General features: G+C 35.6%; 54 protein-coding genes (2 of these 54 only partly in view). 25 read left to right on the forward strand and 29 right to left on the reverse strand.

The annotated features are described in order from the left end of the window. Together QW128_02655 and QW128_02660 are read left to right on the forward strand one after the other, a co-directional pair. On the forward strand, nt 1-648 hold the 3' portion of the coding sequence (locus tag QW128_02655; GenBank protein ID MEM3832484.1) for a fumarate hydratase. 252 nt of this gene lie to the left of the window's left edge; the window shows 648 of its 900 coding nt (coding positions 253-900); its start codon lies beyond the left edge, outside the window; it ends in the stop codon at nt 646-648. Then, entirely contained in the window at nt 649-1257 is a 609-nt protein-coding gene (locus tag QW128_02660; GenBank protein ID MEM3832485.1) for a FumA C-terminus/TtdB family hydratase beta subunit, read from the forward strand. Between the two features lie 83 nt (nt 1258-1340). On the opposite strand, the gene QW128_02665 is transcribed toward QW128_02660, so the two are convergent. From QW128_02665 to QW128_02705, 9 genes are all read right to left on the reverse strand, one after another. Then, nucleotides 1341-2090, reverse strand: a complete 750-nt coding sequence (locus QW128_02665) for an alanyl-tRNA editing protein (GenBank protein ID MEM3832486.1) — start codon at nt 2088-2090, stop codon at nt 1341-1343. Between the two features lie 148 nt (nt 2091-2238). Continuing rightward, a complete protein-coding gene (locus tag QW128_02670; protein MEM3832487.1) occupies nt 2239-3282 on the reverse strand; it encodes an aminopeptidase in 1044 nt (347 codons plus the stop codon). 6 nt (nt 3283-3288) lie between these two features. Further along, nucleotides 3289-3960, reverse strand: coding sequence for an aspartate/glutamate racemase family protein (locus tag QW128_02675; protein ID MEM3832488.1), 672 nt, complete (start codon nt 3958-3960; stop codon nt 3289-3291). Beyond that, nucleotides 3961-5061 carry a DUF917 domain-containing protein gene (locus QW128_02680; protein ID MEM3832489.1) on the reverse strand — a complete coding sequence of 367 codons (1101 nt, stop codon included), beginning with the start codon at nt 5059-5061 and terminating at the stop codon, nt 3961-3963. A gap of 404 nt (nt 5062-5465) precedes the next feature. After that, the gene (locus QW128_02685; protein MEM3832490.1) at nt 5466-6422 is read right to left on the reverse strand and encodes an ABC transporter ATP-binding protein; all 957 of its coding nucleotides are present in this window, start codon (nt 6420-6422) and stop codon (nt 5466-5468) included. After that, nucleotides 6403-7404: an ABC transporter ATP-binding protein gene (locus tag QW128_02690; protein ID MEM3832491.1), complete on the reverse strand. Its 1002-nt coding sequence runs from the start codon at nt 7402-7404 to the stop codon at nt 6403-6405. Before QW128_02690 ends, QW128_02685 begins: the two co-directional genes overlap by 20 nt. 1 nt (nt 7405) lies before the next feature. Continuing rightward, nucleotides 7406-8278: an ABC transporter permease gene (locus QW128_02695; protein MEM3832492.1), complete on the reverse strand. Its 873-nt coding sequence runs from the start codon at nt 8276-8278 to the stop codon at nt 7406-7408. Continuing rightward, complete coding sequence (locus tag QW128_02700) at nt 8279-9301, reverse strand: ABC transporter permease (protein ID MEM3832493.1); 1023 nt, start codon at nt 9299-9301, stop codon at nt 8279-8281. It lies immediately after the preceding gene. A gap of 33 nt (nt 9302-9334) precedes the next feature. After that, nucleotides 9335-11011: an ABC transporter substrate-binding protein gene (locus QW128_02705; protein MEM3832494.1), complete on the reverse strand. Its 1677-nt coding sequence runs from the start codon at nt 11009-11011 to the stop codon at nt 9335-9337. 396 nt (nt 11012-11407) lie between these two features. Between QW128_02705 and QW128_02710 the strand changes: the two genes are divergently transcribed. After that, complete coding sequence (locus QW128_02710; protein ID MEM3832495.1) at nt 11408-12388, forward strand: NAD(P)-dependent oxidoreductase; 981 nt, start codon at nt 11408-11410, stop codon at nt 12386-12388. Between the two features lie 19 nt (nt 12389-12407). On the opposite strand, the gene QW128_02715 is transcribed toward QW128_02710, so the two are convergent. The 4 genes from QW128_02715 to QW128_02730 all read right to left on the reverse strand — a co-directional run bounded on the left by QW128_02715 (nt 12408) and on the right by QW128_02730 (nt 17145). Further along, nucleotides 12408-14009 carry an amidohydrolase gene (locus QW128_02715; GenBank protein ID MEM3832496.1) on the reverse strand — a complete coding sequence of 534 codons (1602 nt, stop codon included), beginning with the start codon at nt 14007-14009 and terminating at the stop codon, nt 12408-12410. A gap of 51 nt (nt 14010-14060) precedes the next feature. Then, nucleotides 14061-15248: a saccharopine dehydrogenase NADP-binding domain-containing protein gene (locus tag QW128_02720; protein ID MEM3832497.1), complete on the reverse strand. Its 1188-nt coding sequence runs from the start codon at nt 15246-15248 to the stop codon at nt 14061-14063. Nucleotides 15249-15322: 74 nt separating this feature from the next. Then, entirely contained in the window at nt 15323-16657 is a 1335-nt protein-coding gene (locus QW128_02725; protein MEM3832498.1) for an MFS transporter, read from the reverse strand. A 143-nt stretch (nt 16658-16800) separates the two neighbouring features. After that, nucleotides 16801-17145 carry a hypothetical protein gene (locus QW128_02730; protein ID MEM3832499.1) on the reverse strand — a complete coding sequence of 115 codons (345 nt, stop codon included), beginning with the start codon at nt 17143-17145 and terminating at the stop codon, nt 16801-16803. 255 nt (nt 17146-17400) lie between these two features. Here QW128_02730 and QW128_02735 point away from each other — a divergent pair, with 255 nt between their 5' ends. After that, complete coding sequence (locus QW128_02735) at nt 17401-17727, forward strand: hypothetical protein (GenBank protein MEM3832500.1); 327 nt, start codon at nt 17401-17403, stop codon at nt 17725-17727. Between the two features lie 248 nt (nt 17728-17975). Here the strand turns inward: QW128_02735 and QW128_02740 are convergent, their stop codons facing one another. Then, nucleotides 17976-19124, reverse strand: coding sequence for a pyridoxal phosphate-dependent aminotransferase (locus tag QW128_02740; protein ID MEM3832501.1), 1149 nt, complete (start codon nt 19122-19124; stop codon nt 17976-17978). A gap of 396 nt (nt 19125-19520) precedes the next feature. Between QW128_02740 and QW128_02745 the strand changes: the two genes are divergently transcribed. Further along, nucleotides 19521-20249, forward strand: coding sequence for an amino acid racemase (locus QW128_02745; protein ID MEM3832502.1), 729 nt, complete (start codon nt 19521-19523; stop codon nt 20247-20249). Nucleotides 20250-20264: 15 nt separating this feature from the next. On the opposite strand, the gene QW128_02750 is transcribed toward QW128_02745, so the two are convergent. From QW128_02750 to QW128_02765, 4 genes are all read right to left on the reverse strand, one after another. Beyond that, the gene (locus tag QW128_02750; GenBank protein ID MEM3832503.1) at nt 20265-21467 is read right to left on the reverse strand and encodes a hypothetical protein; all 1203 of its coding nucleotides are present in this window, start codon (nt 21465-21467) and stop codon (nt 20265-20267) included. Between the two features lie 107 nt (nt 21468-21574). Further along, nucleotides 21575-21697 (reverse strand): hypothetical protein, encoded by a 123-nt coding sequence (locus tag QW128_02755; protein MEM3832504.1) that lies wholly within the window; start codon nt 21695-21697, stop codon nt 21575-21577. A gap of 138 nt (nt 21698-21835) precedes the next feature. Further along, complete coding sequence (locus tag QW128_02760; GenBank protein ID MEM3832505.1) at nt 21836-22771, reverse strand: queuosine salvage family protein; 936 nt, start codon at nt 22769-22771, stop codon at nt 21836-21838. 26 nt (nt 22772-22797) lie between these two features. Beyond that, nucleotides 22798-24597 (reverse strand): S9 family peptidase, encoded by a 1800-nt coding sequence (locus QW128_02765; protein ID MEM3832506.1) that lies wholly within the window; start codon nt 24595-24597, stop codon nt 22798-22800. Between the two features lie 268 nt (nt 24598-24865). On the opposite strand from QW128_02765, the gene merA reads away from it, so the two are divergent. After that, nucleotides 24866-26272, forward strand: a complete 1407-nt coding sequence (gene merA, locus QW128_02770; protein MEM3832507.1) for a mercury(II) reductase — start codon at nt 24866-24868, stop codon at nt 26270-26272. Nucleotides 26273-26465: 193 nt separating this feature from the next. On the opposite strand, the gene QW128_02775 is transcribed toward merA, so the two are convergent. Continuing rightward, nucleotides 26466-28043 (reverse strand): cbb3-type cytochrome c oxidase subunit I, encoded by a 1578-nt coding sequence (locus QW128_02775; GenBank protein ID MEM3832508.1) that lies wholly within the window; start codon nt 28041-28043, stop codon nt 26466-26468. Next, nucleotides 28043-28597: a hypothetical protein gene (locus QW128_02780; protein ID MEM3832509.1), complete on the reverse strand. Its 555-nt coding sequence runs from the start codon at nt 28595-28597 to the stop codon at nt 28043-28045. The genes QW128_02775 and QW128_02780 overlap by 1 nt, the downstream gene beginning before the upstream one ends. Before the next feature lie 99 nt (nt 28598-28696). Here QW128_02780 and QW128_02785 point away from each other — a divergent pair, with 99 nt between their 5' ends. Next, a complete protein-coding gene (locus QW128_02785; GenBank protein ID MEM3832510.1) occupies nt 28697-29395 on the forward strand; it encodes a helix-turn-helix domain-containing protein in 699 nt (232 codons plus the stop codon). Between the two features lie 287 nt (nt 29396-29682). Continuing rightward, the gene (locus QW128_02790) at nt 29683-31461 is read left to right on the forward strand and encodes an AMP-binding protein (protein ID MEM3832511.1); all 1779 of its coding nucleotides are present in this window, start codon (nt 29683-29685) and stop codon (nt 31459-31461) included. Here QW128_02790 and QW128_02795 read toward each other — a convergent pair. After that, a complete protein-coding gene (locus tag QW128_02795; GenBank protein MEM3832512.1) occupies nt 31458-31787 on the reverse strand; it encodes a hypothetical protein in 330 nt (109 codons plus the stop codon). The two genes, QW128_02790 and QW128_02795, sit on opposite strands and share 4 nt — an antisense overlap. A 423-nt stretch (nt 31788-32210) precedes the next feature. Further along, on the reverse strand, nt 32211-33080 hold the full coding sequence (locus QW128_02800) for an EamA family transporter (GenBank protein MEM3832513.1): 870 nt from the start codon (nt 33078-33080) through the stop codon (nt 32211-32213). A gap of 436 nt (nt 33081-33516) precedes the next feature. On the opposite strand from QW128_02800, the gene QW128_02805 reads away from it, so the two are divergent. Continuing rightward, complete coding sequence (locus QW128_02805; protein ID MEM3832514.1) at nt 33517-34026, forward strand: LOG family protein; 510 nt, start codon at nt 33517-33519, stop codon at nt 34024-34026. Nucleotides 34027-34035: 9 nt separating this feature from the next. Here QW128_02805 and QW128_02810 read toward each other — a convergent pair whose 3' ends face one another. From QW128_02810 to QW128_02820, 3 genes are all read right to left on the reverse strand, one after another. Continuing rightward, complete coding sequence (locus QW128_02810; protein MEM3832515.1) at nt 34036-35238, reverse strand: transposase; 1203 nt, start codon at nt 35236-35238, stop codon at nt 34036-34038. Next, nucleotides 35216-35824: an IS607 family transposase gene (locus QW128_02815; GenBank protein ID MEM3832516.1), complete on the reverse strand. Its 609-nt coding sequence runs from the start codon at nt 35822-35824 to the stop codon at nt 35216-35218. The genes QW128_02810 and QW128_02815 overlap by 23 nt, the downstream gene beginning before the upstream one ends. Before the next feature lie 80 nt (nt 35825-35904). Further along, nucleotides 35905-36924 carry a pyridoxal-phosphate dependent enzyme gene (locus QW128_02820; GenBank protein MEM3832517.1) on the reverse strand — a complete coding sequence of 340 codons (1020 nt, stop codon included), beginning with the start codon at nt 36922-36924 and terminating at the stop codon, nt 35905-35907. 151 nt (nt 36925-37075) lie between these two features. Between QW128_02820 and QW128_02825 the strand changes: the two genes are divergently transcribed. Beyond that, on the forward strand, nt 37076-37690 hold the full coding sequence (locus tag QW128_02825; protein MEM3832518.1) for an isochorismatase family cysteine hydrolase: 615 nt from the start codon (nt 37076-37078) through the stop codon (nt 37688-37690). A 107-nt stretch (nt 37691-37797) separates the two neighbouring features. Continuing rightward, entirely contained in the window at nt 37798-39474 is a 1677-nt protein-coding gene (locus QW128_02830; GenBank protein ID MEM3832519.1) for an aromatic amino acid ammonia-lyase, read from the forward strand. A 269-nt stretch (nt 39475-39743) separates the two neighbouring features. On the opposite strand, the gene QW128_02835 is transcribed toward QW128_02830, so the two are convergent. From QW128_02835 to QW128_02850, 4 genes are all read right to left on the reverse strand, one after another. Further along, complete coding sequence (locus tag QW128_02835; GenBank protein ID MEM3832520.1) at nt 39744-40418, reverse strand: energy-coupling factor transporter transmembrane component T; 675 nt, start codon at nt 40416-40418, stop codon at nt 39744-39746. Further along, on the reverse strand, nt 40415-41689 hold the full coding sequence (locus QW128_02840; protein MEM3832521.1) for an ABC transporter ATP-binding protein: 1275 nt from the start codon (nt 41687-41689) through the stop codon (nt 40415-40417). Before QW128_02840 ends, QW128_02835 begins: the two co-directional genes overlap by 4 nt. After that, nucleotides 41676-42245: an ECF transporter S component gene (locus QW128_02845; protein MEM3832522.1), complete on the reverse strand. Its 570-nt coding sequence runs from the start codon at nt 42243-42245 to the stop codon at nt 41676-41678. Before QW128_02845 ends, QW128_02840 begins: the two co-directional genes overlap by 14 nt. Before the next feature lie 302 nt (nt 42246-42547). Next, nucleotides 42548-42739 (reverse strand): zinc ribbon domain-containing protein, encoded by a 192-nt coding sequence (locus tag QW128_02850; GenBank protein ID MEM3832523.1) that lies wholly within the window; start codon nt 42737-42739, stop codon nt 42548-42550. Between the two features lie 216 nt (nt 42740-42955). On the opposite strand from QW128_02850, the gene QW128_02855 reads away from it, so the two are divergent. The 14 genes from QW128_02855 to hisH form a co-directional block, all read left to right on the forward strand. Continuing rightward, the gene (locus QW128_02855) at nt 42956-44089 is read left to right on the forward strand and encodes a 4Fe-4S dicluster domain-containing protein (protein ID MEM3832524.1); all 1134 of its coding nucleotides are present in this window, start codon (nt 42956-42958) and stop codon (nt 44087-44089) included. Further along, nucleotides 44086-45213: a 4Fe-4S dicluster domain-containing protein gene (locus QW128_02860; protein ID MEM3832525.1), complete on the forward strand. Its 1128-nt coding sequence runs from the start codon at nt 44086-44088 to the stop codon at nt 45211-45213. Before QW128_02855 ends, QW128_02860 begins: the two co-directional genes overlap by 4 nt. Further along, a complete protein-coding gene (locus QW128_02865; protein MEM3832526.1) occupies nt 45206-46567 on the forward strand; it encodes a CoB--CoM heterodisulfide reductase iron-sulfur subunit A family protein in 1362 nt (453 codons plus the stop codon). The genes QW128_02860 and QW128_02865 overlap by 8 nt, the downstream gene beginning before the upstream one ends. Further along, complete coding sequence (locus QW128_02870; protein ID MEM3832527.1) at nt 46564-48510, forward strand: CoB--CoM heterodisulfide reductase iron-sulfur subunit A family protein; 1947 nt, start codon at nt 46564-46566, stop codon at nt 48508-48510. The genes QW128_02865 and QW128_02870 overlap by 4 nt, the downstream gene beginning before the upstream one ends. A gap of 11 nt (nt 48511-48521) precedes the next feature. Then, nucleotides 48522-48944: a hydrogenase iron-sulfur subunit gene (locus tag QW128_02875; GenBank protein MEM3832528.1), complete on the forward strand. Its 423-nt coding sequence runs from the start codon at nt 48522-48524 to the stop codon at nt 48942-48944. Between the two features lie 3 nt (nt 48945-48947). Beyond that, nucleotides 48948-49934 (forward strand): oxidoreductase, encoded by a 987-nt coding sequence (locus tag QW128_02880; protein ID MEM3832529.1) that lies wholly within the window; start codon nt 48948-48950, stop codon nt 49932-49934. Beyond that, nucleotides 49931-51394, forward strand: coding sequence for a Ni/Fe hydrogenase subunit alpha (locus QW128_02885; protein ID MEM3832530.1), 1464 nt, complete (start codon nt 49931-49933; stop codon nt 51392-51394). Before QW128_02880 ends, QW128_02885 begins: the two co-directional genes overlap by 4 nt. Further along, on the forward strand, nt 51394-51861 hold the full coding sequence (locus QW128_02890) for a hydrogenase maturation protease (GenBank protein ID MEM3832531.1): 468 nt from the start codon (nt 51394-51396) through the stop codon (nt 51859-51861). Before QW128_02885 ends, QW128_02890 begins: the two co-directional genes overlap by 1 nt. A 206-nt stretch (nt 51862-52067) precedes the next feature. Beyond that, complete coding sequence (gene hisG / locus QW128_02895; GenBank protein ID MEM3832532.1) at nt 52068-53045, forward strand: ATP phosphoribosyltransferase; 978 nt, start codon at nt 52068-52070, stop codon at nt 53043-53045. A 2-nt stretch (nt 53046-53047) separates the two neighbouring features. Further along, entirely contained in the window at nt 53048-54364 is a 1317-nt protein-coding gene (hisD, locus tag QW128_02900) for a histidinol dehydrogenase (GenBank protein ID MEM3832533.1), read from the forward strand. A 26-nt stretch (nt 54365-54390) separates the two neighbouring features. Further along, entirely contained in the window at nt 54391-55455 is a 1065-nt protein-coding gene (gene hisC, locus QW128_02905; protein ID MEM3832534.1) for a histidinol-phosphate transaminase, read from the forward strand. A 79-nt stretch (nt 55456-55534) separates the two neighbouring features. Beyond that, nucleotides 55535-56566, forward strand: a complete 1032-nt coding sequence (locus QW128_02910; GenBank protein MEM3832535.1) for a hypothetical protein — start codon at nt 55535-55537, stop codon at nt 56564-56566. Continuing rightward, nucleotides 56547-57122, forward strand: a complete 576-nt coding sequence (hisB, locus tag QW128_02915) for an imidazoleglycerol-phosphate dehydratase HisB (GenBank protein MEM3832536.1) — start codon at nt 56547-56549, stop codon at nt 57120-57122. Before QW128_02910 ends, hisB begins: the two co-directional genes overlap by 20 nt. Then, nucleotides 57123-57671 carry the 5' portion of an imidazole glycerol phosphate synthase subunit HisH gene (gene hisH, locus QW128_02920; protein ID MEM3832537.1) on the forward strand. 54 nt of this gene lie beyond the right edge of the window, so 549 of the gene's 603 nt are visible here — the first part of the coding sequence; the start codon lies at nt 57123-57125; the stop codon falls past the right edge of the window.

The following is a 57671-nucleotide window of genomic DNA, read 5'->3' on the forward strand; positions in this document are numbered from 1 at the left end:
AAATTGCCAGTAATCTTAAAAAAGGCTACAATAGAGGCAACTAATAAAATACCATTAAGACCTAATGCTGTTGACGTGTTCACAGGTAAGAATAGTGGTGATAATACTGGTAGATACATACCATGGATAGAATGGGAGATAGATGAAAATTCTGATATAGTTGAGATTACTGTCATGTTGAAAGGTGGTGGAAGTGAAGCTCCTTCAATAGCTAAAGTAATACCACCTGGTCAAGGGTTAAAAGGTGTTATGAAGATCGTTCTTGAAGACATTTTTGAGGCAGGTGCTAAACCTTGTCCCCCTGTAATAGTTGGAGTTGGCTTAGGACCTACAGGTGATATAGCAATGAAACTGGCAAAAAAAGCATTATTGAGACCAGTGAATATGAGAAGTGATAATCCAGAGGTAGCAAAATTTGAACTGCAACTATTAGAGGCTATAAACTCCATGGGTATTGGAACGCATGGTATGGGTGGCTTAACTACAGCTCTCGATGTTCATGTAGAATATGCTTACAGACATCCTGCCTCGCTTGCAGTTGCAGTAGCTACAAACTGCTGGGCTGCAAGAAGATCAGCAATGAAGGTTTATCCAAACGGAAAGATTGAATACCTTACGCACCCACATTTAAATAAGGAGGTGTTATAAATGGTAAACGAATACAGATTAAAGACACCATTAAGTGAAGAAGATGTGCGTAAATTAGATATTGGGGACATTGTATACCTCTCAGGAATAATAGTAAGTGCGCGAGACGCTGGTCATAGAAGAACTCTTGAGCTTCTTAATAAGGGAGAAAAACTTCCACTGGATCTTCACGGTCTTGCGGTGTATCATCTTGGACCAGTGGTGAAAAAAATCAACAATGAATGGAAAGTTATTGCCGCGGGGCCCACAACTAGTGCAAGATTAGAAATGTACGAAGCGGAATTTATAGAGAAGACTGGTGTTAGGATGATTATCGGAAAAGGTGGAATGGGAGCTAAAACTGCTAACGCATGTAAAAAATTCGGTGCAGTTTATACAATATATCCTGGCGGTGTTGCAGCTGTAGCTGCAAAATCTATTAAAAAAGTTATCGATGTACATTGGTTAGATCTAGGCATTCCAGAAGCAATGTGGGTTTTAGAAGTAGACAATTTCGGACCATTAATGGTAACAATCGATACAAAAGAAAGGAACTTCTATGACCAAATTTATGCTGAAGCGAGACGTAAATTAGACAAAGAGATATATCCAAAATTAGGCATCACTTAAATACAAATATTTTTAATCTCAATGAACATTCAGCTAATCCTTCATCAAGTAATTTTTAAAATAGCTTAAATAGATGACTTTCTTTATCTCACATCATAATGTAGTTTATATGAAGTTCCTAAATCTTCAACATTTTTTATGGTGATTTCTTCTATTTCTTTTGTATTGTTTACATGCGTTCCTCCACATGGCATAGCGTTCACGCCTTCAATCATTATTATTCTGTAAATTTCCAATTGCGGTATTCTTAATAAATTTGGTGCATTGAAAGTGATTCTTGATAATTCCTCTCTTTTTACGTATAAAACTTTTACTGTTTTTCCTAATCTTACTATTTTGTTTGCCTCCTCTTCTATGTTCTTTAATTGCACTCGATTAGGAGGATCACCAAGATATTCTATATAAGCATGTGGACCATGATTTGCCGAGATCGTCGTAACTGGATTACCTAAAGTCTTCATAACAGCATAATCTATTACATGGCCAGCAGTATGCAATTTCATATTATAGTACCTCTGTAACCAATCAATCTCACAAATAATTTTTTCTTGGGATTTAATATTGCCTTCAATCCATCCCCAATGAACCACAACACCTTTTGCCTCCATTGCCCTTTTAACATGCACTTCGAATTTCTCGCCCCTTATTATCCCTACATCAGATGGTTGACCACCACCTTGTGGATGAAAAATAGTCTGGTCCAATGCAATGTAAACATAATTTTTCTCAACCATATACTTTAATATTGCTGCCTCACACGATCTCATATAAGAATTGTCTAGATACAGCTTTTTTGTTGGAGATACACCTGATGCGAATGTGCCTAAATCCATTTTATCTCATAGTCTTATTTAATTTCTCACTAAAAACCTTTTTCTAGGAAACGATATAATCCTTATGAACATGTACTCTGATATTAAGTGGTGATATCTTAATAGATACTTTTTAGATTAGAAGAATAAATTTTATAATGATTTACCTTTATTTATATATCAGATTATTACCTAATTTAAACAATTCTGGATGTACATATTCTCCGTTTTCTATTATTTTCTCGCCATCACCTAATACGGTGGGAAGTAAACATATTCCATCTGTATGGGAAGAAGCTTTTCCAAGTTTTCCTTTAAATGTTGGCGATTGATAACCTATTCCCCATTCTATTACACCCCAAACTCTTTCATCTTCTAGTATATTCCCAGTTAGTTTTGCACCTGGATTGCATCCATAAGATATGTGAGCTAGTCTAAGCATGTTTGGGTCGTTAAAGTGTTTTAACCATGTTTCGAATATTTTGGCTTCTGGACCTCCTTCAATATTAGTTATTTTACCATCTTTTATATATAGTCTGATTGGAGTTTTAAGAAGTCCAAGTTGTTCAGGGGGCCATACTGACCCATCAAATACTATAACACCATTAATACTATCTTCAATTGGGGCCCAATCAACTTGACCAAAAAGCATATATTCACCAGGGCCGGAGACTTCGCCCTCAACCAGGACTGGTCTGTTCGGATCGTTATCAAATTCAATATTAGTTCCCGCTGGTGTTGTTATCTTCATGTGTTTTGAATGTTTAGTTATGCTTGCTAACTTTCTCTGGAATTCGTAAAGCAATGTAATGTTAATATTTCCTATGTTCCTTACCATCATATCAGTGTTCATTCCTACTAAACAAATGTATCTAATTTTGTTAGATTTCATAGCTTCTTCATAAGGTGTTGAATAAAGTAACCAACTTTTATTAAACTCTATCCATACATCAGCGTTTGGAAGCAATGATTTTAGGAGGTTAAGTGGTATGTATTGATCTGCAGCTTTTCCTACGCCTGTAGGCATTTTATACCAGGCTACGAGAGGTTTTGCACCAATTGTGCCAACCATCTGAGCCACCGTCTCAACAACTCTCCAATCACTACCAGTGTCTGCTGTTATAACTACCTCCTCTCCAGGTTTAATTTTCATGATATCATTAACTAGCTTATATGCTGATAAAGAGAGTTCTATGTCAAGACCCTGAGGCATTGTTCATCACCTACCATATCGTGAATTGTAAAGGTTTAATTTGACTAAGCCTTCAGCTACTTTGATTGCTGCACCTGTAGGGTCTATTACTGGGATGCCAACGATATTTTGAATTTCTTTAGCTAACCCTGTAAGTCCAGTACAACCTAATACTATTACTTCAGCTCCATTTTTAATGGCATTTTTAGTTTCTTCAATTACTAATGCTTTTGTTCGTTTTATATCCTCATCAAGACTGAGAACACCAAGTGGTATACCACTTATGTGTATAACTTTATCCTTAAAAGCTAACTCTTCCACTCTATCCTCTATCATCCAAATAGCTTTATTGCTTACAGTAACGATTCCTATCTTCTTCCCAATCATAGAAGCTAACGCAAGTGAGGCCTCGCATGGTCCCACCACTGGAATTCTTATAATACCTTTTAAAAGATCAACAGCTGGATCAAGATAACAATTAACCACAATTGCATCATATTTTTTATAATATTCTATTGCAGTTTTAATTACTAAAGGTATTATCTGAGCCTCATTTTCCGGTGTTTCAACACTTAGAGGCCCTTCTGGTAATGAAACTACATCAATTTGCGTATCAGGTGATGTAAAATCTTTACATATATTTTTATCTTTTTCATCCCATCTATCAGTACCTACAGGATTTATTACTAGAATTCTCATTTATCTCATCTCCTTAATGAGTTCTTCGACCGGAACATAATCATAATCAAAACCAAAATGACGTGGCCCAAATAATTCTAAACCTTTAGATGTTCTCCAAACTTTAGGTGCGCGCGTTGTGATAGCATTTATGAACATTCCTTCCCTCAATTCTGAATTAGTAATTGGATTGCCATCATTCTCTAAAAACATAAGTAAATCAGGAGGCATTACTATTGGTTTATCATCAATCCAGGCTAGTATGTGCTCATTCATTATCCAAGATCTAAGAATGCGCCCTTTAAATTTATCTTTTCCTTCTATTATAGCTTCACCTCTAAGAAAACCACCTCTGCTCTCCCATGTGTACTTTTTAACAATACCTTCGAAAATTTTCCATCCATCGAGATATTTAACTGCAGCTAGTACGGGATCTCTTTTTTCTTTTCTAGCTTTTAAAATGTTTTCTCCTAATTTCATAGCAAACGTTATGGTTCCTTGAACAATGGCTTTTTTAGCTTGCTCTAAATTCATAGGTGTATCAACAACAGCTGCGAATTTTCCCTCCAAAACAGAAAGATGTCTAGCAATTGCCTCATAATCGTCAATATCAGCATATTCTTTTACTATTATAATATTCCCACTCTTTGTTACTATAACCGCTGGATACATTGGTATCCCAAATATATGAACTGTACACTGATGAAGTTCTGGCGCCGCTCTACCTAAAAGATCTCCGTCAACTGCTGGTAAACCAAGTTCCGCCGCTATTGACAAAGCGGCTGGGGTATTAGAACCGCCAAGTTCACTTGCCACAACGCCACCAACCTTTTTATTAAGAAAAGACTCCATTTCCTCTATTGCCCTTTTAATAGGGTTCACAATTCTAGTAATTTTTTTGGATTCGAGCCCAGGAGCTATAGAACCTACATTATAAGGAACGACAATTATCGTATCTTTATGTAATTCATTCAATTGTACTATTTTCACAACATGACCAGAATTTATAACGTTTTTTAGCATTCTAAAACCTTCTTTGGGATCTCCTCCACCACCTGTACCAAGTATTGTCGAACCTAATACTATGCTTTCAACTTGATCTAATGTCTTTATTTCTATCATAATTTGCACCAATCTTTATAGTAAAGCAAAATGATATAAAACTATTTTTCATGCAATGGAAAAGATTTAGTTGTCAAAAATATTACTTTTTGCTGGAATAATTCAATTATGTCAGGAATTACATATTTTATATGAGAAATCTTTGTTAGAAATCAAGGAGATAATATTCTTATAATCAATTGATTCATTTATATCTCACTAAATAAATTAATCATATAAACAGAAGAATCATAACGAAATATCTTATATTCTTTAAATTAATAGTATTGTTTAGGTGCGCCCTTTGTTCTTATCTGATACTATTAATAAGTTATTATCACAATAAAACATCAAAATGTAGTGTAATAAGAAATTAAACTATGCTATTTAAATAATAAAGCACGCTAGTTTTAACTTAATAAAAACTAGTAGAGCCAGCAACTCACTAGATGCTCACTGTTAACATTAATAAAATCTGGTTCTTCTTTTTTACATCTATCCATTACATAAGGACATCTGGGATGAAATCGACATCCACGTGGTATATTTATTGCACTCGGTACCTCACCTAATAGTATTTCTTTCCTAGTTCTCTTAATTTGTGGGTCAGGTACTGCTGAGAGAAGTGCTCGAGTATACGGATGAAGAGGATTTGTGAAAAGCTCTTCTGTACCAGCATACTCTACTATTTTACCTAAATACATTACTGCTACATAATTACTGATGTATCTTACAACAGATAGATCGTGTGTTATTAGAAGGTATGATAATTTCATTTCTTCCTTTAAGTCAATTAACAAATTTAATAATTGTGCTTGCACTGAAACATCAAGAGCGGATGTGGGTTCATCTAGAATGAGAAGTTTCGGTTTTAATATGAGTGCTCTCGCTATAGCGACTCTCTGAGCTTGTCCACCACTTAAATCATATGGTGATCGTCTTCCCAATTCTTTCGGTATACCAATTTTCTCTAAAAGTTCATAAACAATACTTTTAATTTCATTCTTTTCAAAATCTGTATGAATTCTTAATGGTTCAGCTATTATTGATTCTACTGTCATACGTGGATTTAAAGAGAGGAATGGGTTTTGGAAGACTGCTTGAACGTTTTTTCGATACCATTTTAGCTCTTTGTCTCTCAATTTGAATACATCTTTGTCTTCGAATAAAATAGTCCCAGAAGTAGGTTTTTCAAGCCTAAGTATGCATCTTGCAGTTGTCGTTTTACCAGAGCCAGACTCACCTACAAGTGCTAGGACAGTATTTTCTTTGATTGATATATTAATACCATCAACAGCTTTTACATATCCTACTATGTGACCAAATAATCCTTTCCTGATCGGGAAATATTTTGTTAACTTCTCAATTTTGAGCAAGACCATTAGTATCACCTAAATAATTAAAACACGCTACTTTATGACCAGGATTAATTTCGATAAATTTTGGCATGTCTATAAAACAGTGTGATTTAGCAATGTCACATCTGTCTACAAATGGACAGCCAGATGGTGGGTTTCTTAGGTCTGGGAGAGTTCCAGGAATACTCTTAAGTCTATTGATTTTAACTTGCACTCTAGGTATAGACTCTAGTAACCTAATAGTGTATGGGTGTAAAGGATTTGCAAGTATTTCTTCTGTAGGACCATCTTCTAGTATTTTACCTGCATACATGATTGCTATTCTGTCAGCTATTTCAGATGCAACTCCTAGATTATGAGTTATGAAGAGCATTGAAAGTTCTAGTTCTTTCTTAAGCTCCTTTAAAAGTTCTAATATTTGAGCTTGTAAAGTAACGTCTAACATAGTAGTTGGTTCATCAGCTATTAGTATTTTGGGATTAGTTACTAATGCTATTGCTATTGATACTCTTTGAAGCATACCACCGGAAAGCTCATGGGGATATGCTTTTCTAATCCTTTGAGGGTCTGGTAATCCAACTTTTTTAAACATCATTTCAGTCATTTCTAGTACTTGCTTTTTATCATGAATATTTAAAACGTTTTTAATTACATCAGAAATATGCTCTCCTATTGTAAATAATGGATTTAATGATGCAACAGGATCTTGAAATACCATCGATACAGCTTTACCTACATAATCTTTTAACTTATCATTAGTTATTTTTAACACATCAATTCCCTCGTATAGTATTTTTCCAGATACGATTTTTGCATTTGATGGTAAAGCTCTAGCTATAGCTAATCCTAGAGTTGATTTCCCTGACCCAGATTCTCCTACAATGCAAACTGATTCCCCCCTTTTAATCTCAAGATCGATGTTGCGTAATGCTTTTATAACACCCTCCATTGTATAATAGTTTATACTAAGATTTTCAACTCTCAATAGAACATTATTAATTTTCATTTTATACACCTTTAACTAGTATTGACCTCCTCAATCTAGGATCAATAACTTCTCTTACAACATCTGATAAAAGGTTAAATCCTAAGACCACTATTACCAATGCCAGTCCAGGGAAGAATGATATCCACCAAGCTCTATTTATGGATTGCCATCCTTGACTTACTAATAATCCCCATTCAGGCGTTGGAGGATTTACCCCTATTCCTAAGAAACTAAGACCTGCTGCCTCGAGAACTGCGGATCCCAGATCTAAAGCAGCTTGAACCATGACAGCAGTAAGTGAATTTGGAAGTATATATTTAAACATTATTTCAACAGTATTTAATCCTACTACTTTAGCTCCATCAACGTAAGGGAGTGCTTTAATAGAATTAACCTGAATAAATATGAGTCTAGCATACCAAGGCCACCATGATATTGCCAATGCTATTACAACATTAGTTAAACCTCTTCCAAGCGTTGCTGCTAATGCTATAGCTAACAGAAGCGGTGGAAATGCAAGGAACATATCAGTAACCCTCATAAGTAGTAGGCCTAATTTTCCACCAACATAACCTGCTATAAGACCTACCAATATTCCTATAAGGAGAGCTAATCCAACAACACCTAGAGCTATCATGAGAGAAAATCTTGTCCCTAATAATACTCTGTTGAACATGTCTCTTCCATATTCATCTGTACCAAAAGGATGTTCGAGTGATGGAGGAAGGTATGCCTTACTGACATTATAAGACAGACCCCAAGCATCATTAGGATTTGTTAAGATATATGGTGCTATTGCTCCAATTATTATAAATACCATAACAATTACTAATCCAGTTAATGAAACAATATCTTTTTTGATTAGTTTAAGTATACTTATAAGTTCGGACATTTACAGTTTCACCCTGGGATCTATATATGCGTGAGCAATGTCGACAGTTGTGTTAATCGTTGTATAGAAAATTGCTGTTATGATCACTACACCAATTACCGCTGGATAATCAAAACTTAAAAGTGACATAGCTAAGTAAAGTCCTATTCCCGGCCAAACAAAAATAAGTTCAACAAGGAAAGCACCAACAATAGTATAACCAAATGAAAGACCTAAAGAAGCTATAACAGGTGATATCGCATTCTTTAATGCATACTTGTATACCACTATATTACTTGGAATTCCCCAAACTGTTGCACTCCTAATATACTGTTCACTGAGAACCTCGACCATTAATGCCCTGGTCATTCTAGCACTCAAACTCATTGGATACAAAGAAAGAACTACAGCAGGTAAAATCATGTGCCATAACGTATCTAAAAATATTGAAATCTTGCCTTCAAGTAATGAATCTATGAGATAAAAACCTGTAATAGGATGAAAACCAGTTTGAATAACTAACAAATCAGTAACCCTTCCTGCTGCAGGAAACCAATGAAGCCATGAAGCAAAAACCAATTGGACTATAAGAGCTAGCCAAAAAGTTGGCATCGAGGCACCTAAAACAGTAAGCACTCTAATCATATTATCTGTAATGCCTCCCCTCTTCACTGCAGCTAAAATACCAATAGGAACACCAATTATTATTGCAAAAGTAAAAGCAATAATAATTAATTCAAGTGTAGCAGGAAGTGCATGCGACAGATCATCTAAAATAGGTGATCTTGTCCTCCAAGAAATACCCCAATTTCCTTTAAATAAATCACTGAGATACAAGTATAACTGAACTAAAATATTCTTATCGAGATGAAGAAATTCTCTAGCTTTTTGCAACTGCTCTGGTGTTGGATGAGGACCAGCCCAAAGAAATTCTGGTCTGGCTGGTATAACTCTAGTAATTATGAATGTTATAATAATTACACCGAGAACTACAGCAATTTGTAAGATTACTCTCTTAATCAAATATTCTTTGCTTAACGGCATCTAATCCCTCCAATTAAAAAATAAAAAAATCGATTAATACTGGACAGTTAATACTTGTGGGAATATCACTGTAGGATATGCAGGATTTATTGCATCGCTCAAATTACCAATTCGTATTGTTGACACTCTTACATCTACCATATCCCAAAGTGGAATAGTTGGAACGTCATCATATAAAATCTTCTGAGCTTTATAATAGAGCTGAAGAGATTTTTCTGGATTAATCCCTTCCCAGTAGTGCGCATCATTAATTATTTTATCAAATTCTGAGTTAGTGTAGTATGCTAAGTTGAACAATTGACTTTCACTTGAATACATGTTGTATAAGAAATCATATGGGGTTATGTATGTAGGCCACCAATACATTATGAAAAGATCTTGTGCAACACTGGGATCTTTCCAACCACTTTGAGCAAGAGACCATTGTTCTTCCCAGCTCATTGGTCTAATTTCTACCTTTATACCTATTTCAGCTAATCTTGTTCTTATTAGTTCTGCAGTCCTTTGTTCATAAATATCACCAGCCGTATAAGTTAACAGTAATGTTCTATTTATCCCACCTGAGAACCCAGCTTGAGCAAGTAATTGTTTAGCCAAATTAAGATCAAACGAATAAGTTAGATTGTCAAAATGACCCCACATACCATGGGGTATGGGACCGCTAGCTACAGCAGCTAAACCACTTCTTGCAACACTCACTATATCACTATATGGTATGGCATGCGCAATAGCTTTTCTAACTAAAACATTATCCAATGGTGCTTTCTTCGTGTTAATAAACATGAGAAGATTTTGAAAACTTGATTTAGTCACAACTCTTAAATTAGGGTTATTCTTTAGTGTACCTAAATCTGTTAAAGGCACATATTCTGCTATATCTATTGTTCCTGCTACAACCAAGCTCTCTTGAGTTACACTATCCTTAACAATCTTAACTATGAAAATATCAGGTGCTTTATTTGATTTTAATGGATATGTTGGATCGTTCCAGCCCCACCACTCATTAAACTTCTCAAGTATAACCTCATTTTCTGGATCCCATTTAACCAATTTATAAGCTCCAGAACCTACATCATGCCCAGCATTAAACCAATCAGCAATTTTAGGATCAGTAGAATTTTTGGCATTCGCATACTTAACAACTTCTGGACTAAATATCCATGCACCGTAAGCTGAAGCTACTATTTTATCAAATGGAGCTGGATACTTTAAATAAAACACTACAGTATAGTTATCAGGTGTTTCAATTTTATCAACAGGAGACCATATGAATGCAGCTCCTTGACCTAATGCTATAGTTCTCTCGATTGAAAACTTAACAGCAAATGCATTTACTGGAACACCATCGTGGAATTTTGCATTTTTTCTCAAATGAAAAGTCCAAATAGTTCCATTATTACTAACTTCGTAACTTTGAGCTAAAGCAGGTATAAATTTATTCTGCAAAGGATCATAAATAAGCAATGGTTCATAAACCACAGCCATCCAAAGTATTGAATTTGAAAAATCTGTGCTAGGATCAGCTGTGGTCATTTCAGACAAAGAAGCATAGGTCACAGAAGTCTTAGTTGGTGAGACCGTCGTAGTGGTTAGTGAGGGTGTTGTGGTAGTTGTGGTAACTGAAGGTACTAAGAATTGAGTAAAATATACTCCAGCAACAATTATAACTACGATCACTACCACTATTACTAATATCACACTACGTTGCATGCATGAATCCCCCTCTTATTTTATATTATCACAAGAATTTATATTTAACTTATGATGAACAAAGATAAACATAGTCGCTCATAATTGACCAAAATTTTCTTGTGATTAAAGAGAATCAAAAAATATTTTTCAGTGCTCTAAACACCTAACAATTTTAAATAAACCAATAATTTTAATTATCACAAAATAATAGAACCTTATATTTTATAAAAATTAAGTAGATTGAATTACTCTTTCAGAGAAACGTTTAACATAGAGAGAAAGACTAAGTATGCATTCCATACATGCCCATTAGTTCAGAACCCTTAGAATATCAAAAATAGTCCATGATGAAACTCTAGTTTTTCTTAGTAGTTTTTCCGTAAAATATTTAAATGCTGTTTCTTTTAATGCTCTGTGAGAGTTTTTATCACTGGTGCTGGTGGGTTTGTTGGTATAAATGTAGCTGAAGAACTTATGAATAATGGCTATGATGTAAGAGGTTTGGTTCATAGTAAGAATGAAGATATTTTAAAACACATGGGAGTAAAAACTGTAAGGGGAGATTTGCTTCAACCAGAAAGTTTTATGGAGAGCATGCGTAACGTTGATGCTGTAATACATTTAGCATCTCCTCATCCATATAAATATAGTATAGAGTATAGGAGAGAGAATCATGTTAATGCTACTAGGAATCTTTTAGAAGTTATGATGAAAAATAACGTGAAACGCATTATTTTTTCGAGCGTCGCAGAGGTAATGGGTGATTCTAACAAATTACCTTTTACAGAAAATATGGAAGAGAGGCCAATAATGTTGCACGCTAAGTTTAAACTAGAAACCGAGAGGTTGATAGGAAGTTATGGAGAATTAAGATATACAATTCTTAGAATGGTTACAATTTATGGTCCTTGGCAGATTAATGATGGCTTTTACATTTTGATAAAAGGAATAGCTAATAGTGAATATTGGACAAAGTTTTACATAGGTAATGGAGAGAAATTAACCCAACTTGTATATGTTAAGGATGTTGCTAAGGCAATTAAGCTAGTTCTTGAAAAAGAAGTATCGCTAAACAAAAAGTATTTTATTGCTGAAGAAAAACCGTATACTTACAAGGAACTATATACCATTATTTGTGAAAAGTTTGGTAAGAAATCACCCTCTCACGGTGTTCCTGTAACGTTAGCAAAATTAGGGGTAAGGGTTTTAAGCATCGTGAATAAGATAACTGGAGAATATTCACCATTCTTTAACAGTGAGGTCATAGAGATTATGTCAAAGGATAGATATTATAGTATAGAGAAGGCTAAAAAAGAACTTGGTTTCGAATCAACACCGTTTTCTGAGGGCCTAGAAAAAACTATTTCATGGTACAGAGAAAGAAATTTAATCTAGCTCTTAACGACACGATTGGTTAAGGAGAAAATTGTGAGAACACAGCATTTCCAGAGACTACAGTCATTAATGTTTTTATTGAACGCAATTCTTCTATTTCCACCTCCAATGGATCCTTATCAATAACTATGAAATCTGCATACTTTCCTTTCTGCAGTGTGCCTGTATTTTCATCTTCAAATAATAAATATGCTGAGCCTGCAGTGTAATAATGAAGTGCCTCACTAACCGAGAATTTTTCTTTCATAGTATATTTATAAAGATCTACGTTTTTTCCACCTCTTGTTACTGCTGCATAAACAGTTTCCCATGGATTCAACGGTTCAACGGGACTATCTGTTGAAAAACCAATATTGATTTTGGATTTAACCATTGATTTAAACGGATATACCCATGGAGCTCTTTTCTCTCCTACCCTTTTAACAGCCCACCAATCACTCATGATAAAGTGAGGTTGTACTGCAGCAGATACACCAAGCTTGCTCATTTTCTCAATTTGATCAGATCTAATTACTGACGCATGTTCAATTCTATGTCTATATTTTGCTAAATTATTCCCAAGATGGCTGTAAGCGTTTAATACTTTATCAATAGCTTTATCACCAATAGCATGAATAGCCAGTTGCAATCCTCCATCGTGAGCTTTTCTCACTAGGTTTATTAATTCCTCTTCTTCGATTGTTGGTATTCCTGAAGTTTTTGAATCATCATTATAAGGTTCTGTGAGCCATGCTGTACGTGCGCCAAGAGAACCATCCGTAAAAAGCTTTATACCCATGATTTGTAAGTATTCGTCGCCAAAGCTCCTCCTAATACCCAATGATAATAACGAATCTAAAGCTGAAGCATTCATGTAAACCCTAACTCTCGCAGGCAAACCCTCCATCATTTTTAGGATCTGTAGAATGTTAAACGTTTCGGGACTACATGAAACAAAACCATTCATGGTTACACCTAATGACGCAGCATAAAATAAGGCATCTCGCAACATTTTTAATTTCTCGTCAAAATTATATACTAATCGATTCCTGAAAAAATCAACTGCGTCTTCGACAACCACACCAGTAAGAGTTTTATTTTCATTTTTAAGAAAATACGCAGATTCAGGTATTTTTTCAAGTAAACCTGTTACCTCAAGAGCTTTTGTATTTACAACGGCAGCATGTCCACAGATTCTTTCAAGAAAAACAGGTTTATCAGAAATTACTTCATCAAGATCCCAATGATTAGGCCATCTTTTTTCTATAAATAATTCCTGATCCCAACCTCTTCCTATTATCCACGTAAAGTCCTTATGTCCCTCATAATATTTTCTCAAACGTTCTTTAAGTCCACTTATAGAATCAACACCACGTAGATCAAGAGTATTAAGAGAAAGACCCAAACTGTCGAGGTGTACATGAGAATCAACAAAACCAGGGATAACAGTTTTGCCCTCCAGATCGATAATACGTCCATTAAACAGTACAACTAACCGTTTAGCCTTATTAGAATTACCGGCATAAATTATACGCCCATTATAGGACACAAGAGCAGAAACCACCCTTAAAGGCTTAAATGAAACATAAATATTTCCATTAATAAAACCCTTAACATTAAAATTCATAAAACCACCACACATCAAAATATAATAAAAAATAAAAATATAAATATTTTAAGTTAAAACAAAATTCTATAGAGTCCCATACTGCACTTCTGAATACTCAATAGTAAACACTTTCTTTATTCCGTTAAGAAGTTTACTAACATCAACGACTCCTGCCTCAGGAGGATACACACCACTCTTAAACCCTTGAGAAGAAGCAAGCTCCAATGCAGCAAGAGCAGCAGGTAAAGCAGTAGCCTGACTGGCCTCTCTACAGGCAACACCATACTTAATTATATGTGCACTACCATTCTTAATGCCCTTTACCATAACGCCTAAGCCCACACCAGTTAAGGCATATTCACCAAGCCTCTCATAGAGCGATGAAATCGTCCTCTCTATTTCCTCTGGCGGTGTGAGTTCAGGTAATGCTAAAGTTATAGCTATGGCAACATCACGAGCAACATAAGCCTGCTCTTTAATACTCATCATCTTCAAACTTGTAAGCCCTAACATGGAAAAAGCTTTAGCAATATCATTAAGATCAGACGGCCAAACACCACCCTTATTATATACACTCCTAACTTTAATATAATGCGGAATTGTAATCGGCTCAGGATGACCAGCATGCGCAACCTCCCATACACCTATAGGCTGCGGGAATTCATAACGTTCAGGCTCAGAAAGAGCCTTTATATCAACCCAAGCCCCATCCTTATATGTTTTAATCATACCAGTTATAGCATGAAAATAATGATCTATGATCGCAGGTCCCATCGTTGGATCTATAGCAGTCCAAACCCAATAAGTTCCAATCTCATGCACTTCATCAAATTTTTCAGAACCATACTTAGCAAGAAGATTAGTAATACCAGGTGTAGCACCCAGACCAATAATAGCTGTAACATTTCTTTTTTGAGCCTCTTCGTGTAATTTAAGAGCCTCAAGAGTAGCATCATAATCATCATTAATATCAACAAAATTAACACCAGCACGTATGGCTGCCCTTAGAATAGGTACTCCAAATCTGTAAAAAGGCCCGATAGCATTAATCGCAGCATCATAACCCTTTAACATACTGACAACTAAATCCTCAACAGACGCATCAACATCAACAACGTTAATGCTCCCACCAACATCCTTAGCAACATCATTAGCCTTCTCAACATTCTTATCAGCAATAGTTATCTCAACACTAGAGTTAAGTTCACGAAGCTCCTTAACAATCCTCGAACCTATGTGACCGGCTCCACCTAAAACAATTATTTTAGACATAAGAAAAAATAGCATTAAGTATTTATAAATATTCCGATCGTGCATCCTATCATTTCTAACAATTTTTTATCGAATTATTTTTGCATCAGTTTAGTTTTTTTCCTTTTATGCAGTTCTTCTAACTCCAACTTAATTCGTTGCAAATACTGGCCATCTAACGGATATTCTTTTACAAAAATTAAAGACAAAAACAATATTACAAAGGGTATTATAGACATTAACGCTCTTATTCCAAATTCTACAATTCCAGGTTGCGGTATTATGTCAGGAATGTATCCTGTGATGGACAAAACAAAACCAATGATTATTGCTTGAAGAACTATCGATATCCTAATAAAGAAAGCATTAATTCCAAAATACATACCTTCCCTTCTGACACCAGTCTTCACTTCGTCCTCATCTATTACATCAGAAATAACTACATCCGGAAGTAATAATGATCCAGAAAGCCCCGCACCAATTAATACCGCCACGACGATACCACTAACAAAATCAAAAGCAAAAAGAGCCGGTAACAACATAATACCAAAATAACCAATGGATAACATGTAAGCTCTTTTTGCTCCATATTTTACTGTTATTTTACGCCAAACATACAACATTGGTATGGCAGATAGAAATGCAGTTAGAAAGAATAGTGATGTTTCAAAAGCTCCAACTTTAAGCACATACTTTGTATAAAAAGGTGCTGTCGCGGCCAAGAGCAAATATGCAAGTTCTATTCCCACGTTACCAGAAATATAAGTCATAAAGGACTTATTATGAAAAGTTGCAATTAAAGCATCTTTTATATTAAGCGGTTTATCAAACTTAAACTCCTCTTTTTCATAAACTCCAAACAATGAAATATACATAGTTATAGCAGTAATCACAGCGATAAATACGCCCATCCATACCCAACCCAAAGTACTATAAATCAGTGGTGGCGCAGCAATTCCGAATATTAATCCAACAACTCCAAATAACTGTCTATAAGCTGATACCTCAGCACGCTCACTCAACTCAGAAAACATTTCAGGAAACAAGCTAGTCCAATTCAGGATCACAAAAGTATACACAGTGTCAAAAAGATTGATAACAAAAGTATAATACATAAAAAGCAGTATCATATCTCTACTAGCAGGCGGAGTCCAAATAATTATAAACGACAAAGCCATCGGTATAAATCCAAACAAAATGTAAGGTTTTCTTCTACCCCACCTTGTCCTATACCTATCAGATAAATACCCTGCCAAAGGATCATTTACCGCATTCCAAACACCATACACCATCATCCCAATACTGGCAAGAGCAACAACAAGCCTCACCACATCAACATAGAAAAAATAAAAGTATGTAGAAAACGCTTGATAAGAAATAGCAGAACCCAAAGCACCTAAACTATACGCAATTTTGTATAACCTCTTCATTATATTCAAGAAAATAACTTCATCACAACAATATAAAGCTTATCCCTACACATGAAAGAAAAACTACACGAAAGAGCGGCAGCGCTACACTATTTAAATTTTAAAAATACACACTGAATGTTAGTTTTAAACACTCCGATTTTTCAAATACTTTGCATCTTAATTAAGAATTTACTCTGCTTCCCGCTTGCATCCTGCTTGCATCTATACTCTACAGTATAGTTGAGTATAGTTGAAGTATAATCCACGGCATAGTGCAGATCCGCGGCAAGCATGCCTTCATCGCCATAAATATCCCTTAAGAGAGAGCGAACAACGTTCATAGCAAACACCCTATCATCGTCATGCTTCAGACCATAGAGGTTCTGTAAACCGCGCTCACTAAACCACTTGTCCGGATCATCAATCAAGAGGTTTGCATCCCTTAATGCAGACATATTTATGCCCATAAGAGCACCAATCTCTTCATGATACCTATGACTCGGCATTAAAACAACCCTCAACAATAATTAGAAATTACTTATCCATTTTAATTTTGCTGCGCGCGGGTTCTGTTAACTTTTAGGGACTTGGATGGTTAAGCTCCTTTCCTGTTAACTGCAATTAACATAAGGATAGCACATTATGATGATGTTTCTTCTGCTTTTATGCGTAAGTGCTAACACTTCGCTTTTCATGGTTCGGCTTATTTACAGACTTATAAAGGCAAAGGTTAATAAGTGTTTCCATAAATTATTAAGTGAGTGTCGTTTGTGCTCACCGAGTTGAAGGAGAAGTATAGGAAGGAGAGGGGTGAGGTCGAAGCTAAGCGTGGTGAGAGGATGATAGAGCTCAGGGTCGCCTTCTTCACAAATGAGATAGCCAGCGAAAAGGGGAAGGTTGTCCCAAGGGTGTGCTGGAGCGTTGGAACCGTGCACCTATTAGCCAATGCAAGTCACGGGTTGAAGTCCTCTAAATCATACTTCTTCAACGAGCTGAGTGAGCTCTTCCCAACTATAGAGAAGCTATTAGCCGAAAATGGGGTCAAGGTCTTACACTACCGCGGTAGGACCAGGAGCTTGCACCATTGAGGTTTTAATTGAAGAAAAAGACAAGTGCAAAAGCCCCTCGCATTATCCACCATTTTTTATTTGACAGGGGCCGTTAATAGTAAAGCCGTTTAAGCTTAGATTTATCATGAGCTTAAATTGAATGAGCTTTAGATGTACCCTCGCTGCTGTTCCATACACAGAATACCTCTAGAAGCACATAGATAGCATACCTTTTTTCCTTTTTTATGCAAGTTTAAGGTTTGAATTTCCCATTTTAATACAGAATTTCATAAATTGTTTTCCACTTCATCAAAGAATTCTTTAATCCTGCGCGCACCCTCTTTTACATTTTTCATAGAAGTAGCAAATGAAATTCTGAAATGATATTCCCCGTTTTTACCGAATGCAGATCCAGGAACAATAAGAACTTTCTTTTTCTTAAGCATCATACTTGCTATACTTTGGGAATCCATATCAACTTCATACCTAGGAAACAGATAAAAAGTACCTGCAGGCTTAATTATTTTTAAATTTCTTACACCACTGAGCTCACTCAAGAGAAAATCTCTTCTCTCTTTATACTCCTTTACATATTTGGAATAAACTTCAGCACCTAATTCTAATGCCTTAATAGCGGCTCTCTGAATAAAGACAGGAAGGCACGTTAAAGTATGTTGAACAAATTTCTCCATCCTCTTTATTAAATCCTCAGACGCTACAGCATAACCAATTCTCCAACCAGTCATAGCAAAAGCTTTAGAAAAACCGTTCACAAGTATAACACGGTTCAGATCGTAAGACGCTGGAGAAACATGTTCGCCCTCATATATTAACTTCTCATAAATCTCATCACTAATTATGTGCAAACCATGATCCTTAGCAATATCAACTAATGCCTTGACACTATCCTTAGAAAAAACAGCACCTGTAGGATTATTAGGAGTGTTAACGATAATGACCTTGCTTCTTGAAGATATCTTCGATTTCAAATCCTCAATATCTAATGAAAAATCATCACGAAAATTAAAAAAGACAACTCTTCCACCGACAAGTTTCACTTGAGCCTCATAGCTAACCCAATAAGGATCATGAATTAAAACCTCATCGCCCCTATCCACAACGCTCATTAAAGCAGCATATATGGCAAATTTCGCAGGCAAAACGATCACGTTCTCAGGACCAACAGAGATATTATTCTCTTCACGAATCTTCCTAGCAATACATTCCCTCAACTCATACAAACCTAACGAACTAGTGTAATGAGTCTCACCCCTCAACATAGATTCATAAGCTTTATCAACGATCCTTTTGTCAGTATCAAAATCAGGTTCACCAGCAGCAAAAGAAATAACATCCTCACCCTTTCGCTTCAACTCCAAAGCCAAGTTATTTAAACTAACAGTGGCTGCAGGCTCAATACCATCCAAAATGCTCATAAAAAATCAGGTGCAAACAATTATTTATATTTAACCAAATCATTAACAATACCACATTCATTTAAATCTGGTCACCTTCCTGCACTTATAGTGAAGAATTCTCTTCAAGAGTTCTTGGTGTATTGCCCTATCAGGAGTATTTCCCAGTCTTGGTTCCTCTCAGGGATGATGAACTTAGGAACACGTACAGCTAGCTTATGTCGTTTAAGAAGACAATATTTCCCATGAAAATCTAAACCAAACATAGTAAGCTTTAACCTATCCTTAAAAGATGAGACCTACTGTTGTCATGATAGTTTTACTCTAACTCCACGCTAAGATGTATCCACTAAATCTCATTGGTTCGCTCCTAAGCAGAACAGATAATCATAAATATTGCTAGGATATTAAAAAAATATGAACAAAAGAATATTAGGAGTATTAGGAGGAATGGGACCAGAGGCATCAGCGTACTTCTATACACTCATAACAAAACTTACAAAAGCTAAAAAAGATCAAGATCATATAAGCATGATAATATACAGCGAACCAACAATACCAGACAGAACAAAAGCATTCCTAAACAAAGGACCGTCACCGGTCCCAGCAATGATAAAAGCAATAAAATTCTTAGAACAAAACGGAGCACACATAATAGCAATACCATGCAACAGTGCGCACTACTGGATTAATGAACTAAAGAATAACACAAACGCACGAATAATAGACATGATAGAAGAATTCTCAAAAGACGTAAAACAACTCAACTACAAAAAGCTTGGACTAATAGCAACCACAACAATAGTACAATCAAAACTATATGAAAAATACCTACAACAATACAACATACAAATAATACTACCACAAAACCAAGAACAAATCATGCAAGCAATCTATCAAATAAAAGCAGGAAAAATAAAGAGAGCAAGAAAAACACTCAAAAAAGCAGCAAAAGAACTAGAACAAAAAGGAACACAAGCAATCATAGCAGGATGCACAGAAATACCACTGGCACTAAAACCAAAAGACACAAAAATACCACTATTAGACCCAATGATAAGCCTAGCCAAAAAATCCATCATAGAAACAAAAGGACCACAAGCACTAAACCAAGAAACATATAAAAAACTATGGCCAACAAAATAAATAAAAAATAAAAAATTATGAAACAATAGAATCCTCAGTCTTCTCTTTCTCTAAAGACTTTTGCAAATTCAACAGATACTCCTCTTGATCCCATCTCCAAGTGCCAGTTCTAGTGTCATATTTTCTATAAGGCAATGTTTCATTCCTTCCCGTCCTAAGATCTAACCAAATATATCTGTATGTTGTAATGATTCCCTCTTCAATCATGGCATCGAGTATATTAAAGAAGTCGTTAGTTTCAACATGAGGTAAGTAAATGTTAAACATTAGAGTGTTTCCGCCTAAAATCCTACTAACTCTTCTTATGAATACTCCATTCAATGTATTTGTAAATTTAAATAACCATTCCTGATCCTTAAATGTGATGAACATTACCATATAGTCGATAACTGTTTTTCCATTGACTAAATATGGATAGGGAATTAATATTATTCTAAGGCTATTTATAAGTCCTCTTTTGATTACATGATTTATATAGTGATAATAGACTGCTTGAAAAGTTACATCTTTTAGTGATTTTTGTATGATACGCAGATCCGCAAATACATTAATCTCTAAATTTTTGAGTATTCTTAAATCAATTTTATCTAGGCTCTGTGCGTCTACATTGGAGCGTATTAATCGTTCATCTGGGATTGGAGTAGCATTACGGATATTATCCAAAAATTCATACCAATTAAAACTCAACGTTTTTGCTCGAAGATCGAAATTCTTGAAATTTAAAGGGGGATCATATACTACCGTAGTCGGGTAAATTTCATAACCACTAATCAGGTTTAATTGTAATGCTGTTTCTAAAAATTCCGTGAAATCCTTTTCATGTTTATCGGGTATTACATATTTAACATAAAAACATGGTTTATCAGTTCGCCCCTTAGCTGAGTAGATCCAGTAATCTTTATTAGCTAGTAAAATCCTTTCAGCGTTTTTATTACTGGTATGATACAGAATAACATCATAGGGTCTAAGTCCAAGTGCTATTGTATTGATTATTGTTCTTAAAGATAGTAGATTTTTCTCCTTTAATTTAGCTACTATATTATATACTGTAGAATTTGGCAAATTTAGCGTTTTTGCTATTTTTGATAAATTTGTTGTATTTTTAATCGACATTGTTTCAAGAATTTTTGCTGCTCGCTCGTTAAGATTTTCAATTATTCCATAATATTTGTTAATCCAATCTCTATAAATATTTGTAACTTCATATGTATTCTGCATGATTATCAAAATAATATTATATTTAAAGGAATAAAAACTTATCCTAACACTCCGCCTAATTTTATATTTAAAAGTGATAAAAAATAATATATGATAAAAATATTGGCCTAAAGTGGATCATCTATTGGTGTTTCACCTAAAACTGTGATCGCGGTTGCTAATAGTATTACTGCTATAGTTAATAGTTGATATTTGTGTGTCTTTATTAAGAGATTAACCTTGTCTAACATTTTGTATCATTATGTATTTAGTTTTACATATTTTTAAACTTTTCCATTTTTGTATCATGAATTGATGAGGGATAGTTTAGAATTATTCAAAATTTTGATGGTGCGTTTTATGATAGTCAATTTTTGTTTGATGACACTTTAATAGTACCATGTGTTTATATATTTGTGTTCTTGTAGTATTTGTTTTTCTGGGTTTTTGTATGCTCGGCATGTGCTTTGTAGTTGGCATGCGTTGCATTTTGGGTTTTGGTGTGTGCATATGTTTTTTCCGTGTGCCCAGAGGTAGTCGTCTAGTCTGTCCGGTGGTTGGTTTGAGAGTTCTGAGAGTTTTTTGTATGCTCTTCTTGTTTGTAGTCTTATTATGATGTCTTCTTCGTATGTTGCTTCTCTTTGGTTTATGAAGATTGTTGGATCTTCCGTTTCTATTATTCCTGTTCTTATTGCTATTCTTGTTAGGTGGTTGTCTATTGGTAGTTGCATGTTTTGTGGGTCTGTTGGTTTGAAGAGGTTTCTTCTTATGAGGAATTTTGCTAATAAGTATGATTTCTTTTCTACTGGGTCTTGGTATGCTTTGAATATTTTTAGTTCGTTTATTAATCCTTTTTTGTTTTTGAGTTTTTGGTTTGTTTGTTGTATTAGGTTTTCTACTTTTCCGTCGTAGATTTTTATTAGTTTCCATCCTACGTCTCTTAGTAGCTGTGCTCTTACTTCTGGGTCTCTGATTGTTCCCGTGTCTGAGGTTAGCCATTTTTTTATGTTTGTTTCTGTTATGTTTGCTAGGTTTTCTGGTGCAAAGAAGTCTTTGTTTTTGTCGTACATTGTTTTTCCGAGTTTGTATAGCAGGTTTGCGCCTGAGTATTCTCTGTTTCCTATCTTTGAGGCAAATGTTGTTTGTCCTGGTATTTGCGTTCTATGGTCTATTGCTACCATTGTCAGGAAGTATCTTAAAATGTTTTCTGTGTTGTCGTTGGCTGATGGATATAGTTCAGGATCTGTGAGGGGGTCTGTTTGTATTTTTATTTGTTTGAATGCTTCTGCTAGTTCTTCTATCTGTTTCCATACTATTCTGATCATTGGTGTTTATATTGTTTTTAGGATATTTAAGTGTTTAAGTTGTTAAGGTGTTTTTTGAGGAATTCTATAATGTGTATTGTTTGTTTTGTTATGTTTTCTACTTTTTGTGGTCCATGTCCTTCCTCTGGTATTATGTGTAGTTCGAAGGTTTTGTTTGATTCCAGCAGTTTCATTGCGTATTTGAGTATTGGTTTTAATGGGACACGTGAGTCGTTTGCTCTGTGCCATATTAGTAAGGGTGTTTTTAGGTTTTCAACAAAGTTTGTTGCTGATCTGTCTTTGTATAGTTCTGTTTTCTGTTCTGGTTTTCCTGCCATGAGTTTTTCTATGAAGTTTCTGAAAATTGAATCTGAGAGTTCGTACATTTCTAGCCAGTCTACTATTCCCACAGCTGCTGCGGCTGCTTTCCATAGTTCTGGTGCTTTTACTGTAGCTATATATGTCATGAATCCTCCATAGCTAGCTCCTGTGATAGCAATTTTGTTTGCGTCTGCTAGCCCTATGTTTACTGCGTATGTTCTTGCATGTATTATGTCCTGTAAGTCTCCTCCTCCTGGATCTCCTATGTCTAGGTATTGGAATTCTGGTCCATATCCTGTTGATCCTCTAAAGTTTGGTGCTATTACATGTAGTCCTGAGATCGCTAGGGCTTGCATTGAAGGATTCCATTCGTTTGATACTTCCCACCATGGTCCTCCGTGAACCCATATTACTGTTGGTCCCGGTTTCTTAGTGTTTTTCGATTCTATAATGTATGCTGGTATTTCTAGGCCATCATATGATTTGTATTTTGTGAATATTGGTTCATTTAGTTCGTTTATTAATTCTTGTGGCACTTTTGGTTTTATTATTATTTCCATTTTCCCGTTTTCTATTGTGATTCTGTAGATTGATCTTGGCGATGAAAGTGATGAGTGCGCGATGTAAAGGTGCCTATTATCTTTAGTTATTTTTGAATTTGATATAAATCCTCTTGGTGTATTAAGTTTTGTTACTGTTCCATTGTCAAGGTTTTCAATGTATATATTTGTTTCTCCGTTTCTTTTTGCAATGTAGTACACTGCGTTTTTATTACGGAACCATTCATAGTTTATGAAATCTAATCCGTATTCCTTTGCTTTTAAATATCGTATCTCATTATTTTTTATATCATATATTGCTAAATTGTATACTTTTAAGTTTTCTGCATTTGTTGTGAAAAGGACCTCTTGACCATCTGGGCTAATGATGGGTGTTAAATTTTCTGAGCCGTCTTTTGGTGTATAGAGTAGTACTCTATCTTTAATCGTATCGTAAAGAATTAGGTATGAGACCTTTGGTTCATCGACGGACCAACTGTACCCTGTTATTAGGTTTTTGTTCCAATCTGTTATGAACATGCCTGCGCTTCTCTCATATATTATTTCATAGTCTCCATTAGGCTTCATTAAAAAGAGCTTATTAGATTCTTGATCTGCACCAGTGAGCACTATCATGTTTGCGTCTGGAGAGATTTTGAGTGTTAAGATTCTTGTTGGTGGTAAATTGCTTATTTTCTTTTCGGAACCTTTTATTGCATCTGTTATGAATACTTGATGCTTTTCATTTCCACCTCTATCTCTTGCAAAGATTACTAACTCGCTGTCTTCATGAACATCAACACTAGTAACTCTGTCTTCACCATAGGAGATTTGTCTCTTTACCATGGTTGAAAGATCTAAGCTCCATAACTGATATGATCCAGTCTCATTTGAGAGATAGACAAGATGTTTATCTTTGTTTGCTAAACCTGCAAGATAAATGTCTGGAATTTTAAAGAGCTCTTCAACTTTATTTTTCCAACCCATCGCCACTCAAAACAGTTAACTATGACAGACTTATATATGTTTAAACTCTATATAATTTTCCTCAAAAGATAAACACATGTTTCTATTTGACTTAAAATATCCGAACAAGATTGCTATCTTTAATGTGACAAATATCAATCAATATTAAATACAGAAAACTAATCACATAGATTCCTCTGATTTTCTTAATAAATTGTTTAAATTGTTATCGTACTTTTGTATATGAAGAATAGGTTTAAATATGATATGTTGTATTTTGATATGATAGGTGATATATGTGGAGACATTCGATCTTGTGATAATCGGCGGTGGTTCAGCAGCTTTTGCCGCAGCGATTAAGGCATCGGAGTTTGATGCGAGCGTAGCGATGATTGAACGAAGCACTATTGGTGGAACCTGTGTGAACGTCGGATGCGTGCCCAGCAAGCGCATGTTGAGGGTAGGAGAAGTCTATTACTATAGTGACTATAATTACAGTGGAATAGCTCTTGAACAAGGTGCACTAAATTTTGAAGCAATAGTAAGACAAAAAGATGACATCGTTCTCGATCTTAGAGCCACGAAGTATTCTGATGTGCTTAAGAGTCTGTCTAACGCCACTCTCATTAAGGGATCAGCAAAATTCGTTTCAAAGGATCATATAGATGTGAATGGTCAAATAATTCGAGGGAAGAAATTCATAGTTGCTACAGGTTCTTCACCAAGGATATTATCCATAGAGGGGATAAACAAGGTCGACTATCTCACGAATGTCGAAGCGCTCAGTCTTAGAGAGCTGCCCAAGTCAATGCTAATAATTGGTGGAAGAGCGCTGGCTTTAGAATTTGCTCAAATGTACGCTCACTTTGGAACTAACGTTACAGTTCTCCAAAGAAGTCCAAGAATAATACCTAATGAGGAGCCGGAGATATCTGAGGCACTTAGAACATATCTCGAAGATGAGGGAATAGAAATCCATACTGGTGTTACCATCAAGAGAGTTCAGCAACGAAACGGGTCTAAGATCGTCATTGCTCAGATAGAGGGGAAAGAAAGGGATTTTGAAGCTGAGCAGCTCTTGATAGCCACTGGTAGGATCCCAAACACCTCTAACTTGGGGTTAGAGAGGGTAGGAGTAAAATTAAGAGAGGATGGAGCAATACTTGTAAATGATGAAATGAGGACAACAGCTCCAAACATTTGGGCTGCAGGAGATGTAACAGGACAACCGATGCTCGAACCGGTCGCTGCAAAGGAGGGGGCAATAGCAGCTGAAAACGCTCTATCTAATGCTGGAAGAAAGATGGATTTCTCAGCTGTGCCCCATGCTATATTCACTACTCCTCAAGTTGCTAGCGTGGGTATGACAGAGGCCCAGGTAGTAGCACAAGGATACATATGCAATTGTAGAGTTCTTGATATGTCCCTTGTTCCTAAGGCGAAGATTATCGGTGATACGCGTGGTTTAATAAAGATGGTTACAGATTACAAAACAGGACGTATACTTGGTGTTCACATACTATCATATGCAGCCGCTGAGATAATTCATGAAGCCGTCTTAGCAGTGAAATTTAAGCTTACGATAGATGACATTATCGATACGGTCCATATCTTTCCCACAATGGCAGAGTCTATTAAACTGGCTGCTCTATCATTCAAGAAAGACATATCAAAAGTGAGCTGCTGTGTAGAGTGAATAAGAACCGCGTTGTAAGACAGTTAACTTCTATTACCATCTGTTCAGTCCTGCCTTAAAGGTTTCATAGGTGGCTTTTAGGAGCAATAGTAAAAACACTCCCATTAAGAGCTCCATAATTGATGCAAAGAGTTTTACAAAAACTTAGATAATGAATGATTTTATTAAACATGTAAAAAGTTAAAAAATTTAATTATTGTTTCAGTGGTATGAATATTCCTACCAGTGTTTTTAATCCATAGGTTTTTATTATGTTAATTATAAATACTAGATATCCTATGGCCATTATTATTGCAAATGCTGTTCCGATGTACATGTACGGTAAGTACATTGATGTTCCAAAGTATAAGTCTCTTCTTAGCATGCCTGCTGTTCCAGCTAATCCTACTGAGATTGCCATACCAACGCTTCCAATCATCCAAAGCCAGAAGTGAAGGTTACTAAGTTTTTCACTTATTAATCCTCTGCCTGTCAACATTGGTAGAAGCGTATAAATGACTGCAAATATTAAGCTACTTAATCCTGCTAGGAGCATCATATGAATGTGTATTCCAGCTATCCATTGTGTATTGTGTATTATCACGTTCAACCCGTAGTTTGCTTGTACAAGCCCTGCGAATCCTCCAAGTGCAAACCCAAAGATTGCTCCTAACATGAATTTTAATGACATGCTTGATTTTATGGGACGCCCGAACCATAATGTTATTAATGCTGTGAAGAAACTGAGCCCCATTGTAAAGAATTCGCCCCATGTGATGAACTGTCCTGAAACTAATCTTAGCATCGCAGGTTGTGGTCTGTCAGAGAGTAGGTGATGACTCCATACTCCCATTGATACTATTAAATCTGCGAGTATTACATAGCGTACTACTCTTTCACCGTAAAGTGCTCGATTTGCCAATAATGGTGCTAATAAATATAATGTTCCTGCAGTCCAGATTAAAACATCACCATCAGCTATCATATCTAATCCCCACCAGTACCAATTTTTATAAATAAGTGGATCAACAAATTGTGGATTTAAATATGTTCCCATAATAGCTGAAATACTGTAAATAAGGATTATTAATCCGGCTACTATTAGTACTATTGAATTTATTACTGCATCTATTGAACCCCTCATGACAGATACTATGAAAACTGGAGGAGGTGGATCAGCTCCTGCACCATCCATGTTAGAAAGACGTTTCGTGTGTCTGATATGATTTAGAAGTCCAAGTAATGCATCGATCCCGAAAGCTGCGATGAGAAAGTTCCTAATAACTTTCTGTTCTCTTCTCTTGTGAGAAAATATTGTTGCGAAGATGTTAAATATGAAGAGCAGCACTGAAATCTCGATAAGCGCAACGCCTACAGAATAAGTTAATGCTCCTATTGGCTCAAACCTATTCCATGCTACAGGAAGCGGCCAGTAAAGTGTGTATAATGCTCCATAACGGAAGAAGAATCCGGCTGACCATGCTATTATTACTCCGGCAGTTTGCATCCATAATCCGATCATTGCTATCTTTTTACTGTAAAGTTCTTTATTGAGTAGTTTTGGTACCAAGTAATAAAATGCTCCCATTACAGCTAAGTATGCCCAACCGTAGATCCCAACTATAGGATGTGCTGTCATTACTGCAAAGTAATGATCATAAGATAAGAGTGGTATATTATCAAGCTCAACTCGCATCATCATTCCTTCTATGCCTGCTACTGCAAGAAAGAGTAATGCTATTATTTCATATCTAAGAGTGATTTTTTCTATTGGTAATGTTGATTGTGACATTATGGTACCACCTCTATTGCATTAGGGAGAACCATGTAAGGATGTTCTGGTCCTGAGTATTCGGTTGATCTTATTGTATAGTTTCCTGGTTCGTTAAAAATCCATATTATACTATTGTTATACCATGGAATGACTTGCATCTGAAAGACCATACTTCCATCATTTCGAAAAACTCCAAAACCATACGTTACGTCTTTAGACGTCACTATGAATTCTACAGGCTCATTGACTTTAATTGTCATAGGATTGCTAGGTAAGTAAAACGTATAATTGTTCATTGTTATGTAAAATATTTTTGTAGGTTTTGCTGATGCCCACGGCAGTAACCATTTTTGCCATGGTAATAATGTTAGTGTTATTATGTTAAAAATGAGAAACACAATTACTAAGAATACTAACCACTCTTTTTCCTCTTTTCCCATCCCACCATGCTCTCCTCCATTGAGACTTTTTTGTCTTGGTTTTGTAAGTTTTATTGCAAAGATCACGAAAAATGTTAATACGGCGAAGAAATAAGCTCCATAAGCTAGTTCTATGATTTGCTGAATATACATAGGATTTTCACCAAATTAATATATAACCCTCTTTGAATTTAAAAATTATACCGAATATATTCGGTTAAATATAAATAGTTGTTAACAAGTATATTTATTATGAAACATAAACTTTTAACGATAAATATAAAACCGGAGAAGGTTTCTCTAGCATATCAGTTAGAAAAATATGATACTAAAGCTAGGCTACTTGGTTGTAAGCTTGTTAGAGGTTATAAGGCTCTTCTTATGATAGAAATTATTCATGATGACAATTATAAAAAATTGATCTCCTCATTAAAGAATGCATTAGGTAAAAGAAATGTCATTGTAGTGAATGAAAATGATTCAAGATCGTTTTTAATAACTACATTGAAGCATCGTGCTATACATGATGCCGTCAGCAAGTCAAAAACTTTCTGTATAACTTGTCCTTTTATAACACCGTCAAGACCTGACGGTTATGTATCGTGGACTGTGTTAGTACCTTCATCAGAATCAGCAAAGAATTTTATTAAAATTCTTGAGCAAAGAAATGTTGAGGTAAAGAGTGTTAGCTCAAATAAGATAGCAGTTAACCCACTTACTGCAAGAGAATTTGAAATTTTAAGAACAGCTTATAATTTAGGATACTATGATTATCCAAGATTAATTAGTTTTAACGAATTAGCTAAAAAGTTAGGTATTGTCCCATCCACGCTTTCAGAAGAACTGCGGAAAGCTGAAAAAAAGGTTATAACAATCTATATGAGAAATCTCCTTAAACCTCTTTCAATTACCTCATTCCATGAAAATAGGTTTACAACCTCAGCATACTGAAAAAGCTTTCGAGAGATCAAGAACCATTCTTTAACGGTGTTACTATTATAAGATATGCTTCGTATTTTGTAATCAATTAATACTTCATCATACATGGTTTTTTGCTTTTTATATTCTTTTGATTACCTCAACGCACTAAAGGGCAAAATCTTCATACGTAAATACTTATCATACAAAAATGTATTCATGGTAGGATTTCATGAAGTCCATAACATTAATTTAAACATTTCTAACTATAGTTGGGTCGTCAAGAAAACTTTATATATTAAATATTCAATATACTTAGGGTGATAGTTTTGCAAAGTTATGGATTAAGTATTGTTTACAAAGAGTTTATAGATTTGATAAAAATACCGAATAATCAAGAGAAAGAAGCAAAAATGCGAGCATTCTTCACTAAATTAAACGATATGAAATTGCCTGATTATTTTAACTGGGAGTGGGAAATATTTGAGGGTATTCATGTAAGGGAATATGGACAAAGAGTAGGATTACATTGGGTCAACTTAGATACACAAGAGGAAAGAAAATATTCTTACAGTGATTTATCTAATGAAACTAATAAGCTCATTAATTATTTGAGGGGTAACGGATTAAGCAAAGGAGATTCTCTTTATATGATGATGCCTCTTATACCTGAATTATGGGTTACGTTCTTAGCTGTTATAAAGGCTGGATTTGTGGGTGTCCCAATAGCTACAACACTTACTTTGGCAGATTTAATCTACAGGTTTAATGCGTATCCACCAAAAGCTATAATAGCGGATGAACAATCAGTAAAATTAATAGATGAGAGCATAGAGAAGACTGGAATAAAACCTGTTGTTAAACTGGTTATTGGAGAAAAAAGTGGTTGGGAAAGTTATGAATCTATTAAAAGTGAATCAACTAGAGCGGAGCCTGCAATGACAAGAAATGATGATCCTATATTTTTATATTTTACGAGTGGAACAACAGGTATGCCAAAGAGAGTTATTCATACTGCAACTAGTTATCCTGTAGGGCATCTCAGTACTGCTATGATAATAAATGTTCAACCTGGGGGGGTTCATAATAATTTAAGTGCTCCGGGATGGGCTAAGTATGCATGGAGTTCTTTCTTTGCACCGTTCAATGTTGGGGCCACTGTAACAGGATTTTATTATTCAGGACGACTTGAACCTGATAAATATCTTCATGCCATAGAAGAGTTAAAAGTATCAACTTTTTGTGCTCCACCCACAGCTTGGAGAGCTTTCTTAAAAAGTGGTATGAAAAAATTTAATTTTGATTATCTTTATGATGCTGTCTCTGCAGGTGAACCCTTAGGAATTGGAGTTTATAAAAAAGTTTTAGAAGAAGCTAAATTAGAAGTAAGAGATTTTTATGGTCAAACTGAGACTACTGCAATGATAGGTAATCCTCCATGGTTTAGGGGTAATAAAATAAAGCCAGGCTCCATAGGTATACCAACTTTTATGTATAATATGATACTATTGGATGATAACGGGAATGAGATAACAAAGCCTGGAGAGATAGGTCATATAGCCGTTAAATTAACTCCCTGGAGACCATTAGGTTTACTCAAAAGTTACATGGAAAAAGAAAAGAACGAAGAAGTATTCAGAAATGAATATTATCTAACAGGTGATAAAGCGTTCTTTGATGAAGATGGATATTGGTGGTTTGTGGGTAGGAGTGATGATGTGATTAAGACTAGTGATTACAGAGTAGGACCAACAGAAATAGAGAGTGTACTTATCCAACATCCTGCTATAGCAGAAATTGCAGTAGTAGCCAGCCCGCATCCAGAAAGATACCAAATCGTTAAAGCATTCGTAGTCCTAAAACCTGGATACGAACCATCAAAAGAATTAGCACTGAACATATTTATGTATGCGAAGAAAACATTGCCATATTATAAAGTACCTAGAATAATAGAATTTGTTAATGACCTCCCTAAAACAATAAGCGGCAAAATTCTAAGACGAGAACTTCGAAAAATGGAGGAGGAGAAGAAATCCAAAGGTATTAAAGAAATTTACGAGTACTTTTATGATGAGTTCCCGGAACTTAAAAAAACCTAGTCTTTCTCCACATCATCTTGATATTTTACATAACCTAAGGATTTTGCTTTATAAAAATTTTCAAGAGCTTTTATAGGATTATCAGAATGTATAAGTATTATCTCAATATACTTTGTTCCGGCATTCCCTAAAAATTCTGCAATAAAAGACCCATCATTAATATAAGTCGCATTCAAAAATACTGACCTGATAGGTATCCCTAGATCCTTCACAGTATATTTTATTAAATTGAGTACAACATTTTTATCCCTATCCCACATACTCAATAGTGATGATAAGGTTACATCAAGCTGTAACATGACTCCAAATAAATACAGGTAAACCATTACCCTCACCATAATGTATTCAACCTAAATGTAAATAAACAAATCAATAAAAAAAGTAACAAAGATTAAGCAATTACACAATATTAAATAGTCATTAATGTATAAACATCCATTCATCATTCTTTATCACAATTCAATTGCTATTCTTTACAGCATAAAGCTAAAAACCCTTGTTCCCAGTCTATTTCAACATTTGAATATCCTATGGTAGAATCAGGAGCTATCTGCAAAGACCACATTATCAGCCTACTAATACCTCTAAGGAAGTATCATCAAGAGCTTACTAAACTAATCAACAATTTGCTCGGGACTAAAACTCTAGGATTTCTTATCGAGAACAGATAAACGACGTGACAAAGTAGATGAACGCATCTTTAGTATTAAAAATCTTTTAATCGTAATTTAAGTATTTTAATAAGGAGTTTATTGTTGTTCCCTATATAGCGTTGTGATTATAATACCTAGCACGACTATTATTCCTCCTATCACAGTTGATATCGTCGGTATTTCATTAAAGATAATTATAGCCAATACGCTAGCACCAACAGGTTCCCCTAGAATACTTACACTTACTATTGATGCTTTCAGGTATTTCAAGGCATAATTATAGGAATTGTGCCCAAGTCCTGATGGTATTAATGCTAATGCTAAAAATATTAGCATTTCATGCAATGACGAGACCATTACATTATTCATTAAAAATAATGCTATAATGAAAAGTGTTATAGATGCTATCCCATATACCGTAAACGTATATGACACCAAATCTACTTTTCTCCTTAGTTTTCTTCCCACTACTAGATAAATAGACAAGAAAAATGCACTTAATAGAGCTAATAAATCACCATAAAGATTATTCATATCTTTGATTGCTACTGAGCCGCTTATTATTATCACAGCTCCGATTAGAGAAATGATAATACCCAATAGTTCTCTGAGTTTGGTTTGTTCCTTAAACAGTACATAAGATATTATTACCACAAATATTGGTGAAGAATCTGTTAGAATTGTACTTGCTGCTATTGTTGTGTAAAATAGTGACATAGTCCATGCTCCAAAATGTGCGCCAAGCGCTACTCCTGATAATATTATCAAAATAAAGATTTCTTTTTTAGAAAGAATTTTAATGTTCTTTAAATTGTTAATACTCAATAAACCCATGAGAACACTCGCAAAAAGCATCCTATAAGCTGCTATAACCAACGCAGGTGAACTACTTAATCTTACAAAAATGCTTGCAGTAGATACAGCAATAATCCCTACGAACAGTGCTATCTTCGGATTTACACTCACGACTATAGAACTAAAAATAAAAATACAAAAACTCTTCGTTATTCTACTCTAAACTAATTTCTCACTTTCTTGAAAGAAACATGAGGAAATCACGCTTTTCATTAAATACACTAAACCTTAAGAATTGACACTCTCCACGGCTAAAGCCGGGAGATTCTTGCTTCCAAGGTTTTCATCGGCTCTGTTTTTCATTGCCCTTCTAGGCTCCCACATCATCCCATCCCACCTTAGAGGCGAGGGGTGTGCCACCACCCCGTTAACCTCGCCTCCGTGGAGGCGAGCTATGTTCAACACGCCTACGGCATCCCTTCGGTAGCTCCGCACAAATCGATGGATCTGTCGAAGCACATAAACATATCAACAATTTCATCCCAGAACTAAAGCTCTAAGCTTTCCTGTCGAAAAAATTTAAAAATGTGCAGTCTATATTATTTGTATGATCAGTGTGGGTGTTGCTGCGCATAGTGAAGGTAGTAATAAAGAACTAGCAAGGAGGTTTATTAAGAAACTCCCGGATAATGTGCGGATTATTTTAGGTGGATATTGGGGTTTAATGCGTGATGTTGCTGATGCCGCAGCAGAGAGAGGAATGCAAGTCGTTTTTATCTTACCTAATAATCCAAAGGAAATGCCGCCACGAAATAAGTTTTTCATACCTATTGATACGGGATTAGATTTTAAAGCACGTAGTACGATTCTTGTTAGGTCGTCGGATATATTAGTTACTCTTGGTGGTGAAATAGGAACTATAATAGAGCTGTTCATGGCCTATTCATATGGTAAACCAGTTATTGTGTTAAGGAATTCTGGTTTTTCGACTGATAAGCTCGAAAGAGCGTTTGGCTCTAGTTTTGATAATCGATTAATGGCTTCCATAATATATGTTGATACTCCTGAAGAGCTTGCAGAAAAAGCTCTTATGATTATAAATAAAATTAACTATTAGGGTTCTGAACTAAATATGGATATGTATGGATTCCATACTTAGTTCTTGAGCCTCATCCCTCTTGTCCTCCTCTGGGTTCATTGGAGGGCTCATCGAGCTCTGCTCCTTTCGGGGGGAACCCATGAATCCCCACATCCTAAGGAACGTTTTCCAAATGTTTATTGATGCATTCCTCTGCCTATCGATTATAAAACCACATTTTGGGCACTTGAAGACTGCTCCCCTTAGGTCTTTATTATAGTACCCGCATTTGGAGCAGGTTTTTGATGTACCATAAGCCTTAACAAATACTGTCGTGTGTCCATTCCATGCAGACTTATAATCTACGTACTTTTGGAGCTTTATATAGTCGTGCTTGCTGTTCTGCCTATTCATACTTCTACTCTTCGTCCTAGCCACCCTCTCCTTGAAGTTCGTCAAGTCCTCGAAGATATTTGTCCTGTTGGATAGCTGCTTAGCCAGCTTGTGTAATACATCGTTAACCCTGTTTTTCTCCCTTGAACCGTACTTCTTCAGGAGCTTCTTCCTCGTTTTTCCGTGTAGCTTCTGGATGACCCTTCTCTTCAGCTCGTACGTTCTATGAATTGTGTAGATTTCCTTCAGGCTTATCGAATAGTGGTCTTCACCATCAAAGCCGTCCAAAGTTAAGAGGTTCGTGTCCCATGCTATTGGGTCTTTAATCTTTAGCTCCACCTCTCTTCTAACAGTAACTATGAACCTGTCCTGTTTAAGTATGAGTTCGCCGAGCTCCAATCCCCTTATCCTATCCCAACACCACGCCTTCCTCAAATCTATGGTTATACTCTCTTTGTAAGGTCTTACCGAAATCCTGAGAACCCCATCCCTGTAACTGTAGAGGGTTTCCTTAACTCTAACGAACTTCCTCTTCAACTCAGGCTTTCTTCTTCCGGCCCGCCCACGAAGGTACCTCTTCCTCCACGATTCAAGTACGGAATAGGCCTGTTTTATCGCGGAGTCCACGTAATGCTTAGAGTAAACCCATCCTCTGAGGTGCTTGTCTCTAAGCTTTTTCCTAAAAGCCTTATCTTTCCTCAGAAACGGTATAAGCCTCTTCCCATTCCTATTCCATGCAATGTTCCTCCATAAATCTTCCAAGATAGCGTTTAAGACGCTCATGTAGTCCTCTATGAGCTCGTTCACCTCAAGATCATGCGGTATCGAGTATGCTTTAACCAACAAGGTTCCTGACACCTTCAACAACCTCATTATACTTATGGCTTCTCATTCCGTAGAGCTTTCCAGCGAAATGAGCAACTATGGTGATTAAGTCTTCCACAAGCTCTTCATGAGGAGTCTTCTTTTCATGGTTTATCACTTCTATTTCTGTTCCGAAAACCGAGAACATCTTTCTGAGTGTTTCAAAACCAAACCTCGTGAGCCTGTCTTCGTAAGCGATTATCAGCTTGGATATTTTCCTTTCTGAAACTATGTCTAAGAGCTTCAGGAATTTTTTTCTGTTTTCGTTAAGCCCAGAACCAACATCCGTTAAAACTTGAATTTCACCGTAACCTTTCTCCTTAGCGTAGCTTGAAATGAGCTGTTTCTGCCTTTCAAGGTCATCCTTTTGTGTTGGAGATGAAACCCTTGCATACCCTACAATAATTCTTTCCTCTCTTAAACCAAGGATGCGTTTTATTTCGCTCTCGGGGATCCTCCTACGTCCTCCAAGTGTTCTAACACACCTAATCTTGCCCTGCCTATCCCATTGCTGAATAGTCCAGGTGGTGACTCCAAGAAGCTTCTTCGCCTCTTTGATTGTATAGAGCTTTTCAGACATCAATATTCTCCTATATCTACCAATATTTAAACACATCTATTCTGAAACCGCTGAAAGAGGCAAGTCGTAGAGGAGAAAAGTTAAGGTTTTATTGTTTTTAAACCGTTTCCAGTGATGTGTAGTACTACATTTTCGTCCTTTATTTTCATCTTTTTGTAGGCAGCATATACGGTTGCTGAGCTATATTCAACTAAGATTCCGTTTTTTGCTAGTTCTCTATGCGCATCTATTATTTCTTCATCGTTAACAACTATGCATTCGCCTGTTTCCTTAAGGATTTTGACCATCTCGTTAAGTAGATATGGCTGAGTGCTAATCAGTGCATCGGCTATTGATGTGATTTTTGTGGGTGGCGTATAGTTGATTTCTTTAATTTTTGCGCAAACTGGCATAACTTGTTCAGTTTGAACTGAGATTATTTTTGGCATTATTTCGATTATTCCATTATTTAATAAATGCTTAAACCCCTCATAAACACCGAGGAGTAGAGTTCCAGCCGACGTAGGTATAAAGAAATAATCAGGAACATTCCAACCCAAATCTCTAACAATTTCATAAGCAAGCGACCTTATTCCATCCCTAAAATGGGGTTGTAAAATATGTGAAGCATAGTACGCACCTGAGAGTTCGGCAGCTTTTGCAACGTCTTCCCTACTACCTTTAACTTTAATAATTTTTGCACCATAAAGTTCGATTTGTTTAGCCTTAACACCAACTACATTTTCCGGAACATAAATTTCAACCTCAATGCCTGCAGCAGCACTATAGGCAGCTATTGATGCCCCTGCATTACCTGAAGAGTCCTCGCTTATTCTTTTAACACCTCTCTGCTTTAAATAAGAGATGAGTGTAACAGCCCCCCTATCTTTATACGATCCTGTCGGATTTAAAGAGTCAAGTTTGAACCAAACGTTATTCTTTTTTATCATAGGAGTATTAAATTCACCAAGAGTTATCCATTCCTTTATGTAAGGAAAGTTTGCTCTCAAATTATCTTTCACAAAAGGAAAATCAACTACCACTTTAAATGGACCACCACACTTTTTACACCTCAATTCTAAATCTTCTCTTACATAGCCGCACCTCATGCATATTTCCATGATTTATATATTCCCTACACTCTTATTTATATCTCCTCACAAATACTCATGAAACCTGAAAGCTTGGAGGCAAATTTTGCATTAATGGTTTTATGATATTTTTATTTCTGTATTTTTTGATAAATTTATTTAGTTTGGAGTTTTAAATATTCTGGTGATTGTTTTGGTTAGTGTAGAAGTGCCTGAGATTCGTATTGTTGATAGTGTGAATGTAGATAGTACTAGAGCTGCTGTTATTGTTATCGATATGCAGAATGATTTTGTTGATCCTAAAGGAAAATTATCGGTTCCTACTGCTCTAAAAACAGTGCAGAATATTAAAAGGCTTATTGAAAATGCTAGGAACCATAATGTTCCTATCATATATACGCAAGATTGGCATATGAAGGATGATCCGGAATTTAGGATCTGGGGTGAGCATGCAGTTGCTAATACTTGGGGTGCTGAAATTATCGATGAACTGAAACCTCATGAAAACGACATTGTTGTCAAAAAATTAAGATATGATGCATTTTATGGTACGCATCTTGAACACATCATTTCTAGAGTTCTTAAAAGGGACACTCTTACAATAGTCGGCACTGTAGCCAACATATGCGTTCTACATACTGCAGGTAGTGCGGCGCTGAGATGGTTTGATGTTATAGTTCCAGTTGACGGAATATCAGCTCTCACAGAATTTGATCTGCATTCTGCGCTCAGGCAGATAGACTTTTTATATAAAGGTAAGATTATAAAAAGTACCGATAAAATCACTTTCATTTAAAGCTTAAACAAAGAATGTTGCCTACCGTGTTTTCGCAATACTTTTATGTTAAACTAAATTGTATCAAGACAGATAATCTTTTTAGTTTTGCCCAATATTTTTAAAGCATGTGGTTTACAATTTTTGATGTAAAGAAGGTTGCTTGCGATAGAGAAGAGGCGAAATTTGATGAAAGGATTGTTAAGAATTTAGAGATTGGAAGAAAGATCGTAGAATATTTTGTTCAGAATAGAATACCCATCTATGGTGTGAACACTGGTTTAGGAACATTAGTTAATGTTTTGATTCCGGAAAAAGAGGCGATAGAGTTGCAATATAATTTAATACGAACTCATGCTGCAGGTGTTGGTAAATACTTTTCAGAAGAAGAAGCGCGTTCAATAATGTTTGCGCGATTGGTTTCATTAGCTAAGGGATATTCAGGAATCTCACCTGAGGTATTTCATACGTTAAAGGATATGCTTAATAAGGGAATAATTCCTTTAATACCAGAAAAAGGGTCATTAGGTGCGAGTGGTGATTTAGCTCCTTTAGCACACATGGCACTAGGTGTTATCGGTGAAGGTAAATGTTATTACGGTAACACTATCTGTGATGTAAAAAATGCGATGGAGAAAAAGGGGTTAAAACCAGCAAAATTAAGTTACAAAGATGGATTAGCCCTAATAAATGGTACTTCAGCCATGACGGGTATTTCATGTTTAGTATTATATAATGCATATAACATCTTTGCGCATTCTTTGGTATCAGTCTCTATGGCGCTTTTAGCATTGCATGCAAGTAAAGCACCATTTGATATTGAGGGCAATGCAAAAAAGGAGCATCCAGCTCAGAGGTTAGTGGCAGGAATCATCATGTCGTTAATTGAAGAGAGTAATATGATCAGAGATGAAAGAGAAATTATTAAAAAAATAAAGGAAGAATATGAAGAAAATAAGATAAAAATTGTACCAGAATCTTTACAGGATGCGTATACTTTAAGAGCAATACCTCAAGTACTTGGAGCTATACTCACAACTTTATGGCACGTTAATGATGTTATAGAAAATGAGCTAAACTCTTCTAGTGATAATCCCCTAGTTTATGTTAACAAGCACGGTAATTATGATGCTTTTCATGGAGCAAATTTTCATGGGCAACATGCAGCTCTTTACATGGATTACCTCGCTATCGCAATGACACAATTATCTAATTTTCTTGAAAGGCAAATAAATAGACTATTAAATCATCATCTGAATAAAGGTTTACCTCAATTTCTTATAAAGGGTATACCAGGATTGAATTGTGGATTTGAAGGAGCTCAATACATTGCAACAAGCTTAGCAGCTGAAAACAGAGTTTTATCAACTCCTGCAAGTATTAATAACATACCCTCTAACGAGGATAACCAGGATATAATCTCGATGGGATTACATGCCGCAGTAAAAGCAAGAGAGATCGTGAAAAATACATTAACAATATTAGCTATTCACATGGCCGCATCTTATCAAGCACTGCATCTAAAAGAGAAACCGGAATACATTTTAGGTCATCCTATATCATATGCGTATCATATAATTTCCGAAAGGATAAAACCATACACTGATAATATTATCTTTTCAGAGTATATTAAAAAATTTGAAAACTTAATAATAAGTGAAAAAATTTTAAGAAGCATAGAAAATTACTTCAAAACAAACCAAAAGAGCGAGCATGCAAAGATTTTTAACAAATTTTTTAAACAATATATAAGAGGACATACCACAACATACATTAAAAGACCTCCTAACTTAAAAGAAGAATAATGTGAGACTTAAAATAACCTATCTCTTCGTCTGCTGATTTTTGGAAATTTATTTGTAGGGTTCATGCGAGCTATGTCGATATAAGTGTTCAAGTTTCTGTCTCTCTAATGAAACATCACTTTTATTAGATTTTGACATGTTTAAATTACGCCTATTTATTCCAAAACTAAAATCCTAAGTTTTCTGAACGCTCATCTTTAGATGAAAAATTAATTTATGGATTAAATTTTAAGCTTCTCGTTCTATGTACGTTAAATAATGAGAGTTGGCTAAAGAAGTTTAATATTTGAAGGAAGAGTAAAAAAGCTTATGATGCTCAAAATTGTGAGCAATGCTAACGTAACAAGGTCTTTTTTAGTGAATTTGACGTTTCTCCAAAAAATCCTTTTATCATCGAAACCTCTTATTTCCATTGATGTTCCCAATATTTCTGAATATTCGTATATGTAGTTTGCAGCTGAAATAGTAATTGGAATTAAAAGTCTTAAAATGCTTAAACGAGACTTTAAAAGGAGACGACTTTTCATTGCTTGATAGGTATCTTGATAGCGCCTAATCATTGTTTGCATCATGTTGTATGCTATATAAAAAATATAACCTATACTTGGTGAACTAATTCTGGCAAAATTTTCTGCTAACTCATAAGGCTCAATAGTGAAAATAAAAAATGCTGAAAGATTGATAAGAGTTAAAAGTCTAGAAAAAACCATTATGAACACAGAGAAGAAATTTCCACCATGTATAAACGATACAAACCCATTAAACCACGATAAACCAAAAATTAAAGGCATAAACAGTAAATACCCTCTCAATACAGTTTTTAGACCTCTGCCAACGATGAGTAAAGTAAGAAAGGCTAAGAAGAGAGGATATATAGGATCCTTTCTCCAAGTCATCAAACCCACTATTAATGCTATAATAATAGAAGTCACCAAGGCTCTCATAACACAACACTCCTTGGAACACCATCATACATTATATTTCCGTTGCCTAAAACAAGAAATCTATCCGCTAACTTTAATGCAAAATCTATATCATGCGTTATAAACATTAAGGTAACGCCCATGGACACAAGCTTTGAAAGCGTAACACCAATTAAACTTTTGTAATAATTATCAAGACCCACAGTAGGTTCATCGATTATTAAAATATCAGGTTTAAGTGCTAATGAAATCGCAATGCTTACTAATTTCTTTAAACCCCTACTTAAACTATAAACAGGATAATTTGCATACTGAAAAATATCCAAACTTCTCATCAAATCCTCTACATTTACAGCATTCTTTGAAATTTTTATACTAAAGGCAATATCTTCATAAGGTGTAGACTTAACAAATAATAAATTTGGATCCTCAGGAACATATGCAATTCTACCTTGAACTTTTAGCATTCCTCTCCACGGTCTTATCAAACCCGTCATAATTTTTGATAAAGTACTCTTTCCAGAACCATTTCTTCCCAATAAAGCAACAATTTCTGATCGCCTTATCCCAAAAGATACATCATTTAACAAAGGCTCTTCCTTTCTATAACCATATTGAATGCCATCAAGCTCAACAATAGCATCTCCAAGTTTTCTTGATAAAATATTAACAATCAATGGATCTTTAGCAGTTCCTATGTGTATATTTTTTCCACAGTGCATTTCCTCATGACTTGCGGTCACAATAATTTTACCATTCAAAGAAATCTTCTTCATATACTCCATAAATTCTTTAGATGTGGGTGGATCAATTCGTGAAAAAACATTATCTATTAATAGGATGCTTGGATCAGCAACCACCGCTGATGCTAATGCAACCCGAACCTTCTCCCCTGAACTCAGAGTACTTAAAGGTCTCCACATTAAGTAATCAACACTAAACTTTCGAAGAGCCTCAAGAACATGTTCACCTATTGATTTCCTATCCCAAGAAAGATTCTCTAAAGTAAACGCCACTTCATCAGCAACTCTATGAGCTACAAATTGCCTTTCAACATCATCCAAAACAAACCCAATATGTTTAGCAAGCCATTTTTTATCAGCATTCTTAAGATTTAATCCATCAAGTTTTATACTTCCATCATACTGCAACAGTTGGGCAATAGCCATTAGGATACTAGTTTTTCCACTACCAGTCGGACCTACTAAGTTAGCTATTTCACCGTTCTCTACTGAAAACGAAACAGGCGCTCTAATCCTTTCATCTATAGTTAAATTTTCAACGTTCAGCATATGCTTTCACTTTTATTGCACCAGCCTTTACAGCTCTATCAACGATTATTTTGACTAAAATACCACCTAAGATTCCCCCGCTTAAAAGATAACCTAAGAAAAGTGTTGCGTGTGTCATTAAATTGTAATGGACAGCTTCAGGATAAAAAGGTGAAACCGTTACATCAAAAGGATATGCTGTTATAGCAGGTAATGCTCCTGCCAAAAACATAACAGAATAATCCCATTTCTTATAACGAAAGATAGCAAACGCTAATTCACTCATTATACCTTGTGCAGGCCCATAATAATAGAGAAGTATACTGTAAGGACTTAATGCTAACAGTTCAATTATAGCACCTATGGTTTCACCTAAAAATGCAGCACCAGGTCTTCTGAGCACATAACCTGTCAATGTTCCACCAACAAACCATAAACCATAAATTACAGCAATACCATAATGACCACCGATTGCATAAACTGGCATCGCTAAAACATCACTAGTAATCGCAAAAATTACTCCTGATATAACAGAGAGTCCAGCGATCAAAACTACATCTCTAGCAGAATATTTCAAAACTATTCACCTCCGGCATTATCAACGTAGCACACCGTATAGTAATATTAATAAACATGTATATAAACATGTTTTAAGATTAATTCTTATTTTAAAAATCCATAAATATCCTTGTCCTTAGAGTTAGATTCTCAATTTAAATATGTATTTCCTTATATTGGCACACTCCGCAGTTAAAGTCATGTGATTCATTATTCTTCAAGTTCTCGGGATCTCCGTATAGAGTGCAACTTCCGGTCTAGAACCTCCTAGGGTTCTGAGTTGAGTAGGAATACATGGTGAATTGTTGCTTTTATTCCTACTTAACTCTTCCCCCTGATTAGCTCATTGGGGGCTCTTTGGGAGAACCCTTCTCCCCGCATCTGGAGGTTCAACACTGCTATGATATCTCTATCCATTGTTAGTCCGCATTCTTCGCACTTCATTATCCTGCCCAGATAGGAAGCCATACTTCCTGAGCAGGCTGGGCAGGATTTAGATGATAAAGTAATCAACCTCTATTTAAACCTATCTATTCCGAAACTGCTGACAACGGCTTTCTTATCAATTTTTGTAAAAATAACAATATCACTGATTATGCGACACAAGATGTTTTTATTTTTATATAATATATATTTTAATAGAATTACATGTATTAATGATAAATAAAATATATTAGACGTAAAGTATATTAATCTTTTCTATTATTATATATTTGGGTAAGAGTTAGCATGTCATCTTCGATAGTTATGTATGATAGGAAGTTGAGTAATTTAATTGTAGCTATTGGTGGGAGTGGAATCAGAGAATGCTATCAGTGTGGTTCGTGTACAGCAATATGTCCCATTTCAGAAAATTTCTCAGTAAGTTTTAGAAAAACGATAAAATATGCTCAACTAGGTTTAGAGAAAAAAATGGCGAGCGATCTAACTCCATGGATTTGCTATGCATGTGGGGAATGCAGCAACTCTTGTCCTAGAGATGCTAACCCTAGTGCATTAATGATGGCATTCAGGAGATATTTAACAATAAAATATGATTGGACTGGCATATCGCGAATCCTTTATCTTTCAAAGAAAGCTGAATTAACTGCTATCTTTCTTCTAGCTTTAATAGTAGGTCTAGGTATGTATTTATTTCATGGTCCAATAATTACAGATGAAGTAGCTCTTGAAACTTTTGCACCTTTTGAATTTGTTCTAACTGCTGGCCTAGTAATTTTATTTATTCTAGCGGTAATATTAATTGGAAATATATACAGGATGTATAAATTTACTGTAGGAAATCTTAAAATTCCATTAAGTGTAAAGCTTAAAGAATTAATCAAATCTCTTCCAATACACTTTTTAACTCAAAAATTGTTTAAATATTGTACTGATAAAAAATATTGGCGTACTCATTTATTAATATTTTACGGTATTTTATTGATAATTATCGGTTATACTGCTTTATTCGTGCTTTTTGTAATTTTATTACATTATACCCCAACTGATGCAACATATTTATTAACTAAAAGAATTATGGGAATAGCTTTATCCATAACAATTCTCTACGGTACTATGACTATAATAAAAGACAGAATAAAGAAAACCAAGCCTCTGTGGAAAATTTCGCATTTAACAGATTGGACGTTCATAATTCTATTAGTAGTTGTAATTGCTTCGGGTTTTCTCACTGGAATCTTTAGAATTTTAGATCTGCCTTTAGCAACATACATAACTTATACTTTCCATTTAATGGTAGCGGCTCCTCTCCTTATATTAGAAGTAGGATTTTTAAAAGGGGCTAGTCATGTTTACAGACTATTTGCATTGTATTTCACACGATTAAATGAGCTGAAATCCAAAGGGGTGGGTAATATATGAAATCTATAATTACTGTTAAAAAGGACATTATTAACGATATTGTTGAATTAGGTGGTAAAGGCATTTTTAAATGTTATCAATGTGGTGCATGCACTGCGACATGTGCTATATCAGAGGGCATGTTTATAAGTTTCCGAAGAGCAATTAAATATGCTCAATTAGGATTGGAAGATAAGCTTAAAGGTGATTTAGTGCCATGGTTATGTAATGTTCATGGTGACTGTATAAAAGCTTGCCCTAGAGATGCTAATCCGTGTGAAATATTAGCATCTTTAAGGCGTTACCAAAGTATACTTTATGATTGGACTGGCATATCGAGGTGGTGGTACTTTTCATCCTTAAAAAGAAAGTTAGCAATAATTACAGCAATCATAGGTTTATCTATAATAGGGTTTCTAGCATTATTTGGATCCATAATATCAAGTTATATGTCACAGAGTATGTTCGTCAACTTGCCTCAGCTTATTCCGATTGGCATTGGTATAGTTCTTATATCGTTAACTTTTCTCATCAGCAATGCATACAGAATGTATAAATTTGTGGGCGGTGGTAAGGATTATAAAATAGGTTTTATTGAAACTGTAAAAAGATCATTGCTCTTTTGGATTAAAAGCGAGTATGATGCGCTTAAGGTTTCAGATAAAAGGATTAGAATTCTGGAGCATGTATTTATTCTAGTGGGATTAGGACTATTTTTGTTACTTTCCCTCCTTTACTTACTATTACCATCAATATACCAGGCATATCCTTATTCGTATGTACTAACTATTAGTAGGTATATAACAAGTGGATTTCTTATAATTGGTGCTGGGCTTCCATTTGTAAAACGAGTCGTAGACCTACCCAATATTCACTGGTATTATAAACTATTCCGTCATTCAACCGATTGGATAGCAATAGGTTTGGTATTTTCAATAGCGTTTACTGGGATGCTTCTAAATATCTTTAATGATCTTCATCTATACGCGTTCTCATACCTAATCTATGTTCTACATATTGGGTTAGTTGTTCCGTTTTTAGTTCTTGAAGTACCGTTTGGAAAACATACTCACTGGTTGTATAAAGTTATTGCAAATTATGTTGGAGCTAGAAAAGGATTAGTGAGGGGTGAGATGATTGAGTAAGCCAGTTCTTGTGATTGGTGGTGGGATAGCTGGTATACAGGCAGCTCTAGATTTAGCTGAGCAAGGCGTTGAAGTATACTTAGTCGAAAAGAATCCAAGCATAGGCGGAAAAATGGCTCAACTCGATAAGACGTTTCCAACACTTGACTGTGCATCTTGCATTCTAACACCTAAAATGGCATCCGTTCTTAGGTATAATAATATAAAATTGCTAATGTACTCAGAAGTACAGGAGATTAAGGGATCAACTGGAGATTTCATTGTCAAAGTTCTTAAAAAACCAAGGTATGTTGATTGGGATAAATGCACTGGATGTGGAACATGCACAGAAAAATGCCCTCAAAAAGTTCCTGATGAATATAACATGAGGCTAGGTTATCGTAAAGCCATATACATACAATTTCCTCAGGCTGTTCCACGCAAGGCAGTCATAGACGCCTCACACTGTTTACGTCTCAATCCACCACCCGATCTTAAAGAAAGGGCTAAGGGAAGACCTCTATGTGGAGTATGTGAAAGAATCTGCCCTGCAAAAGCCATAGACTTTAACCAGGCACCGGAAATCATAGAATTAAATGTCGCATCAATAATAATTGCAACCGGTGTAGACCTCTATGATGCTCGTAAAATACCTGAGTACGGTTACGGAAAGTTCCAGAACGTGTACACCCATTTAGAATTTGAAAGATTGGTCTCTGCAACAGGTCCAACTGGAGGAGGTATAGTTAGAAGATCTGATGGGAAGCCTCCCAAAAAGATTGCATGGATTCAATGTGTAGGTTCCAGAGATGTTAGGTTTAACCACTATTGTTCGGCATTCTGTTGCATGGCTGCAACAAAGCAAGCAATACTCACTAAAGAGCACATGCCAGACGTAGACACTGCTATATTTTACATGGATATAAGGGCATTTGGAAAAGGTTTCTATGAATTTTATAAGAGAGCAATGGATGAGTTTGGCGTAAAATATATTCGTGGAAAAGTTGTGAAAATCAACGAGAATCCTAATAATAAAAATCTAATATTACTCTATGAGGATACATCAGTAAGCTATATGAAAAGGGATGAATTTGACATGGTAGTCTTATCAGTAGCTATTAAACCTAACACAGTTTCATTTCAATTGCCGTTAAAGTTTGATGAAGGTGGGTTTATAAGATTGATGGATCCATACTTAGATACCGTTTCTACAACAATTGACGGTATTTTTGTGATCGGTGGTGCTGCGGAGGCTAGAGATATTCCTGACTCTGTTACGATGGCAAGTGCTGCTGCCATTAAAGCAGCTCTCATAGCTAAAAACCCAGCTATCACGGTTAAACCCTTAGCTACGATGAGAGGTGAAAAACAATGAGTGAGGAACCCAGAATAGGCGTTTATGTATGTCACTGTGGTCTTAATATAGCTGCGACGGTGGATGTCAAAGCTGTAGTAGAATATGCTAAAAGCCTTCCTAATGTAATAATTAGTCGTGATTATGTTTTTATGTGCTCTACGCCAGGTCAGGATTTGATCAGAGATGACATTAAGAATTATAAATTAAATAGGATTGTAGTTGCCGCTTGTTCGCCGTCAATGCATGAGCCAACGTTTAGAGCAACACTAGAGAGTGTAAACCTCAATAAATATCTTCTAGAGATGGCTAATATTAGAGAACATTGTTCATGGGTTCATTCAGATAAAAAAGTAGCAACAGAAAAGGCGAAAGATCTCGTACGCATGGCTGTAGCAAAGGCTCGTCTGCTTGAACCTTTAGAGGAACAAGAATACGTTGCTCAACAAAGTGTCTTAGTTTTAGGTGGAGGAGTAGCGGGAATGAGAGCTTCCTTGGATTTAGCTAGTTGGGGATTTGATGTTTATCTAATAGAGAAAAGTCCAACATTAGGAGGTAGGACAGCCTTAACAGGATGGCTTAGACACGATAGAAGAGGTGCAGAAGTCGTGAAGGCTATGATTAAAGAAATAGCAAGAAATGGTAAGATCCATGTATTCACTAACTCTGAACTTATTGATTTAAGTGGTTTCCCAGGTAATTTTGCTGCAAAAATTAAGATAAATCCAAGGTATGTTAATGAGAGATGCACATTGTGTGGTGAGTGTGAGCTTGAGTGCCCGGTTGAAGTGCTAAATGAATATGAATACGGGCTAAATCGGAGAAAAGCAATATATATACCATTTAGGAATTCATATCCACAATTCTATGTAATAGATCCACGTGTTTGTGTAAAATGTGGCGAGTGTGTTAAGGCTTGTAGGTATAATGCAATTAATCTCAATGAAAAAGAAGCAACGTTGGATCTAAAAGTCGGTGCTATAATCATTGCAACAGGTTATGATCCATACAGGCCAGTGCGAGGAGAATATGGTTATGGCTTGCATGAGAACATAGTAACTTTATTCCAGCTCGAAAGACTTCTTGACCCAGAAGGACCGACACATGGAGAATTAATAATAGGTGGAAAAGTACCTAAAAGCATAGCGTTCATACTTTGTGTAGGGTCCCGTGGAACAACACCCAATGCTAAAAGTTACTGCTCACGTATGTGCTGTACATCCACTCTGATGAATACTATTAAGATTAAGGAACGATATCCAGAAACTGACGTGTTTGTTTTCTATAAAGATATCACAACTTATGGCAATGATGAGAGTCTCTATGAAGAAGCTGGTGGAAAGCTGGTGAAATTTGTGAAATTTGAGGAAGTTCCAGTGGTTGATGTGGGACCCGAAGGATTATATATAGATGTTAAAGAAGTTACAATACAAGAAGACATTAGAATCCCGGTAGACGCTGTAATTCTATCAACAGGCATGGTTCCTAGACGCGATCAAAGTGACATGCTTTCTGTAACGAGAGCAAGCTGTAGTCCTGATGGATTTATTCGGGAGGCGCATTTGAAATTAAGACCAGTTGAAGCACCTAGCGCTGGGATATATTTGGCTGGTGCAGTGGCAGGTCCAAAAAATATCATAGAAAGTATTAGAATGGGGAGCGCAGCAGCGTCTAAAGTTGCAACCCTATTATCTCAGGGCAAAGTGAAAGCGGAACCTCTCGTAGCGAGAGTTAATGAGGAGAGATGTAGTGGATGTAAAGTATGCGTGGGTGTTTGTCCTTATAGAGCTATTTCGATGATAGAAGTTAACGGTAGAAGTGTTGCACATGTTGAGAGTGCACTTTGTATGGGTTGTGGAACATGTTCTGCTGCATGTCCTTCCGGTGCAATGCAGCACTTAGGTTTTAAAGATAATCAGATTGTAGCCCAAGTTGTTGCAGTAACTGGAGGTGGTAGTGTGTGAGTTCGTATCCTATGTTTGAACCTAAAATAGTTGTGTTTGCTTGCAATTGGTGTACTTATGCAGCAGTGGATTTGGCTGGTACTAGTAGAATCTCATACCCACCGAATGTTAGAGTTATTAGAGTTATGTGCTCTGGGCGTGTTGATCCACAGTTCGTGCTCGAAGCATTTAAAAATGGTGCTGATGGTGTGATAGTTGCCGGTTGTCATCCGCCTGTGGATTGCCATTATACTAACGGGAACATAAAAGCTCTTAGACGATTTACACTTTTTAGAAGATTGCTTAATGATCTTGGTATTGAGCAGGAAAGATTTAGGCTTGAATGGATTTCAGCTTCAGAGGCCGATAAGTGGGTAAAGGTGGTTAGTGAAATGGTGGAAGATGTACGTAAACTAGGTCCTTTTAAACCTAAATTAGGGGTGAAGGAGGTGTGATGAATGAGCGAGCGTGTTAAAGTGGCATTTTACTGGTGTGCCAGTTGTGGTGGATGTGAGGAGGCGGTTGTTGATTTAGCCGAGAAAATACTAGACGTGATTAACTTAGTTGATATAGTATTTTGGCCTGTTGCTATGGATTTCAAATTAGAGGACGTCGAAAGAATGCCAGACAACTCAATAACTGTTAGTTTTATCAATGGTGGTATTAGACTTAGTGAGCATGAGAAAGTTGTTAAGCTCCTCAGACAGAAATCCAAGTTAGTAGTAGCTTTTGGTGCTTGTTCTTCATGGGGAGGCATTCCAGGTTTAGCTAATTTGTACACTCGTGAAGAAATACTTGAACGAGCTTATCTCACAACTCCAACAACACATAATCCTGATAAAATAATACCAGGTTCTAAGACTGAAGTTGAAATCGATAATACTAAAATTGAGGTGCCAGTTTTTCTTGCGAGTCTAAAACCTCTTGATGAGGTTATAGATGTTGATTATTATATACCTGGTTGCCCACCAACTCCAAATGTAACATGGAAAGCGTTAGAAACTCTGCTTTCTGGTAACCTTCCATCTAAAGGCTCAGTATTGGGTGCTAGTGATCGATCTCTGTGTGACGAATGCCCACTTAATAAGACAAAGCCTGAGAATGTGCTCATTAAAGAGTTTAAGAGGATCGTTAATTTTAATCCAGAACCTAATAAGTGTCTTCTTGTTCAAGGTCTTCCATGTTTAGGTCCAGTGACTAGAGGAGGTTGTGGAGCTTTATGTGTCAATGCTAATATGCCATGTACGGGATGTTTTGGTCCACTTAGTGATGTGAGAGATTATGGTGGTAAAGCCATATCTTATCTTGCCAGTATTCTTGACTTAGATAATGAAGAGGATATAAAGAGAGAATTATCTAAAATAATAGATGCCACAGGTTTAGTATATAAGTATTATTTACCAAAGTCTGCTCTTAAAGGTAAGGTGGGAGGGAGTAAATCATGAAAGAGATTATTATTGATCCCATAACAAGGTTAGAGGGGCATGGAAAGATAATTATAGTGTTAGATGATGATGGCAATGCTAAGCGAGCCTATTTTCAGGTTCCTGAATTGAGAGGTTTTGAAAAGTTTGCTGAAGGTAGAGCAGCTGAAGACATGCCAATAATAACACCAAGAATTTGCGGTGTTTGTCCAATGGCTCATCACATGGCATCCACGAAAGCTCTTGATGATTTGTATAAGATAGATCCACCAAGTGCAGCTAAAAAAATACGTGAGCTTGCATATAATGTTTTCATGCTTGAGGATCACGCATTACATTTCTACATATTGGCTGGTCCAGATTTCATAGTTGGCCCAACTGCACCCAAATCTGAGAGGAATGTTGTTGGAGTTATAAAGAAGGTTGGTCTAGAAGTAGGAAAAAGAATCATAGTAACGCGTAAAAAGCTTAGAGATATAAATACAAGGCTAGCAGGTAAAGTGATACACCCAGTTTTTGGTGTGCCTGGAGGTGTTTCTAAACCCGTGAGTGAGGATGATGCGAAGGAAATTAGGGCTATTGCTAATGAAGCTCTTGATTTTGCAATGTTTACACTAAAAGCTTTCAAAGATCTAGTTCTTTCTAAAAAAGAAATTTTAGATCTTATAATTAGTGAAGCTTATACGCATAGGACATATTACATGGGGCTTGTTGATGATAAAAATCGAGTGAATTTCTATGATGGTAAAATAAAGATCGTAACACCTTCAGGGAAAGAATTCGCGAAGTTTGATGTTCATGAATATCAGAATTACATACAGGAACATGTTGAACCATGGACTTACATTAAGTTTCCATTTATTCGTCAGGTAGGATGGAAGGGGTTCGTAGACGGTGAGGACAGTGGTATATATTGCGTGGCTCCTTTGGCAAGATTAAACGTTGCTGATGGTATGGCTACACCGCTTGCTCAAGAAGCCTACGAAGAGATGTACGAGATGCTTAGTGGAAAACCTGTTCATCACACGCTTGCTTTTCACTGGGCTAGAGTTATAGAAATGGTTTATGCTGCTGAGAGGATTAAGGAGCTTGCAGAAGATCCTGAATTAACCGATAAGAATGTCAGAGTCATGCCAACAAGTACTCCAAGCATTGGTATTGGTGTTGTAGAGGCTCCACGTGGTACTCTCATTCATCATTATGAGACTGACGAACTTGGAAGGATTAAAAGAGCTAATTTAATAGTCGCAACGCAACAAAATGCTGCACGTATAGCACTATCTGTCGATAAAGCTGCGAAAAGTTTTGTTAAGCGTGGTATTATCGACGAGGGGTTACTTAACATGGTTGAAATAGCATTCAGGGCCTATGATCCTTGCCACGCATGCGGTACGCATTCACTACCTGGTTCTATGCCATTTAAAATTTACTTATATAATGAAGATGGTAAATTACTAAATGTGATAACACGGGAACAATAGTGTACAAATATACAGCAATCTTTCTAGGTAATAGCATACTTGGTGATGACAGGATAGGATTAATAGCAGGTGAGATGCTAAAAGAAAGACTAGTTTCACACGGTATTGACGTACACATAGTAGAGCGTTCAGGGCTTGCTCTGTTAGATTATTTAAGTGGATATGAGAAAGCTGTAATCGTTGATAGTGTAAAAACTAACAAGTATCCAATAGGAAGTGTTATCGTGTTCTCTCCTGAAGAGTTTAAACGTGCAAAACCTATGGCACCACATTTTTTAGGCGTTGTTGATGCAATAGATTTTATAAGAAATCTAAAACTAAATGAACCAAAGAAAGTTATAATAATCGGAATCGAGGTTAAAGACCCATACATAATATCAGAAGAATTGTCAAGAGATCTTAAAGAACATTTGGATAAAATAATAGAAGAAATCTATCATAAAATATTGGAGTTTATTTTATCCTAGCTTTTTTTATTGATTTCCTTTGCGAAACTTTCACCTGTAATCGAGTTTATATACTTGCTTTTAATAATGTTTCTGTGGTGTACAGGATGGGTGGTGGCATTCATAGGAGCGTGTCGCCTTCACCTATAACTCAGGCATAAAAATCAATGAGAATTCTTTCGACAATCTAGTTCTAAAACTTAAATCCATTCTGGAGGTGTTTAATATTGGCTAAATTACGTTTTGCAATACCAAAGGGATCATTAGAAAAAGCAACATATGATTTTCTTGAAAAAGCAATGATTAAAATATATGGGCGCGAACGTAGTTATCGACTTACAACTAGTGACCCAGATCTGCAGTTGAAGATCTTAAGACCACAAGAAATACCTATCTATGTTTCAGAAGGGCTTTACGATATAGGCATCACAGGTTTAGATTGGGTAGAAGAAACAGGCTCTAATGTAAAAATACTGTTAGATTTAGAGTACGGTGCTGTGAACCTAGTGGTTGCTGTTCCAAAAACCCTTGATATAAATTCTCTTGAAGCATTATTAGCACAGCAGCATTCTTTAGGTAAAGTTCTTAGAATATCTACTGAATATCCGTCTTTGGTTTCTCGATATGTTATGACACTCCCAAAATATAAAGAACTTTATGGTGAGAGCGGCCCAGTTATTATTACACCATGGTGGAAGATTGGCAAAAACAATTGGGTACACATATATCTATCTTTTGGAGCGACGGAGGCTAAGCCTCCAGATGAAGCTGATGCAATCGTTGATGTATCAGAAACTGGAACAACATTAGAACAAAACAGTCTTAAACCCATTGATGTGGTGATGCGCTCGACCGCTATACTAATAGCCAACAAACTTTCATTAAATGATGCTGAAAAAAGAGAGAAAATCTATGATATAATAGCGCAATTTAGAGGTGTTATAGAGAGTGAGAAGAAATTCCATATATTTGTGAACGTAAAAGAAGAAAATCTTAATGAGCTTTTAAAAATCCTTCCTGCATTAAAAGGACCAACAATAAGCTCTCTCTCAAAACCTGGCTGGTATGCAGTAAATACTGTGATTAACAGATCAGATTACATAAAACTATTACCTAAATTAAGAAAACTAGCTCAAGGATTAGTAGTTCATGAACCACAGCTTATTATGCCGCTTGAGGATATTGCGAGAGAAGAGAGTGAGTAAGAATGCGAATATTTAGCTTAAAAAAGGATGACATTGCACAGACATTAAAATTAGTTAGGTCATTAAATAATGTGAGCAATGATATAATAGAAACTGTTAGTAAGATAATTGAAGATGTAAAAATAAACGGCAATAAAGCACTTATTAAATATACTGAAAAATTTGATGGAATAAAACTTAATCCCGATGAAATAAAGGTTACTCCTGAGGAAATTAATAAGGCACATAATTATGTAAATGATAATGAACTATCAGCAGCAAAAACATTAATTGAGAACATTAAAAAAATCGAAAGCAAAACTATAAAACGTTTAAACTGGAGTGTCGCGCTTGGTGATATAACGATTTATCAAACAACTAAGCCATTAGAGAGTATTGGATGTTATGTACCAGGAGGCAAAGCATCTTACCCAAGCACTCTAATAATGACAGCTACACCTGCGATTGTCGCTAATGTACCTAGGATTGTGGTTACTTCACCTCCTAGTAAGATTACGCCCTTCTTCCTTGCTGTTAGTAACATGATTGGCGTGTCAGAAATTTATAGAGTTGGTGGTGCTCAAGCTATCGCAGCATTAGCTTATGGAACAGAAACCATAAAACCAGTAAACAAAATCATAGGACCTGGAAACATGTATGTAACTATCGCTAAGTTGCTTGTTTCTAAGGATGTAATGATTGATATGCCGGCGGGTCCAACAGAATTATTAATAGTAGCTGATGAGAATGCCGATGCTACTGAAATTGCCTTAGACCTTGTAGCACAGGCTGAGCATGGGACGGACTCGTTATGTGGTTTAGTTACAGTTTCGACAGAATTAGCTAAAAGAGTTATAAAAGAATTATCAAGAATAATAAACTCTGCGGAAAGAAAAGAGATTGTAAATAGGGCTATTGAGGAAAAAAGTTTCATAGCTATTGCTGATGATGTAACCACGTTACAGGAATTCGTTAATGAACTCGCTCCTGAGCATTTAGAAGTATTAGCAAAGGATGCCTATAAAATAATTGAGGGAATCAATAACGCTGGAGTAATAGTTATTGGGACATCAAGTGTGATAACCGATTATTATACAGGTGTGAACCATGTCCTACCAACAAGTGGTTACGCAAAATTACGTAGTGGTCTTACAATACTCGATTATATCAAAATTCTAAGGATCGTTTCGGTTCAAAATAATTTATCACCCAAAATTATAAACGTAGTTAGAACATTTGCACAAACCGAAGGATTATCAAATCACTTTAAGTCTATTGAATATAGAATATTAAAAGAGCGAGGAGCGTCTAATGTGTCTCAAAATTCGACGTTTTCTTGAAAGTAAGTGTTATTAAGGTGGTTACCATGAATAATGTAATCATAACTGGTATATTAAAACAATTAGGCAAGATTGAGGGTTATGAAAAGCCTGAATACTATAAAGATTCAATGATCTGTTTAGATAGAAATGAAAACTTCTTTATTGATAAAGAATTCCTCACAAAATTAGCGATCGAATCGTTGAATGAAATCGATTTACGTTTATACCCTGAAAAAGAATATACAGAGTTAGTAAATGCATTATCAAGGCTTTTTAATATAGATAAAGATTGGTTTATGATAGGGGCCGGTAGTGATCAGCTAATTGATATTCTTACTGATGTTTTCGCACAGAATAATGTGGTAGTTTCAATAGCTCCTACATTTTCTTGGTATCGTTTAAGAACACTCTTTCATGGAGGAATGTACATCGACGTATCACTCAATGATGATTTCTCTTTAAACTTAAGTAACCTATTAGAGAAATCTAAAAATGCATCTCTAATATTCATTTGTTCTCCAAATAATCCTACAAGTAATCAGTTCCCTATTGATGATATAAAAAGCATTATAGAGGAAGCGAAAGGTTTAGTTGTCATTGATGAAGCATACGTAGATTTTGCTGAATACTCGGTGTACAATCTTGTTAAAAAGTATGAAAACCTTATTGTGCTAAGAACTTTTTCAAAAGCCTACGGTCTTGCTGGATTAAGACTAGGCTATATGATAGCACAACCTGAAATCATCAAACCACTACTCAAGACAGCACAATATCCATACCCGATCTCTAGTTTTTCTGCAAAAATTGCTACAAAACTTATACAGAATATAGATGTTATTAAGGCCGCAGTTAGCAGATTAAAGGATGAAAGGGAAAAACTATACAATGACTTGCTTAAACTTAATATTAAAGTATATAGGTCTAACACTAATTTTCTACTCTTTCGCTCACCAATAGATCCAGAAATACTTGAAAAAGAGTTAATAAAAAATGGTATAAAAATAAAACGTATTGATGTATTAGGACGAAACAATTTCTTTAGAGTAACAGTTGGTTTGAACGAAATGAACGCTAAATTCCTTGAGGTGATAGCAAACGTTATGGAGTGAGTATTATTCATTATTATTAAATAACGATACAGCTTACATAAATAAACATAGAGCCAGCGAACTAAAATCAATAGAAAATATAGTTTTTGACTGTGATGGTGTACTTATTGATACAAGGAATTCATATGATTTATCAATAAAGGAAACATTGAAATATTTATTTAAATCAATTACTAATGAAGAGATAATTAGTAACAAAGAAATTTATGAACTAAGACTTACTGGACTTTTCAATAATGATTGGGATTTAACATACGTAATAGCTCTCGGCATCTTTTCGCACCTACCTAAGAACATTGCTGAAATAGTGATTAAAGACTTAAAAAAGAAGAATGTACAATATTTAAATGGATCAGTGCACATTAACAGCTTTCGAGCCAATTTTTCACAGTTTATCAATTTCATTCATGAGAATTCGTTCAACAAAACAAAGGAATACGTAACAAAACTATGTGAATATAATAATACTTTAAGTGAATTAAACGAATTTATCGAACTACTAGGAGATCCTATAGATCCTGTTAATAGTATGATTGCAAAACTCTTTGATAGTATATATTACGGTGAGAACCTTTACAGACGAATTTATAATTCATCACCGCTACTTAACAAAGACGGATTAATCAAAAACGAAAAACTCCTTATAGACGAGAATGATCTAAAAATGTTACAATCACTAATTAAAAATAGGAAGTTTCTTTTATTAACTGGACGTTCACGAGTAGGAACTGAATATATTCTAACTCCTTTATCAAAACACTTTGACTTTGATTCCTCTATATTTATAGAGGATTTAATAAGAACTAACAAAGATCTTGCTGTCGTCATGAAAAAACCTTCACCTGAACCCCTCATAAAAATGAGCAAAGAATTAATCACATTATATATTGGCGATTCTACAGAGGACATATTAATTGCTAAATATGCAAGGCAGAAAGGATCAAAAATATTTTTTGCGAGCGTTATAGGTCTTAAAGAAAATATTAAGGTATATGAAGAACTTTTTGTAAAATTAGGTTCTGATTTGATTGTTAAATCGGTCAAAACTTTAGCTCGAACTCTTCTTTTAATCAAAAACATGGGTGATTTTTATGAGAATAGGATTGAGTGAACGGACAACTAATGAAACACAAGTTAAGGTAAAAGTAAACATAGACGGTATAGGCAAATGTAACGTAAACACCGGTGTGAAGTTTCTTAATCATATGATAAAAAGCTTAGCAACGCACGGAATTATTGATATTGAAATTAATGCTCAAGGAGACCTAGTCCATCATATAGTTGAAGATGTGGCATTAACATTAGGAGATGCTTTGAAAAAGGCACTAAATGATAGAGCTGGCATTAAAAGATTTGGATTCGCGATAATACCGATGGATGACGCTTTAGCACTTGTTAGTGTAGACCTCGTACAACGCCCTTATTCAGATATTAATGTTAAACTTACAAATAGAAGAATTGAGGATATAGCGTCTGAGGATATTGTTCACTTTCTTAGATCACTTGCAGATTCATTACAAGCAACAATACATATTTCAGTAATGAAGGGTACAAACGATCATCATAAGGTTGAGGCGGTATTTAAAGCATTAGGAATAGCATTAAAAGACGCATGGACAATAGATCCAAGAAGACAAGGAGCGCCTAGCTCTAAGGGAGTGATGTAGATGAAATTTGCCATAATAGATTATGGAGCAAGTAATATGTTCAGCTTGATAGCAGCGCTTAAAAGAATTGATATAAACACAGATATAATAACTAGGGAACAAGATTTAGACGAATACTCAGCGATAATATTACCTGGAGTTGGCAATTTCTCAGCAGCAAGCAACATAATTTTAAAATTTAGAAATAATATAATGAAATCAATCATGAATGGAACACCATTGCTTGGTATATGCTTAGGATTACAATTATTTTTTGAGACGAGCGAAGAAGGTGAAGGGAAAGGGTTATCACTCTTTAAAGGAAAAGTTATAAAATTCCCTAGTAATGTAAAAATCCCTCACATGGGGTGGAATCTAGTAATACCTCAAAACAAAAGTGAATTACTCAGTAATATTGATGGAAAAATTTGGGCATATTTTGCTCACTCATATTTCCCACAACCAAAGGACGAATCAATAATAAAGGGTGTAACAATTTATGGTGTCAAATTTTCATCAGTCATAGAAAGTAACAACGTGCTTGGCACACAATTTCATCCTGAAAAATCT

The organism is Thermoprotei archaeon, assembly GCA_038881895.1.
Lineage (GTDB): Archaea > Thermoproteota > Thermoprotei > Gearchaeales > WAQG01 > JAVZOV01.

Excerpts from the sequence above, each read along its gene's own strand:
- QW128_02660 (MEM3832485.1), top strand. The coding sequence starts at position 649 with ATGGTAAACGAATACAGATTAAAGACACCATTAAGTGAAGAAGATGTG.
- QW128_02665 (MEM3832486.1), bottom strand. The coding sequence starts at position 2,090 with ATGGATTTAGGCACATTCGCATCAGGTGTATCTCCAACAAAAAAGCTG.
- QW128_02670 (MEM3832487.1), bottom strand. The coding sequence starts at position 3,282 with ATGCCTCAGGGTCTTGACATAGAACTCTCTTTATCAGCATATAAGCTA.
- QW128_02675 (MEM3832488.1), bottom strand. The coding sequence starts at position 3,960 with ATGAGAATTCTAGTAATAAATCCTGTAGGTACTGATAGATGGGATGAA.
- QW128_02680 (MEM3832489.1), bottom strand. The coding sequence starts at position 5,061 with ATGATAGAAATAAAGACATTAGATCAAGTTGAAAGCATAGTATTAGGT.
- QW128_02685 (MEM3832490.1), bottom strand. The coding sequence starts at position 6,422 with ATGGTCTTGCTCAAAATTGAGAAGTTAACAAAATATTTCCCGATCAGG.
- QW128_02690 (MEM3832491.1), bottom strand. The coding sequence starts at position 7,404 with ATGAAAATTAATAATGTTCTATTGAGAGTTGAAAATCTTAGTATAAAC.
- QW128_02695 (MEM3832492.1), bottom strand. The coding sequence starts at position 8,278 with ATGTCCGAACTTATAAGTATACTTAAACTAATCAAAAAAGATATTGTT.
- QW128_02700 (MEM3832493.1), bottom strand. The coding sequence starts at position 9,301 with ATGCCGTTAAGCAAAGAATATTTGATTAAGAGAGTAATCTTACAAATT.
- QW128_02705 (MEM3832494.1), bottom strand. The coding sequence starts at position 11,011 with ATGCAACGTAGTGTGATATTAGTAATAGTGGTAGTGATCGTAGTTATA.
- QW128_02715 (MEM3832496.1), bottom strand. The coding sequence starts at position 14,009 with ATGTGTGGTGGTTTTATGAATTTTAATGTTAAGGGTTTTATTAATGGA.
- QW128_02720 (MEM3832497.1), bottom strand. The coding sequence starts at position 15,248 with ATGTCTAAAATAATTGTTTTAGGTGGAGCCGGTCACATAGGTTCGAGG.
- QW128_02725 (MEM3832498.1), bottom strand. The coding sequence starts at position 16,657 with ATGAAGAGGTTATACAAAATTGCGTATAGTTTAGGTGCTTTGGGTTCT.
- QW128_02730 (MEM3832499.1), bottom strand. The coding sequence starts at position 17,145 with ATGCCGAGTCATAGGTATCATGAAGAGATTGGTGCTCTTATGGGCATA.
- QW128_02740 (MEM3832501.1), bottom strand. The coding sequence starts at position 19,124 with ATGAGCATTTTGGATGGTATTGAGCCTGCAGCCACTGTTAGTTTAAAT.
- QW128_02745 (MEM3832502.1), top strand. The coding sequence starts at position 19,521 with ATGAACAAAAGAATATTAGGAGTATTAGGAGGAATGGGACCAGAGGCA.
- QW128_02750 (MEM3832503.1), bottom strand. The coding sequence starts at position 21,467 with ATGCAGAATACATATGAAGTTACAAATATTTATAGAGATTGGATTAAC.
- QW128_02755 (MEM3832504.1), bottom strand. The coding sequence starts at position 21,697 with ATGTTAGACAAGGTTAATCTCTTAATAAAGACACACAAATATCAACTA.
- QW128_02760 (MEM3832505.1), bottom strand. The coding sequence starts at position 22,771 with ATGATCAGAATAGTATGGAAACAGATAGAAGAACTAGCAGAAGCATTC.
- QW128_02765 (MEM3832506.1), bottom strand. The coding sequence starts at position 24,597 with ATGGGTTGGAAAAATAAAGTTGAAGAGCTCTTTAAAATTCCAGACATT.
- QW128_02775 (MEM3832508.1), bottom strand. The coding sequence starts at position 28,043 with ATGTCACAATCAACATTACCAATAGAAAAAATCACTCTTAGATATGAA.
- QW128_02780 (MEM3832509.1), bottom strand. The coding sequence starts at position 28,597 with ATGTATATTCAGCAAATCATAGAACTAGCTTATGGAGCTTATTTCTTC.
- QW128_02785 (MEM3832510.1), top strand. The coding sequence starts at position 28,697 with ATGAAACATAAACTTTTAACGATAAATATAAAACCGGAGAAGGTTTCT.
- QW128_02795 (MEM3832512.1), bottom strand. The coding sequence starts at position 31,787 with ATGGTTTACCTGTATTTATTTGGAGTCATGTTACAGCTTGATGTAACC.
- QW128_02805 (MEM3832514.1), top strand. The coding sequence starts at position 33,517 with ATGATCAGTGTGGGTGTTGCTGCGCATAGTGAAGGTAGTAATAAAGAA.
- QW128_02815 (MEM3832516.1), bottom strand. The coding sequence starts at position 35,824 with ATGTCTGAAAAGCTCTATACAATCAAAGAGGCGAAGAAGCTTCTTGGA.
- QW128_02820 (MEM3832517.1), bottom strand. The coding sequence starts at position 36,924 with ATGGAAATATGCATGAGGTGCGGCTATGTAAGAGAAGATTTAGAATTG.
- QW128_02830 (MEM3832519.1), top strand. The coding sequence starts at position 37,798 with ATGTGGTTTACAATTTTTGATGTAAAGAAGGTTGCTTGCGATAGAGAA.
- QW128_02835 (MEM3832520.1), bottom strand. The coding sequence starts at position 40,418 with ATGAGAGCCTTGGTGACTTCTATTATTATAGCATTAATAGTGGGTTTG.
- QW128_02840 (MEM3832521.1), bottom strand. The coding sequence starts at position 41,689 with ATGCTGAACGTTGAAAATTTAACTATAGATGAAAGGATTAGAGCGCCT.
- QW128_02855 (MEM3832524.1), top strand. The coding sequence starts at position 42,956 with ATGTCATCTTCGATAGTTATGTATGATAGGAAGTTGAGTAATTTAATT.
- QW128_02860 (MEM3832525.1), top strand. The coding sequence starts at position 44,086 with ATGAAATCTATAATTACTGTTAAAAAGGACATTATTAACGATATTGTT.
- QW128_02870 (MEM3832527.1), top strand. The coding sequence starts at position 46,564 with ATGAGTGAGGAACCCAGAATAGGCGTTTATGTATGTCACTGTGGTCTT.
- QW128_02875 (MEM3832528.1), top strand. The coding sequence starts at position 48,522 with ATGTTTGAACCTAAAATAGTTGTGTTTGCTTGCAATTGGTGTACTTAT.
- QW128_02880 (MEM3832529.1), top strand. The coding sequence starts at position 48,948 with ATGAGCGAGCGTGTTAAAGTGGCATTTTACTGGTGTGCCAGTTGTGGT.
- QW128_02885 (MEM3832530.1), top strand. The coding sequence starts at position 49,931 with ATGAAAGAGATTATTATTGATCCCATAACAAGGTTAGAGGGGCATGGA.
- hisD (MEM3832533.1), top strand. The coding sequence starts at position 53,048 with ATGCGAATATTTAGCTTAAAAAAGGATGACATTGCACAGACATTAAAA.
- hisC (MEM3832534.1), top strand. The coding sequence starts at position 54,391 with ATGAATAATGTAATCATAACTGGTATATTAAAACAATTAGGCAAGATT.
- hisB (MEM3832536.1), top strand. The coding sequence starts at position 56,547 with ATGAGAATAGGATTGAGTGAACGGACAACTAATGAAACACAAGTTAAG.